Genomic DNA, 56761 nt, shown 5'->3' on the forward strand with positions numbered 1-56761 from the left:
TCACATCTGTCAGCTCAATAAAACGAAAGGAAACATCGATAAACATGACATTCCGAAATACGGTTTTTTCAATACAAAGCCTGTCTATGTCTTCACCGGAAATTGAACAATCTTCAAATAAATGCATGCTGATTACATCATCTGTTGCAGCCGTTTCATGAAAATCGGCAACTTGCAGGTTTTCTGGTACGTACGGTTTTTGAATCGCTGTTTTATTCATCATCTGACATCCTTTACATTCCTGAATGACCTAAAGCCATCAGGATCAATTTCATAGATCGTTTACGCGAATTGATACATATAGTAAAACGTGAAGGGCCTTTTCTGGGTGCTGCAAGCCCGCTTGTTTTGTAAGCATAAATGCAAAGCTTCCAGCACGTCAAGGCGTTTACAAGACCGGAAAGAAAAGGGAACAGGAGGAATGTGGAGTGGGGCATTACGTAAAAACCGAGGAGCATGTGACACTGTTTGTGGAGGATATCGGGCAGGGAAGGCCGATTATTTTTTTGCATGGCTGGCCGCTGAATCATAAGATGTTTGAATATCAAATGAATGAGCTGCCGAAAAGAGGTTTCCGTTTTATTGGTATCGATTTTCGGGGCTACGGGGATTCCGACCGTCCGTGGGAAGGCTACGATTATGACACGATGGCAGATGACGTGAAGGCAGTCATTTATACGCTGCAGCTTGAGAACGCGGTTCTTGCCGGTTTTTCGATGGGCGGCGCAATTGCGATCCGCTACATGGCAAGGCATGAGAGCGCCGATATCGATAAGCTGGTTTTATTGTCAGCGGCCGCGCCTGCATTTACAAAGCGCCCGGGCTATCCGTACGGCATGAGGAAACAGGACATTGATGACATGATTGAACAATTCAAAAGCGATCGGCCGAAGACGCTTGCTGACCTGGGAAAGCAGTTTTTCGAGAAACAAGTTTCTCCGGAGTTCCAGCAATGGTTCCAGAATCTTTTGCTGGACGCTTCCTCTTACGGAACGATTCACTCAGGCATTGCGTTAAGAGACGAGGATCTCAGAAAGGATCTGGCGGACATCAAGGTGCCGACACTCATCCTGCACGGCAGAAAGGACAAAATCGCTCCGTTTGATTTTGCTAGAGAATTAAAACGCGGCATAAAGCAGTCGGAATTGGTTCCATTTGAAAACAATGGACACGGGCTCTTTTATGAGGAAAAAGAAAAAATCAACAGCCTGATTGCGCAGTTTGCTAAATAAAAAAACCCGATCAATGTCGGGTTTTTTAAATAATGCCTTTGCGCTGCAATTCTTTAATGATCAAATCAGCTCCGTCCGTAATGGACGTTTGGTCAGATTCAATGATTAAATCGGGAGAGAGAGGTGCTTCATATGGAGAATCAATCCCCGTGAAATGTTTAATGTCTCCGTTGCGCGCTTTTTTATAAAGGCCTTTCGGATCCCGCTGTTCACAAATCTGGAGCGGGCATTTCACATAAATTTCTAGAAATTCTCCGTCGGGAAACAGCGCTCTGACCATATCCCGATCCTCTCTGAACGGAGAAATAAAAGCTGTTAAGATCATTTGGCCGCTATCGACAAACAGCTTCGCGACTTCCCCAATCCGGCGGATGTTTTCAATTCTGTCCTCAGTCCGAAAGCCGAGATCTTGATTCAATCCGTGGCGGATATTATCGCCGTCCAGCACATAACTCCGAATTCCCATGCGATAGAGCTTTTCATCTACTGCATTGGCGAGGACTGATTTTCCTGAGCCGGACAGACCGGTAAACCAAAGGGCGCAGCTTTTATGTCCGTTTAAACTTTGTCTGTCAGATTTTTTGATCGCCGCGGGATGCCAAACGATATTTGGATTATGTGTCATTCTGATCCCTCGCTGTTTCTCTGAATGGCAACAGGCTGCTGATGGAGCCCTTTTATCAGTACGTTTGCGACCTCGGGCCGGCTGAATTCTTTCGGCGGTTTTTTGCCTTGGCGGAGAAGCTCCCTCACTTTGGTGCCTGATAAATGGATGTGATCTCTTGCGCTGTGCGGGCACGTTTTGGAGGTGCCCATATTTCCGCATTTCCGGCAGTAAAAGCTATGTTCAAAAAACAACGGCTTGATACCCAGCTCTTCCTCGGTGAACGATCCGAAAATGGTCTGTGCGTCGTACGTTCCGTAATAGCTGCCGACGCCTGCATGATCGCGGCCGACGATAAAATGGGTGCAGCCGTAATTTTTGCGGACGAGCGCATGGAAAATCGCTTCACGCGGTCCGGCATACCGCATGGCGGCAGGGAACACCGATAACATCACCCGGTCCTTTGGATAATACTGGTCAAGCAAAACTTGATAGCTTTCCATTCTGATATCACTCGGAATATCATCTGATTTCGTTTCTCCTACTAGCGGATGAAGCAGCAGACCGTCGACGGTTTCTAACGCTGTTTTTTGAATATATTCATGGGCTCTGTGAACGGGATTTCGGGTCTGAAAGCCGACAATCGTTTTCCAGCCGAGCTTTTCAAAGGCCGTTCTCGTTTCTGCCGGCGCTGCATAAAACTGTTCGAAGGACTTGTCGGGAAAGCGGCTGACAAGGATAGTCCCTCCAATATAAAAGTCCGGCCGCTCCAGCAACTTTTTCACTCCGGGGTGGGCGGGGTCGTTTGTTTTATAAACAGACAGCGCCTCCTGTGTTTTATCTGGCTGATAGATATCGGTCACTGTCATCATGCCGTACGTCACGCCGTGTTTCACAAGCTTCACGTGATTTCCGACAGACAGCTGTTTTGCTGTTTCTTCACTGACAGGCAGCGTAATAGGCAGGCTCCACGGCAAACCGTTCGCCAGCCTCATCTCTTTCACAACGGAATGATAATCTTTTTCTCCCAAAAAACCTGTTAACGGGCTGTAGCCGCCGATCCCGATAAGCTCGAGGTCGCTCAGTGCCAGCTGATCAAGCTCAGCTTCGCAAGTGCAGCCATCAAAAGTGCATGCGGGATCGAAGCGGTTGATTAACACCCCTCCATGGGGCTCGATTGCATTCACGTGCTTAACCTCCATCTTTGCGATTTACGTTGTTTTTAACAGTCTGGACGGGCTTCTTCTTCAATTGAAAATGTGAAACCGTAACACATACAGACTTCATTCAAGAAAAAGAATAAAATCTGCTGGCGCTTCCATTCTCAGGACAAGCGTTCTTTCAATCCTGGTGCAGACCGCATTCAGTTTTCTCGCGTCCGGCCCATCTTCCCGCTCTCTCATCATTTGGGTTTGAAGAAGGCAATGTGCACATTTCACAGCCTATGCTCGGATAATTTTGATCGTGCAGTTTGTTGTAAGGCAAATTGTGGAGCCGGATGTACGTCCAAACATCATCCCATGTCCAGTAAATGAGCGGACAGATTTTAATAAGCTTAAATTTCTGATCCTGATTGATGAATTGAATATGCTTTCTCGTCGGCGACTGCTCCCGGCGCAGACCTGAAATCCAAGCTGTCATGCCCGATAAATGTTTTTGTAGAGGTGCGATTTTCCGTAATTGGCAGCAAAGATTTGGGTTGTGTTTCCATAATTCATCGCCGTACTGCTCCGCTTGTTCCTTTAAGTTCAGTTCGGGTTCAAGCAGCTGGATCGTAAATGCCGGGTATCTTTGTTTGACGGCTTCGATCAGCTCATATGTTTTCTGAAAATGGAGCCCTGTATCTAAAAAGATGATGTGCGCATGTTTGTTGATCTTTGAAATTAAGTCGAGAAGCACCATCCCTTCAGCGCCAAAGCTGCATGCATACACGATCTTATCCCCGTATGTCCTGTAAGCCCATTTCAATACATCGAGCTCATCGATCAACAATTGGTCCGTTATCTCTTTTGACAGCGTTTCGTTCCATGTGTCAAACGTGATGTGTTCGTTCAATATTTTCCCCCCGTTTTGCATCTGTCTGTTTTTTATCTATTGATCGAGTTATAGGCAGACTATTCACTTTTGAGATAAAGGTTCGTGCGGTAGCCGCCTAAAATGAGGAGACGGAGGCGCGGCGGAACCAATAAGAGACCAGCTGAATATGCTTTTTAGCAAAATGGTTTTATGCCCAAGGAGAGGTATTATGCCGATTACCATTTATCAGGGGCATCATCATTCACTTGCCCCGGCAGATATCAATATCGTTATTGACGTCATTCGAGCCTTTACCGTAGCCCATTTTGCTTTTATCGGCGGGGCGAAAGAAATTCTCTTGGTCCGGACAACTGAGGAAGCCTTCAAGCTGAAAGAAACCTATCCGGATTATGTATTAACAGGAGAGGAAAAGGGGGTCGGAATCAAGGGGTTTGATTTGGATAATTCCCCAAAGCGTATGGCTGAGCAGGATATGGTGGATAAGCGGCTGATTCAGAAAACGACAAACGGCGTCACAGCAGCGTTAGGAGCGCTGAAGGCCAAGCATCTTTTTGTGACCGGATTTTCTAATGCCAGAACAACAGCGGAATATGTGAAAAAGCTCACTGCAAAAGATTGTGTGCTGAACATTGTGGCTTCCCATCCGTCAGGTGATGATGATATGGCGTGTGCGGAATATATCAAAAGCATCATAGAAGGGACGAATGGTGCGGCGGCCGAAGTGATTGAAAGAATCAAAACCTCATCCGTTGCGGAGAAGTTTTTTGACAGCAGCCAGCCGTTATTTGATCCGGAAGACATTGCGTACTGTACAAAAGAAATAACGGGCGATTTCGTGATGAAAGTAAAACAAGAAAGAGAAGTTCCAACGATAGAGAGGGTCCTGATATGAATGATTTTTCACTAGAATTGCCAGTGAGAACAAGTAAACCGAGAGAAAACGGACAGACCATTTTAATCGACAACGGCTACCCCTTGCTGTTTTTCAAAGATGTAATAGGCGCGGCATCCGACTATATTGATTTTGTGAAATTCGGCTGGGGCACTTCATTACTTACAAAAGACCTTGAAGAAAAAATCAGCTCCCTGAAAGAGCATGACGTGAAGTTTTTCTTCGGCGGCACACTGTTTGAGAAATATGTAAGCCAGAATAAAGTCAATGAATTTCATCGGTACTGCACCTATTTCGGGTGCGAATATATTGAGATCTCAAACGGCACTCTCCCAATGACGAATAAAGAAAAAGCGGCTTACATTGCTGATTTTTCTGATGAATTTCTTGTGCTCAGCGAGGTGGGCAGCAAGGATGAAGAAGTGTCAAGCTGCCAGTGCTCTGAGGAATGGCTTGAGTATATTCTCGAAGATATGGAGGCAGGCGCAGAGAAGGTGATTACGGAAGCAAGGGAAAGCGGAACAGGAGGTATCTGTTCCAGCAGCGGAGATGTCCGGTTTCAAATCGTTGATGATATCATTTCGTCAGATATTGATATCAGCCGAATGATATTTGAAGCACCGAACAAAACGCTCCAGCAAGGGTTCATTCAAAGGATCGGGCCGAATGTCAATCTGGCGAATATCTCATTTCACGATGCGATTGCTCTGGAGACTTTGCGCTTGGGGTTAAGATCCGATACTTTTTATTTGTAAAACAGCGGCTGCGGGGCTCTCGGTATCGGGAGAGCCTCTTGCCTATTACTTTTTATGACGGTACATAGGCGTAAGTATGGGAAGAGAGGTCAGGCGGATGTTATAGATGAAGTCGATGACTCTTGTTGAGATCACTTGGCAAATCAGAGCTTGAATCACAATGCCCCAGGCAATAATTGATGCGGTAATCATAAAAATGATGCAATTCATAATGAGCAAGATGGTTCCCGGGTTTCCGCCCCGGTAAATTGAGATCATGAGAGCAAGAGCTCCAAATCCTCCGTTAGAAATCTTATATTTGTATAAAAGTCCGATGCCGAGTCCTAATAAAACGGCGCCGCTTGCCAAATCAAGCCACAGGTTTGATGTAATGTCCGGAAAAATGACATCAAAAATCAATACCGAAACAGAGGTGACGGTAATCGAGGCGAGAGTGCCGGTAAATGTTCTCATCTCCAGCCATTTTAAAGCAGTAAAAAGCATCGACACATTCACAGCCCATACCGAGAAGCCGTGGGGAATGTGAAACAAATGGTGCAATAAGACTGCAATACCTGCCGCCCCGCCTGTCGGAATATCATGCGGAAATAAAAATAAGGACATGCCGAGTCCCTGTAATACACCGCCTGTGACAATCATAAACGTGAGTTTTGCTTTCATCAGCAGTTCAGCCATTAAGTCATTTGCTCCTTTATGAAAAGACTTGTCCGCTGTTACCATTTTATGAGGCTGTCCATGATTTATGTCTATAAATAAAGGGATGGGACAGCTTAAAACGCTGAACCATCCCACATATACCGATTGATGATCTCCATATTGATTTCTCTGCCGATCCCTGTTCCTTTCGGGATGTGCACGATTCCTTTTGAAGGCTGAAGGCTGATCAGTTCTGTAAACGGATTCTCCATTACATCCCACTCAATCGGTTCAATTTGGTCGTTTTCCATTTTTGACCACGGAGGCAGGCATGCCTGAGCAAATAAAGCATAAAGCCGGGAAAGAGCGCCGTCATAGGCATGAGCAGACGCTCTCACACCGAAATAACGCGCGAGCTGGAGACAGTCGCGAAACTCATCGATTCCATTGACATGCATGACGTCAGGCTGAATAATATCCAAGCAGCCCTGTGAGAGGAGAGGCGCAAATTGCGCCGCGCCTTTCATATTTTCTCCGCCGGCGACAGGGACGGATAAACGGCTCCGCAGCAAAGTGTAATCCTGCGGCTGGTCAAAAGGCAGAGGCTCTTCCAGCCAGCTGATATTGTCCCATTTCGAAAAATGGCGCTCCCATTTGAAAGCTGCGGCTGTATCGTAGCTTTGGTTTGCGTCCAAAATAATGGAAACTGAACTGCCGGCCGTGTTTTGCAGGGCAGTGATATGCCGCACATCTTCCTCAAAGGTTGTCCCGCCAATTTTGATTTTGATTTGATTGAAGCCCTTTTTCAATTGCGCTTCAACATTCGTAAGCGAGCTGCTGATCCACTGAGGATGGTCTGAATATGATTGGAAAGAGGCATATACTGGGAGTTCTTCTCTGTACCGTCCGCCCCACATGTCGCATACGGAACAACCTGCCGCTTTCGCAGCAATCTCCGTCAGTGCCATACTCACAGCCGATGCCGCCCGCTGATGCCATTTTTTGATTGTGCGCACTAAAGGCAGGCGGCTGCCTGCCTGTTTACCCACGAGATAGGGAATAATTCGTTTTGTAAAACCGACATGCAGGGCCGGGAGCCAATCCACGCACTCTCCCCAGCCGTCAATGCCGCTTTCTGTGATAATTCTGATCAGATAGCATGTCCGATATTGTTTAAATCCGTTTGCATCTCCGTAAGGCTTCTCTAATCGGTGAAAGAGCGGGAAGGTCTCAATTCGTTCGATTTTCAAACCGGATGCTACCTTTCCTCAGCCGGCTGCAGCCGATTGCCATTCATTTTAGGCTCTTCTTTTTCATTCGTATCTTCTTTATTTTGTTTGACATGAATCAGCGTCAGCACAAGAATGCCGACAACCAGCGTTAGGCCCGCAATGCTTAAAAACATGCCAGGTCTTGACCACTGCATCAAGCGCCCGAAAATAGGAGGTCCGATCGCCACCCCGAGAAAACGCACTGATCCGTACAGCGATGTCACAAAACCCCGTCTTTCTTTGCCGACAGCGCCTGTGATAAAACTGTTAATACAAGGAAGGACAAGGCCCGAACCGATACTGCTCAGCACGAGAACGCTGATAAACAGGACGAGATTTTCAATGAATGACAGTGCCGCGTAAGACACAGTCATAAACGCTAAACCGATGACGATCAGCTTTTTCATTAACGATTGCTTTTGTCCGATTTTGCTGCCCGTCGTATAAGATGTCACACACATAACCAAAAGCGGAATCGCCAAAATCAGTCCTTTTTTGACGCCGTCTGTATCGTATGTTTTTTCCAGTACGTCTGATAGGTAAAACAAAATGCCGAATAAGGTAAACAAACAGGTAGCCCCGGCTAAATAAGCGGTAAACAGCCATCTGCCTTCATGCTTAAATACACTTAACAGCCCTTTTGCATATTTTCCGATAGGAGGCGGCTCTTCTTCTTTTTTCTTTTCTTTAATAAAAATCCAAGTCAGCACGATTGAAATGATACAAAACACAGGAAAGGCAAAAAATGCGCCATACCAAACGATCAGGGCGATAAGTGAGCCAATAATCGGCGATAGAACTTTCCCCATCCCGTTTGACGCTTCAACAAGGCCGAGCACTTTGCTTTCCTGCGCGCCTTTAAATAGGTCCGCTGACAGCGCCATCGCAATCGGTCCCGTTCCGGCTGCTCCGATACCCTGAAGAGCCCGGCCAGCCATGACCCACGGATAAGCATTGTCAAAAAAACCTGCCGCAAACCCGGCCAGCAATCCGCCTGCTCCATACAAAAATAAGCAGGGAATAATGATGATTTTTCGTGAAAACCGGTCTGCGAGATAGCCGACAATCGGAATCGCAAACGCCGCAATCAGGGAAAACACCGTGATCACGAGACTGACTTGAAATTGAGATAAATGAAGTTCAGATTTCATTTTTGGCAATATAGGAATAAGCATAGAGTTTCCAAGGGTTAATATTAAAGGAATTGAACCGATAGCTACAATCGTCATTCCGTTATTTTGTTTTGATGTTTCCATCTCAAAGCACACTCCTTTTCTTCTGCTTAGAGTGTCCCTGAAGGCATGAAAAAAACCGAACAGAATCTTCCTGTCCGGGTAAAAAAGGGTTAACCGAGCGCTTGTGAGATGACAGCGAATAATTGTCCGTTTCGTACAGGCAGCGTCTTTTTTTGGTACATCATAAGCGGAGGCTCATCGTCTAAATGAAATCCCATTGCTTCTAGGCTGTCATGCAACGATGCGGCGTCACCAGGCACGTCGATTCGCATCGGTCCTTGTTTTCCTGCGGCCAGCCTGTTGATCAATCCGGCAGCGAGACCCGGTGACGGAGCGATAATCGGGCCTAATTTCAGATTGGCCGGTGTTTGTACAGATAAGCCATAGCCAATGAATTCGCCTTCCATATTTCTCGCAATTATACATTCCCCTGATTGAGAGATCAATTGATGCAGGAGTGCTGCTCTGTCTCCGCCAAAGGCTGCTTGATCAGCCGCTGTTAATTCCGGTAAATCCTTTTCTGTAAAAGATGTCAGTTCAATGTCGTGCTGCTTTGTAATCGGATTGAAGCTTTGACAGCTGTATTTGCGGATTGAACCCGCTGTTTGAAAACCGGATTTTTCATAAAGCGGCAAACCCTCCTTCGTGGCGCAAAGCATGATGGCGGTGTTTTCATCGACTTGACTGATACACGCGTTCACCATCCGCCGCCCCAGGCCCCGCCGTTTGTACTCGCTGTCGACGATAACAAGTCCAATAGAAGCAAGTCGGCCATACGAAAACAAACCGATGCAGGAGATGATGTCTCCTTGGCTGTTTTGATACCCGAATAATCGTCCGTGTTTTACGAGCAGCAGCAGCTCTCGCTCGCCGTAATCCGGCCACCCGGCTTGCCGGGAGAGACGCAATAGACCGGGTACATGTTTTTCTGTAAGCTGAATCAGCTCAAACGCTGAATGCATGTCATCACCTGCTTGTTTCTGGTTTTTTGTACATCACAATATGGGTGCCAATGCCGGAAATCTCAAACGGCTCGCCAAGTTCTTTCCAGCCAAGCTTTTCGTAATAGCCTTTCACATGGTATCTTGCGTTGCACCAGACCGCCTGCACGCCCATATCGGCCAGCTTCTGCTCCGCGTATTTGATCAGTGTGCTTCCGGCTTTTTGATCACGGTATTCTTCGAGCGTTGCCATGCCTCTAAGCCGATATGCGGGTGAATCGGTCAATAGCGGCTGATTCTCGGGAGAAAAGGAAGCGATGCTGATCAGTGTTTCTTCAAAAAAAGCGCCGAGATGGAAGGAGCCTTCTGCATGATCCTGATCATATTTGCATTGTTCAATTGATTGATGGGGACGCAAAATGCGGTTCCGAATTTCATAAGTATCCTCTGCGGGAATGGTTTTCACTTCAAGCATGATGTTCCTCCTCTAATGTAATTTATTTTCTATATCGTAACACGAATCGGGTTTGAAAAAGACTGCCCAATTGGTTCGGACAGTCTTAGAAAGGGATGTTAATGCAAATAAATATTCTGACGCTGTTCATCTTTTTGCTTAATGTAAGAAGTAAGTTCCGAGGTTAAGTCGGATCTGAGAAAAGGCGTTATTAAATAGATGCCGTTAAACAGCTCGCAGGCAGTATCCAGCAGGGAGCGTGCAATCGCAAGGCCTTCCGCCTTTTGTTTCTCTTTATCTTCGCCGGCACGCGCCATTTTTTCGCGAATGGAATCGGACAGTTTGATGCCGGGAATTTCATTATGGATAAACTCAGCGTTCCGGCTGCTTGTCAGCGGCATAACGCCGATATAAATCGGAGTCTTCAAATGCTTGGTTTCATTATGAATATCGACAAGCTGCTGCTCCGAATAGACGGGCTGTGAGATAAAATAATCAGCACCGCAGTCAATTTTTTTCTCCAGCCGTTTCACAGCTTTATCGAGATGGCGGACGTTTGGGTTAAAAGCAGCTGCCACTGAGAAATTGGTTTTCTTTCCGAGCGGTTTTCCGGACAGAGACAGCCCTTCATTGAACTGTTTAATCAGCCTGATTAAATCAAAGGACGTTAAGTCATAGACAGACGTTGCACCCGGGAAATCACCGATTTTAGAAGGATCGCCGGTAATCGCCAGCACATCATGCAGCCCTAATGTGTCGAGTCCCATTAGATGTGACTGGAGGCCGATAATGTTTCGGTCCCGGCATGTAAGATGGACAAGAGACCGCATATCGAGCTGCTGCTTAACAAGGGCGCCGCAGGCAACATTGCTGATCCGCGGGGTTGCCAGTGAGTTATCGGCGAGCGTCAGGGCGTCGATTCCCGCTTCTTTTAATTCAGCAGCGGCGGACAGAAACTTATCAAAGCTCAATTTCTTCGGCGGGTCCAGCTCAACAATAATGGAGCGCTTTTTCGCAGCGATTTCATCCAACCCCGGCTCTGTCCGTTCGTGCTGGACAGTCACCAATTCCTTTGCCCGAACCTTTACATGCTTTTCCGTAATGGGAGCGAGCCCGCCCACAGCCTCTGCCATGGCTCGTATGTGGTTTGGCGTTGTGCCGCAGCAGCCGCCGATAATCCGCGCGCCTTGCTTGCGGAACTCACCTGCGCTGTCTTGAAAATACGTATCGTCAGTTTCATATACGAGCCGCCCTTCTTCGAGAGAGGGGAGGCTGCTGTTCGGGTAGACAGATAAAAACACGTCATCAAAAATCGGCACTTCACTGAGCGCTTCAATCATGTGGTAAGGGCCGAGCCGGCAGTTCATGCCGACGATATCGGCACCGAGATCCGCAATCGAGCGCAGCGCATCAGAAAGCGGCGTTCCGTCCTGAAGCACACCCTGCTCATGCATGGATACATTCAGCATAATCGGAAGGTCGGTTTCTTTCCGGGCGATTTTCAGCACTTCACGGGCTTCTTCCAAATCATAATACGTTTCTAACAACAACCCGTCCGGTTCTTCATGCAGCAGTAAATACAGCTGTTCGCGAAAGCTTCGTTTGATTTCGTCAAGGCTGTATGCGTTTTTGTTAAACGTGCGGATGCCTCCCATTGTCCCGAGCACATACGCATCGTCTGCGGAAGCCCGCGCAATTTTTACTGCTTCCTGATTCATTTTTTTGATGTCATCTTCAAGGCCGTGCCTCGATAATTTAATATAATTCGCTCCGTACGTGTTGGTTTGAATGATGTTTGCTCCCGCCTCGACATAAGCTTTATGTATACGCTGAATTTCCTCGGGTTTAGAAATATTAAGTTCCTCAAAGCATCTATCTATTCCGTAGGAGTAAAGCAGCGTGCCCATTGCGCCGTCACCGATTAACACCTGTTTCTTCAAATCTTCTAAAAGTCCCATTGTCTGCCTCCTTTATTCACATTCAGCAAGGAAAAAAGAGAAATAAAAAAAGTCCTCTTAAGAAGAAGACTTTGTCAGTGATATTGTCTCTTCTTATCTTCCAAGCTGTTCGAGCTTGCTGGATTTAGCACCTTGGTCATGGCAAATGCGCCATTACACCGGTTGCTGAAGCTTCGTCGGGCCAGTCCCTCTGCTTCTCTTGATAAGAACGGATATGAAATTTTAATGTTCAGGAGCTGCCAAAAGATGCCTGGCATTTTCCCTTTCTCCAAATTTACCGAAAATAAAGACAATAATCAATAGGAATCAGAAAAATTTATCTGAAATTTATAAATTGAACGTCAATTGGCAGATCGGCACCTCGAACTGCTGCGATAACCTGCTGAAGATCATCCTTGTTTTTCCCAGTGACACGCACTTGATCATCCTGTACCTGAGATTTCACTTTCAGTCCGGAGTTTTTGATGATCGTATTGATTTTTTTTGCGTTGTCTTTGTCAATCCCTTGAACGAGCTTTGCACGCTGGCGCACGGTGCCGCCGGACGCATTCTCAATTTTGGCGTAATCAATATTTTTTGTCGGCACGTTGCGCTTAATCAATTTGCTGACAAGCACATCCTTGAGCTGGCTTAATTTAAATTCATCATCGGAAACAAGAACAAGCTCTTCTTTATCTAATGAAATGTCGCTTTTGCTCCCTTTGAAGTCATAGCGTGTGCTGATTTCCTTCAGTGCGATTTGAATCGCGTTTTGCACCTCAGGGAGCTCCACCTTGGATACAATATCAAAAGAACTTTCTTTTGCCATATGAAAACCTCCATAACATTTAACTTATGTGTTGATTATAGTAGAATAAAGAGAAACTTCCAACAGAACAAAGAATCAATTTGTGATGATTGGAAAAAATGTTAACAAGATCCGCAGTGAAATCAGCGGGAAGAGGAAGGACGATAGCATGAGACCAGGGCAGCAGTTAACCTTGAGTATAGATCACGAAACTGACTTCGGTTACTTTTTAACCGATGGAGAAGATACGATTCTCTTACATAACAGTGAAGTGACAGAGGATATAGAAGACAGAGATGAGGTAGAGGTCTTTATATACGTTGACCAGCAGGAACGGCTTGCAGCAACGATGAAAATTCCGGTCATCAGCGCGGATGAATACGGTTGGGTAGAGGTAGTGGACACGGTAGAGGATATGGGCGTATTCGTCGATGTCGGCCTCTCGAAAGACGCGCTTGTCGCAACAGAGCATCTGCCGCCGTATGAAGATGTTTGGCCGCAAAAAGGGGATAAGCTCTACTGTATGCTGAAGGTGACGAATCGGGGGCGCATGTTTGCCAAACCCGCACCGGAGGATATCATCAGCGAGCTGTTTACGGACGCTTCAGACGACCTGATGAATAAAGAGCTGACCGGAACGGTGTACAGGCTGATCGCTTCAGGATCGTTCATCATTACGGATGACGGAATCCGCGGTTTTATTCATTCATCAGAAAGAAAAGAAGAGCCAAGACTCGGCTCAAGAGTGACAGGACGAGTGATTCAAGTGAAGGAAGACGGCTCAGTGAATATGTCGCTACTTCCGAGAAAGCAGGATGCGCTGTCTGTTGATGCCGAGTATATTCTTACGTATATAAGAACAAGAAATGGCGCCATGCCGTACAGCGACAAAAGCCAGCCTGATGATATCAAAGAACGTTTTAACATGAGCAAGGCCGCCTTTAAACGGGCGCTCGGCCACTTAATGAAAAACGGAAAAGTGTATCAGGAAGACGGCTGGACATACGAGAAAAAATAGCGCATGAAAATGGCTCGCCTGCAGCAGAACTGCGGAGCGAGCCGTTTTTTATTTCTAATTTAATTCATCAACCAGCGTTCTGATTGCCATTTCGCGATCCACATTGTCTGAAATTGCGATCGGAGTAATATCAATGGCAAGAATGACAAGAATCAGCGCACCAGCTGCGGCAACATAAGAAACATAATAGAAATAGTTAGCGGTTTCGACCGTGTTGACGAGTTCAGCTTGAACTCTGGACGTATCATCCTTGGAAGCGGCAATTTCTTTTGCAGCTTCTACTTTTTCTTCAACGATTTGACCCGCTTTTTTCAGCAGTTCATCCACCTTCATTGCATCTTTGCTGTAAACAGCTTTCTTCAGATTGTCAAAAAAGTCAGCATCCTCTTTTTTAATATCAGCAACAACCTGATTGGCAAAAGCCTTTGCCTGTTTTGTGTTGAGTTTGTCAGTCATGGCTTTATTAAATACCTCTGGAAGCTGTTTGCCCACTTCACCCTGAGCGAACACAAACCCTTTAAAAATCTCTTCACCCGAATACTGAAGCTGCTTTGCCTGTGCTACACTTTCCTGCTGCTTCACCATAAACACTGTCGTCACCAATACAACCGACAAAAATACGAGAAACGCCTTCTTCAAACTGAAACCTCTCCCTTCTTTTCTTTTTTATTCCACTTCAGTCTGCGAATATATGTAAATTGAAACGTGGAATCAATTGGAGTGAGATACAATATCAAAATGCCGGCCATGATGATTGAAAAGCTGATTAAACCCAGCATAACCGCGAATATCTCATGCATAAAAACAGCGATGATTAAAATCAATCTCCAATGCTTCTTCGGCGCGAACAGTGCCGCAAAGATGACAATCTGGACGAGAAGCGTCCCCCATGTCGGAATCACCACAAACGGACTAGTCACAAACGGCTTCGTTAATGCCTGAAAAAAGCCGTTGAAGCCGATGGTTTTTTCCTGGGCGAAATAATAGACGGCTGTACCGTCCACCCATTCCTGCTGAGACAGCTTAGCAACAGTAGAGTGAAAATAAAGCACTGCCACTTGGAGCCTGATGACAAAATAAGAAATAAATGCTGTGATTTTTCCAATTGTTCTTTGGCCCTCTGCATCATCAGGCCTTCCGCTCCAATGCCATTTTCTCGGATCGGTCAGCGTGATAGGAATGAGCAAAAATGTCATAACTGCGGCCGCCTGCTCGCCTCCATCGATGACAATTAACGACGACTGGAGGCTGTAACTAACATACCAATGAAGAATCCCGGTGATTCTAGGGCGCCACCCGATCACAACAAGCACCAGAATGGCAATGCAGATCCATCTGACCAGATTTAACATCATATAGTTATTTTCGCCGAGGCAAAAGAGACTGAGATTCATTTTACAAGCAGGATAACTGCTAATTCCGCTGGCGGGCTTCATAATGAGGCTCGGATGATTGACGAGCAGCGTCAGCAGGCTGGATAAAGCAATGATGCTTCGCGCGAGTCCGTATACATTTGTCCACGGGTTTCTCTCGTCCCATCCGGTGATGGTCTGTTTTATGTTTTCGAGCATGAGATCACAACCTTGACTATGCTTTTTATCTGATAAGACGAAGCGGTGTATTTAGAATAACTCCACGGAACGATATCCTCTTTCGTTAAATAATAGCTGCCGCAAAGCAACGGGCGGGGTGCCGGTGTTTGCAGCTGAACGGTTTTGGCTTTGCTTTTGCAGGCACTCAGGTCCGTTTCTTTACATTCTGTCCACTGTTCCTTGCCGACTTGGCTGTAGATAACACCCATTTCTACACCCTGCGATCGCCCATAACGATACAGGCCGAATAGGTTATCAGCCCTCATATTGGGCCATCTGACCTTGGCGGTGGCATTTCCATCCTCATATAAGCCGATGGCGGTATCACGGGGGTTTTTGCTGAAAAAGCCCCAGCCCTGAGGAATGACGCTGGACATGAGAAATTTGGAGTCCTTTGTCAGCGGAATCGGGGTTGTCCCTAAGCTGCCAATGATTGAAAACAGAAATAAAGACCCCCAGAGGACCGAAAAAATGATAAAAAATGATATCGATTTCTGCATTCGACTGCTCCTTTTTAAACTGACGAAATTCACTTTTCTTACTTTTCATCATATAAAAACATTTTTGTAATAAAAAGGTTAGAAAGTAGGAGAAATTCCATTTTTGTTAAATGAAAAAACAGGACATTTTTCACTGCTATATGTCATTGATATATAGTGGTTTTTTCGATATATTTAAACCATGAAAACGAATCAAATTAACGACCGCTGGATTGTTCAATTTCGCAAAGGAATTTTCGAGCTGGCCATTTTATCCCTGCTGCGCTCAAAGCCGATGTATGGTTATGAATTGACATCGTCCTTAAAAACAACTCCGGCACTGGCTATTTCGGAGGGTGCGATATATCCGATTTTAAAACGGATGACGGAGAAGGACTGGGTCGAATTTTTTTGGCAAGATTCTTTGGACGGCCCGAAAAGGAAGTACTACAAAATGACGCAAAAAGGAGAAGAGATGTTAAAAGAACGGCTGGAGAAATACCTGGAAACCCATCAAGCTTTATTGTCCTTATCGGGGGATTTGCTATGAATGCACAGCACATCATTGACCGCTATACGGAGGAACTAAACGCTGAGCTGACGAATATGCCTGAAGTAGAGAGAGAAAACACGATAGCCGAATTGAAGGGCCATTTAACCGCTTTTGTACAAGACAGAATGAATGCGGGCCATAGTGTGGAGGATCTGCGGGAAGCTGTCGAAACTGAGTTTTCTCATCCGAAAGAGCTTGCCGAAGCGATGATGGGTGAAGGGGAGGAACAGAAACGGAGGGGTTCTGTGTTAGGAAAAAGCGGACTTACGGTCTTTCTTATTGCTGTAATCATACTCCTGCCGTTGCTGCCGCCCTCATACAGATATGTGCCATTGGCTCTTTATTTGGCGGTGCTCGCAGGCTATGTATGGAAACGGAAGAAGGTAATGATGTTTGCGGGTGTAAGAAAAAACAAAATGCGCTCTCAACATGAGATTGTCACGATTTCCAGGATCGGTGCGGCGTATCTGCTGTTTTTGGCTGTTCTGCTTCTTATGCAGCCGCTCATCAATGCATTCGTCGTCCTTCTGCTGATTGTGGTTAGCTGTGCCGCTTTTTTTCTGTTTTTAAACGTCAAGTAATGTTGTAGGAGGCTGTAATATGGAAATCAGCATCAATTATCTATTAATTGTCATTTCGCTTTTATTCTTTGTGGTAGCTTATCTGGTCGGGATCAAAAAACAGACGTGGATGCTGGCGGGGTTTAATGAGGCACGTATCCGGGATAAGGATCGGCTGGCCAGAATAGCAGGCTATTTTTTCTTGAATTCCGGTTTGTTCATTCTGCTGAACAGCTTTATCTCATTTCAAGGCCAGGAGCAGCTGATTCCGCCGCTTATTTTGGCATATGGTGCAGGGGTTATTATTTATGTGAATAAAAAACTGGTAGAATAGGAGCTGAAGGACGGAGCGAATCTCTGTCCTTCTTTCTTTTTCCTGAAAATAGGAACGAAGCACCACATACAAGTTTCGGTTTTTTTGTTAGGATGAACGAAAAAATAGGTTCCAAAACAGGAAGGATGTGGTGTTTTGCGTACACTGTTCAAAACATCTCTGTTCATGGCCGGCTTATGCACGGCGGCTCAATGTGTTTTTGCATCAAATGCCTCAGCAGATCAAAGCATCAAATACGACCATACGTATCAAACCCCTTCATACATCATCGAAAAATCACAGCCATCATGGCAGCCAGCTCAAAACCTAACGCAGAAAGAAGCGCTATTTTCATATCTGGACAAGCACCAAACGCATTTTAAGCTCAAAGGAAATGCGAACAGCCATTTTCGCATTTCGAAAACCATAAAGGATCCAAAGACAGAACAAACGTTTTTTAAATTAGAGGAAGTGTATAAAGGAATTCCTGTTTACGGCTTTGGACAGGCGGTCGCGATGAAGGAAAACAAACAAGTGAAAAGTTTCTTCGGGAAGGTGCACCCGCAACTAAATGACATATCTGTCACACCGTCTGTATCCAAGAAAAAAGCCATACATACAGCGCGCCGTGCGATTGAGGCATCTATTGGAAAAATCGAGTATGTTGACGGGGAACCGAAAGCCGAATTATATATTTATCCGCACGAAGGCGCATATGATCTTGCCTACCTTGTGAGACTTTCGACGTCTGAACCTGAACCTGGATATTGGCATTATTTCATTCATGCCAAAAGCGGAAAGGTCATTGATTCTTTCAATGCCATTCATGAAGCAGCAGGTACGGGAATTGGCGTATCAGGAGAAGAAAAAAGCTTTGAAGTAACTGAACAGAATGGGCGTTATTATTTGGCTGATGAAACAAGGGGAAAAGGGATAAATACTTTTGACGCAAAGAACCTGAACGAAACCTTATTTACCCTTTTGTCTCAATTGATCGGGTATACAGGCAAAGAAGTGGTCAGTGGCACGTCCGTATTTAAAGACCCGGCGGCTGTAGATGCCCATGCAAACGCGCAAACGGTTTACGACTATTACAGCCGCACGTTTGGCCGCCATTCCTTCGATCAAAACGGAGCAAGAATTACGTCTACCGTACATGTGGGAAAACAGTGGAACAATGCGGCGTGGAACGGTGTGCAGATGGTGTACGGGGATGGTGACGGCGCAAAGTTTAAGCCGCTTTCCGGATCGCTCGACATTGTGGCGCATGAAATGACACACGCGGTCACCCAGTATTCCGCCGGTCTTTTATATCAGGGAGAACCCGGCGCATTAAACGAATCCATTTCTGATATTATGGCGGCGATGACAGACCGGGATGACTGGGAAATCGGCGAGGATGTATATACGCCGGATGTACGCGGGGATGCTTTACGTTCGTTAGAGGACCCTTCCAAGCAGGGGAATCCGGATCATTATTCAAACCGTTATACGGGCACAGAGGATTACGGCGGGGTGCATATCAATTCGTCGATCCACAATAAAGCGGCATATCTTCTCGCGGAAGGCGGCGTGCACCATGATGTGCGGGTAGAGGGGATCGGGCGTGAAGCTTGTGAGCAAATTTATTATCGGGCTTTGACATATTACGTCACGCCTTCTTCAGACTTCAGCATGATGAGGCAAGCGGCAATCGAAGCTGCCAAAGATTTATACGGTGAAGGCTCGAAGCAATCAGCTTCTGTCGAAAAGGCATATGACGCAGTCGGAATCCAATAAAAATGAAAAAACAGCCAGGGCTTTTCAGCCTGGCTGTTTTTTTATGACCTTCCCAGAAAAAATATCGCCAGTGTGCCGGGTCCGGAATGGGATCCGACAGCAGAGCCGATGGAGTGCATGATGATGTCTTTCGGCTTGAAGGCGTCTTCGATCAATTGTTTCATTTCATTGGCTGTTCCTTCGTTAGCGGCATAGCTGATTCCGACGGTTTGATCGCTCCAATTGTCTCCTCGATCTTTCATTAATTCGATAATCCGTTTGAGCAGCTTTTTCTGTCCGCGGATTTTTTCAAGCGGCACAAGCTTGCCGTCCTCCATATGAAGCAGTGGTTTAATATTGAGCAGACCGCCGACAAAAGCGGACGTTTTTGAAATTCGGCCGCCCCGGGCGAGGTACGTTAAATCATCGACTGTAAAAATGTGCTCAAGCTGTGCGCAAAAGTTCTTTACAGACGTTTCGATTTCTTGTATTGTATTTCCGTTGATACAGAGTTCGCGTGCATGCCGGACGGCCAGACCGTAGCCTAATGAAGCGCATTTGGAATCAATCACCCGCAAATCAAAATCGGGGAATTCTTCCTTCACTTCATTGGCGATCATGACGGCTGTCTGATAGGTGCCGGAGAGCCCTGAGGAAAAAGCAATGTAAAGAGCGGGCTCTCCTGTTTCGGCATATTGCAAAAATACATTTTTAATGGTTTGCGGTGAGGCTTGGGACGTCTTGGGCGCTTCCCCATTTTGCATCGCTTCAAATATTTGTTCCGCATGGATCGTGACTGCATCTTCATATTCTTTGTCGCCGAGAGAAACTCTAAGCGGAATAAAGCCAAGGCCGTTTTCCTCAAAATAAGAACGAGGCAGATCAGCCGCGCTGTCAGCAATGAGGTGAACTGTCATTTTGCTTCCCTTCTTTCCATTTATCGCTCGTTATCATGTGATTTAAGCCAACTATATCATATTAATTACTCAAAATCGTGTTCAAATATTTGTTTTAAGGGAAAACATAATAAAGAAGAATGAGCGGAGGAACATGCCATGGTACTAGATCAAACAAAAAAATTACTCATCGTCATCATCGGGGCTTTACTCAATGCGGCCGGGCTGAACTTATTTCTGATTCCAGCAGATGTATATGCCAGCGGATTTACAGGTGTCGCCCAGCTTTTATCAAGCGTCGTTGACCAATATGCCCCCTTCTACATATCGACGGGAACGCTCTTGTTCCTCTTAAATATTCCGGTCGGTATTTTAGGGTGGCTGAAGGTCGGAAGATCGTTTACGGTGTACAGCATTTTGAGTGTCGCACTGACCACGTTGTTTATGGGAATCCTGCCGGAAATGAGACTGTCTCATGACATCCTGCTAAACGCGGTATTCGGCGGCGTCATTTCCGCGGTCGGCATCGGTTTAACATTAAAGTACGGCGCTTCGACAGGCGGTCTTGATATCGTCGCTATGGTACTGGCCAAGTGGAAGGATAAACCCGTCGGCACGTATTTCTTTATTCTGAACGGGATTATCATTCTGACGGCAGGATTATTGCAAGGTTGGGAGAAAGCTTTATATACCCTTGTTACTTTGTATGTGACAACGAGGGTGATCGACGCGATTCATACCCGGCATATGAAACTGACAGCGATGATTGTGACGAAAAAAGCGGACGAAATTAAAGAAGCCATTTATGGAAAAATGGTGCGGGGTATAACGACTGTCCCAGCCAAAGGCGCTTTTACAAACGAACCGAAAGAAATGATGATTATCGTCATCACGAGGTATGAATTGTACGATTTAGAAAAAATCGTAAAAGAAGTGGACCCGAAAGCATTTACAAACATTGTCCAAACGACCGGGATTTTTGGTTTCTTTAGAAAAGACTGACGAAAGCAGGTGGAAGTCGTGAAACGGCTGCTTGTGATGCTCTTGCCTGTGGTGCTTTTAATGGGCTGCGGGAAACATGAGCGGACAGAACCCGATAAGGAGGTATCAGGCGGAATGGAGAATCAAGAGGTTGTTTTATCTGTTGACGCAATTCAGGAGCCTGAACAAATCAAGTTTAACATGTCACTGAAGAACCAAGGCGAACGCAGTGTGGAGTTTCAATTCAGCACGGGACAAAAATTTGAACTTGTCGTGTACGATTCAGATCACAAAGAAAGATACCGTTATTCAAAAGACAAAATGTTTACACAGGCTTTTCAAAACCTGACGCTTGAACCGGGAGAAACCTATGATTTCACTGATGAGTGGAAGGAAGTCCCTGAGCCGGGAACTTACGAGGTGAAGGTAACATTTAAGGGCAGAGCGGAAAATCTCAAGCAGGTTCAGGCTGTTCAGCAATTTGAAGTCAAATAAGAGGCTATGGCGATTCGCCATAGCCTTTTTTTATTGCAATTTATCCAGTTGATCTTGAAATTGATGAAGCTGTTGACGTTCCGCATCTGTCGAATTGGCATACGCAGAAGACACAGCATTTTTGGCCCTCAGAATCGCTTGCTCCTGATCGCCTTCCTCAAAGCCGTTTGTCACCATGACAGCCTGTTGAACAAATGATTTCGCCTGCTGAAACAGTTCGTTTCTCATTAATATTCATACTGCCTTTCAGCCGAGTCTCGTGCCGCGGCATGCTGGTGAGCTTCTTCTAAAGTAGACCGATATGGAAATCTTGCGGCGTGTTGCCCGATGGAGTCTTTACCCTGGTGAATAAACCTTCTAGATTTGCTTCGTTTACCCATTGTGAGACTGCCCCCTTCCATACTTTGACGAGATGAGTCGTCTTCAATAGTATGGTGGGGCGAAGTAACGTTTATGAGTGGGAAAAATTAAAATGGGCGGTCTTTAAAGTGAGAAATATTCTTGTAAAAATCTTGCCACGCCGTCCTCTTCATTTGTAGCCGTTGTCCGGTTGGCAATCTGCTTGACCTCATCAATTCCATTTCCCATCGCAACGCCGCAGCCTGCGAATTCAAGCATCTCCAAATCGTTATCCTCATCTCCGAAAGCGATGATCCGTTCCCTCGGCACACCGTAATAATCACTGATTTTCTGCAGGCCGACCGCTTTATTCATGCCGCTTTTAATAATTTCTATAACATGCCACGGCGCGGCCCATCTTCTATGATCGATCACCTCGGCGTGCACATCCGATAAATAGGAGCGTATGGCCGGTACATCTTCTTCTTTTGCGTGAATGAGTACGGATGTAACATCTTCACCGAGATTTTCCCGCAAGTCTCCGACCGTCACATTTGTTGTATTCATGTTAAAGGCATCAATCAAGTGCTCGTCATGGTAATGAAAGTACACGTCATCAATGACTTCGGCAAGCACATTATGTACGTTATAGCTTTCGCTGATATCCACTAATTGTTTGACAACTTCAAGCGGCAGCGAGGTATGATATCGTCCCCAGCTGTCGTCCTGCGGATGATGGACAAACGCTCCGTTAAAATTGACAATTGGCGTTGTCAGCTTCATCTGCTCATAGTACATGGAACTTGAACGGTACGGCCGGCCGGTGGAGATGCAGACGTAATGTCCGTCATTTTTTAGGCGCTGTATCGTTTGAAGGGTGTTTTCTGATATTGTTTTATCGTCCTTTAATAATGTTCCATCTAAATCTAATGCGATTACATAGGGTTTTGTCTCCATGAAAAGCTCCTTTAACCTTAGATTTTGCGTAAGCTGCCTTAATGACAGTGTAGCTTTTTACCATCTTTATTGTCTACATGTTACACTTATGATTATGGTTATCCTAAGGAGGGGACATTGTGATTCAAATTGAAAATCAAACCGTTTCCGGCATCCCGTTTTTACATATTGTAAAAGAAGAGAACAGGCACCGTGCCGTTCCTCTTGTTTTCTTTATACATGGCTTTGCAAGCGCCAAGGAACACAACCTTCATTTTGCTTATCTTCTTGCAGAAAAAGGTTTCAGAGCTGTTTTACCGGAGGCGCTGCACCATGGCGAACGCGGAGAGCATATAGCTGTTGAGAAGCTGGCCGGCTATTTTTGGGACATCGTGCTAAACGAGATTGAAGAGCTTGATGTACTTAAGAATCATTTTGAGAAAGAAGGCCTGATAGACGGCGGCCGTATTGGGCTTGCGGGTACATCTATGGGCGGCATTACAACGCTTGGCGCCTTAACGGTTTATGATTGGGTAAAAGCCGGCGTCAGTCTGATGGGAAGCCCGAATTATGTTGAACTGTTCCAGCAGCAGATCGACCACATCAAATCTCAGGGCATTGATATCGATGTGCCGGAGGAAAGGGTGCAGGAACTCATGGAGCGCCTTAAAATGCGGGATCTCAGCCGCCAGCCAGAGAAACTGCAGCAGCGTCCGCTTTTATTTTGGCATGGTGTTAAAGATCAAGTCGTGCCTTACGCGCCGACCCGGAAATTTTATGACACGATTAAATCTCATTATCGCGAGCAGCCGGAATGTCTCCAGTTTATTGCGGATGAACGAGCGGATCATAAAGTGCCGCGGACAGCTGTGTTAAAAACCGTTGAATGGTTTGAAACGCATTTATAAAGCACAAAGGTATTAACACTGTCCGGATTTACGTTATACTGTATAAAAAAAGGAGTGAGGGAACGTGGAAGAAGCATTAAAAGAAAACATTATGGGCGCCTTGGAACAGGTTGTCGATCCTGAGCTTGGCGTTGATATCGTGAACCTCGGGTTAGTATACGATGTTGATATGGATGAAGACGGCTTAACGCACGTTACGATGACACTGACATCAATGGGCTGCCCTTTAGCGCCAATTATCGTGGATGAAGTGAAAAAAGCGTTAGCGGACCTTCCAGAAGTGAAAGAGACGGAAGTTCACATTGTGTGGAACCCGCCTTGGACTCGTGACAAAATGTCAAGATATGCAAAAATTGCGCTTGGCATACAATAAAACAAAAGAGGACAGCCTTACTGTGAGGCTGTCCTTTTTAAAACTGAAAGGAGTGAAGCGAAATGATGTACCTGCTTGCCGTTCTATGCCCGCCGCTTGCTGTTTTGTTTACGGGGAAGCCGTTTCAGGCACTGCTCAATCTCATTTTGACATGTATCTTTTGGCTGCCGGGCGCCATTCACGCTTGTTTTATCGTGGCTGACCGCCGCGCTGAAAAACGGGCAAGACGTTAATCTGGAAAAAAGAGGACGCAAACATGGTATAATGGCCATAAAAAACAGGGAGAGCGCCATGAAAAAGAAATTGCTTGCATTCGCGCTGTGCACTGGTGCGTATGCTGCCCTGTTTGCGTACTCTGTTCACTCGGAGCAAAAAAACGACTCCAGCGAGATGACGGATGTCAGCCGTTTGATGCCGGTGAAAATTAAGCAGACAGTGAAAGGGCAGGAAGAAAATAACCTCATTGACACAGTCAAAGAGGCCAATCGAAAAAACATAAAAATCTCAATAGCCGGAACCCAGCATTCGATGGGCGGCCATACATATTACGAGGACGGCATCGTTCTCGACATGACAGGCTACAACAAAATCCTCGCTTTCGATAAAAAGAAAAAAACTATCAGGATCCAAAGCGGGGCGACGTGGAATGACATACAGAAATACGTGAATCCATACGGGCTTGCGGTAAAAGTTATGCAATCACAAAATATTTTTACAATCGGAGGATCTCTCAGCGCCAATGCCCACGGGCGTGATATTCGCTACGGATCGCTGATTGATACAGTCAAATCATTCCGCCTATTAAAAGCCGACGGCTCAATTGTCACCGTCACTCCAAAAGATGACTTGTTTTCAGCAGTCATCGGCGGGTACGGTCTTTTTGGCGTGATTCTCGATGTTGAGCTTGAATTAACGGATGACGAGCTGTACGTCATGCAAACAGAAAAAATGAACTACAGTACATACGCCGACTATTTTGCAAAGCATGTCAAAGGCAATCCCGGTGTCCGCATGCATCTGGCGCGCATCTCAACAGCAGAAAAAGGATTTCTGAAAGACATGTATGTCACAAATTACACATTAGCAGAGGAGCAGAATCAGCTGACATCTTACAGCGATCTCAAAGAAGACGAGCATACACAAGTGACGAAATTCGCGCTCGGCCTGTCAAGACGGTACGAGTGGGGCAGAAACTGGCTCTGGAACACCCAGCAATCCTATTTTCTAAGCCAAAATGGAACAAAGATCTCACGCAATAACGTCATGCGGTCAGAATCAAAATTTCTCGAATACGAAAACAATGAAAATACAGACGTGCTGCAGGAATACTTTGTGCCGGTGAAGGAGTACGCTTCCTATATTGATGACCTGAGACAAACGCTGTCACATGAAGACCTGAATCTGCTTAATATCACGATCCGATATGTGCAAAAAAACGAAAAGGCCGACCTGTCTTATGCGAAGGAAGATATGTTTTCGCTCGTGCTCTTAATCAACGAGGGCTTCTTAAAAGAAGACCAGGCTGACACTGCTCGGATCATCAGGCGCATGACAGACGTTGCGCTCAAACACGGAGGAAGCTATTATCTGCCGTATATGACATATCAGACAAAAGCGCAAATGAGACAGGCGTACCCGAAAACCGAAGCGTTTTTTCAGAAAAAACGCACGTACGATCCGGATGAGCGGTTTATGAATTACTTTTATCAGAGGTATAAATAATGGGGAAAAACAAATTAAAATGGCTGACACTTTCACAAAGCAGCGTGTTTTTCGCAAGCAGTTTAATTTTTCCGTTTTATATTCTGTTTGTGAAAAATATCGGCTCAAGCTATACGCAGTTCGGGTTTTCCTATGGATTATTCGGACTGAGCGGGGCGCTCATTTACCCGCTCCTCGGGCGGCTGTCTGAAAGGATCGACAGCCGCTATTATCTGCTTGCGAACTCATGGGGCATGGCGGTTCTGCTTTTGTATGTCCCGCATGTTAACAGCGTTCTTCAAGTGTACATCGTGCAAGTGCTGTTAGGTCTCTTTGGGGCGATGCAAAAGCACGGAGAAAAAGTATTAATCGCCGACTTTACAGACACTGGGGAACGCGGAAAAAAGATTGGGAATTACCATTTTTGGACCGCTGTTTTTTCAGCGGCTGCTATTATGCTCGGCGGTTTTCTCGCCGACTTTTTCACGGTGCAAATGATTTTTTATACAAGCTCTATTCTATATTTTCTAAGCGGATTGATGATGATGAAAACAGGCTGACACGGTCAGCCTGTTTTTTTATGCAGCTGCAAAAGGCGCTGGAACAACAATTTGAAGCGATTTCTGTTTGCTTTTTAAGAGTGGATTTTTTTGTTGAACAGAAAATTTATAAATGAATAAAAATATTAAATATACGATTGAATTAATTTTTATTCATGTTATAATGTTAAATAATTTCACAAAGACCAAGAAGGTGAATTCGTTTTGAAAATAGGAATTGTAGGTGCTACGGGTTATGGGGGCGCCGAACTTGTCAGGATTCTTACACATCATCCTCATGCAGAAGAATGTATACTTTATTCATCCAGCGGAGAAGGAAAGGTCTATAGTAATGTTTACCCTCATCTAACCGGCTTGGCTGAGCAGAAGCTGAAGCCCATTAATATGAATACAATCAAACAGGAAATCGATGTCATGTTTCTTGCTGCGCCCCCGGGAGTATCAAGTGAACTGACTCCGCAGCTTGCAGAGGCGGGAATTCCGGTTATTGACCTGTCAGGTGATCTGAGGATACAAGAGCCTGCTGTATATGAAAAGTGGTATAAACGGACAGCGGCACCAAAAGAAACAATTCAAGAGGCGGTTTACGGCCTTTCAGAGCTGAATCAAAAAAACATTCAGCAGGCGAAGCTCATCGCCAATCCAGGTTGCTTTCCGACGGCTGTACTGCTAGGCCTCGCGCCTTTGGCACAAAAAAAGCTGCTTGATGAATCGTTCGTTATCGTTGATGCGAAAACAGGCGTTTCCGGCGCGGGAAGGAAAGCGTCCATGGGGACTCATTTTTCTGAGCTTAACGACAATTTTAAAATTTATAAAGTAAATGAACATCAGCACACCCCCGAGATTGAACAGACGTTAAAAGAATGGCAGCCAGAGTTGAAGGCTATTACATTCTCTGCTCACTTGGTTCCAATGACAAGGGGAATCATGGCGACGATGTATACGCAATTAACATCTGATCTATCTGCAGAAGATCTGCACGATTTATATTCGGAATTTTACCAAGATTCATATTTTGTGAGAGTGAGGCCTATGGGGCATTATCCGCAAACGAAGGAAGTGTTCGGCAGCAATTTCTGCGATGTATCCGTTACCCTCGACGAAAGAACAAACAGGGTAACGATCGTATCTGTAATTGATAATCTGATGAAGGGTGCCGCCGGGCAGGCAGTACAAAATTTCAATATCATGAATGGCTGGAACGAAGAGACAGGTCTGACCATGACACCAATTTATCCATAGAACAGGAGAGAATCGAACCATGATTCAGTTGAGTGAAGATCAAATAGTGAAAGTAAAAGGTGATATATCCTCGCCGAAAGGATTTCAGGCAAAGGGTGTGCATTGCGGACTGCGCTACTCGAAAAAAGACCTTGGTGTCATCATCAGCGAGACACCGGCAGTGAGCGCAGCAGTTTATACGCAAAGCCACTTTCAGGCGGCTCCGATTAAAGTCACACAGGACAGCTTAAAGCATGGATCAGCTCTGAAAGCAGTCATTGTCAACAGCGCTATTGCCAATGCTTGTACAGGGGAACAAGGCTTAGAGGACGCATACAAAATGCGGGAGAGCCTCGCTTTACAGTTGGGTATTGAGCCGGAGTTTGTCGCTGTTTCATCAACGGGCGTCATCGGCGAATATTTAGACATGGAAAAAATTCTGGCAGGCATCGAGCTCCTGAAACAAACACCTGCGGGATCGGGAGATTTCGAGGAAGCGATTTTAACGACAGATACCGTCATCAAGCAAACGTGCTATGAACTGACAATGGGCGGTCAAAAAGTCACCATCGGCGGAGCGGCTAAAGGCTCCGGAATGATTCACCCAAACATGGCCACCATGCTGGGGTTTGTGACAACAGACGCGGCAATCGAAGAAAAAGCGCTGCAAAAAGTGCTTCGCGACATCACTGACGTCTCTTTTAATCAAATTACAGTTGACGGAGAAACCTCCACCAATGACATGGTATTGGTCATGGCAAATGGCTGCGCGGAAAATGAGTGCCTTACGGAAGATCATAAGGACTGGCCGCTCTTTAAAAAAGCGCTTCTTATGACTTGCGAAGATTTGGCTAAGGAGATTGCCAGAGACGGAGAAGGCGCGACAAAACTAATCGAAGCCCAAGTAAAAGGGGCAAAAAACAATCTTGATGCAAACGTAATTGCCAAGAAAATTGTCGGTTCGAACCTCGTAAAAACAGCTGTGTACGGAACAGACGCAAACTGGGGGCGCATCATCGGGGCTATCGGGCACAGCGCGGCCCAGGTGAAGGCTGAAGAAGTAGAGGTTTATCTCGGGGGCCAATGCCTGTTTAAAAACAACGAACCTCAGCCATTCTCTGAATCTCTCGCGAAAGAATACCTCGAAGGAGACGAGATTGCCATTGTCATCAAGATGCATGAAGGGGACGGGAACGGAAGAGCATGGGGCTGTGACCTGACCTATGATTATATCAAAATTAATGCGAGCTATCGCACGTAATAAAGGGGAGCACAATGAAGAAAACAATCGTTTTTAAATGCGGGGGAAGTGTCATCCGTGAGCTGTCGGAAGAATTTTTTCAAAACCTGAAAGAATTGATGGAATCAGGATGGAAATTGGCAATCGTGCACGGCGGCGGACCGGAAATTACACATATGCTGAAACGGTTAAACATCAAAACAGAGTTCTCAGGCGGACAGCGGAAAACAACCAAACCGGTATTGGAAGTGGCTGAAATGGTCCTGTCCGGCTCAGTCAATAAATTTTTCGTTGCCGAGCTTGCCAAACACGGGTTGCGGGCTGCGGGAGTGTCCGGCAAGGATGGAGGCCTTCTCGAAGCAGACTATCTCGATCGGGACACATACGGCGAAGTCGGAGAAATTAAAAAGGTTAATGCCTCTATGGTAAATGCGCTGATGGATGAAGGCATCATTCCGGTTATCGCGCCCCTGTCCTTGACGAGCGACTACAAAACACTGAATGTCAATGCTGATCTTGCGGCTTCGGCGGTCGCCGGGGCGCTGAAAGCCGATAAGCTGATGTTCGTCACAGACGTAGAGGGAATCATGAAGGAAAAACAGCGTCTCGACATCCTGACCCCTGAGGAAATTCAGACTCTCATCAAACAGGAAGTGATCACAGGCGGGATGATACCGAAGGTCAATTCAGCCTTGTCAGCTTTATCGGATCAGGTTTCAGAAGTGATGATCGTAAACGGAAAAGGGTCGTTTTTCTCAAATCAAACATTTGAAGGAACAAAAATCGTCAAAGCAAAGGAGGCTGTTTCATGAGCAGCTTGTTTCAAACCTACGGTCGGTGGAACATCGAGATAAAGAAAGCGAAGGGAACTTGCGTTGAGGATCAAAACGGCAAAACATACCTCGATTTCATTCAAGGGATTGCGGTTTCCAACCTAGGCCACTGCCATGAAGCGGTCACAGAAGCGGTTAAAAAACAGCTCGACAGCGTATGGCACGTATCCAATCTGTTTGAAAACAGTCTTCAGGAGCAAGCGGCACAGCAGTTAGCGGCAAACAGTGCCGGAGATCTCGTTTTTTTCTGCAACAGCGGAGCGGAAGCGAATGAAGGCGCGATTAAGCTGGCACGAAAGGCAACTGGAAAAACGAAAATCATCACGTTTCTCCAATCATTCCACGGCCGCACCTATGCAGGGATGGCGGCTACCGGACAGGATAAAATCAAAACAGGCTTCGGCCCGATGCTGGAAGGCTTTCACTACCTCCCGTACAATGATCCTGCCGCTTTTGACGCTCTTGGGGGGGAAGACGACATAGCCGCGGTCATGCTTGAGACCGTACAGGGAGAAGGCGGAGTCAATCCGGCCAGTGCAGAATTTTTAACAGCCGTACAGTCGTTTTGCAAGGAAAAGCAGGCGCTTCTGATCGTAGATGAAATTCAGACGGGTATTGGACGGACAGGAAAAGGCTTCGCATACGAACACTTCGGCCTCTCACCTGATATCATCACAGCTGCAAAAGGATTGGGGAACGGCTTTCCAGTCGGTGCGGTAATCGGAAAGAAAGAGCTGGGAGCAGCGTTTACTCCTGGGTCTCACGGAACGACTTTCGGAGGGAATATGCTGGCGATGGCCGCCGTCAATGCAACATTGCAGGTTGTATTCCAGCCTGAATTTCTGCAAGAGGCTGCTGATAAGGGTGCGTTTTTGAAAGATCAGCTGGAGGCTGAACTGAAGAGTCCTTTTGTGAGGCAAATCCGCGGCAAAGGATTAATGCTTGGAATTGAGTGTGATGGGCCGGTTGCAGACATCATTACTGAATTGCAGACATTAGGCTTGCTCGTACTGCCGGCCGGACCGAACGTGATTCGTCTGCTGCCGCCGCTCACCGTGACAAAGGATGAAATAACAGAAGCCATCAGCAAGCTGAAACAAGCGATTGCACAGCATTCCGCTGTCAATTTGTAAATTTTTTTCGATATAAAAGCATAAAAATTCATTTTTATAATTAATTATTCATCAAGAGGTGGGCTTTTAGATGGAAGGTTATTTAGTATTAGAAGATGGAACAGTGTTCAGCGGCGAACTGGACGGACATGAAAACTGCACGGGCGAAGCTGTGTTTTTCACAGGAATGACGGGCTATCAGGAAGTGCTGACAGACCCGTCATACAAAGGACAGATTATCGTATTTACGTATCCGCTGATCGGCAACTACGGCATTAATGAAAACGACTTTGAAAGCAAAAAACCGCAAGTGAAAGCAGCTGTTGTTTACGAGGCATGCGATCATTTTTCTCATCATGAAGCGGTATACAGCCTTAAGGAATATCTGAAAAAATGGAACATCCCGCTTTTATCCCATGTCGATACGAGGGCTGTCGTCAAGAAAATCCGTGCGAACGGTACGATGGGGGCGTCTGTCACTGCCTCTAAAGAAGCGGCTGAGATTGCTCTGCAGCCTGAGAACGTCGCAGAACAGGCAGCAGCACAGGACATCAGCACAATCGGCGAAGGAAATAAACATATCGCTCTCATTGACTTTGGCTATAAAAAATCAATTGCATCATCACTCGTGAAACGAGGCTGCAAGGTCACCGTTATACCGTATCAGCAAATGGAAACTGTTTACGGCATAAAGCCGGACGGTGTCGTGTTATCCAACGGACCCGGAGATCCGAAAGCCATTACACCGTATATGGTACAAATCAAAAACATCGTCAGCCGTTTTCCGACGCTCGGCATATGTCTCGGCCATCAGCTGATTGCGCTCGCTTTTGGCGGAAATACGTTTAAGCTGCCGTTTGGACACAGAGGCGCAAACCATCCGGTCATCGACCGTGAAACGAAGCGGGTTTTCATGACCAGCCAAAATCACAGCTATGTGGTTGATGAAAAATCCATCAACCAAGAAGAGCTGACGATCAGATTCCACCATGTCAATGACACGTCAGTTGAAGGGCTTTCCCATAAAAAGCTGCCAGTCATGAGTGTGCAATTCCACCCGGAAGCCCATCCCGGGCCGGCGGAAAGCGAATGGATTTTTGATGATTATTTAAAGAATGTGATACCAGCAAGGAGAGAAATCGCCCATGCCTAAAGACACCAGTATTTCAAGCATATTAGTAATCGGCTCAGGCCCGATTATCATCGGCCAGGCGGCGGAATTTGATTATTCAGGCACTCAAGGGTGCATCGCGCTCAAGGAAGAAGGCTATCGGGTTATTCTCGTCAACAACAACCCGGCCACAATTATGACCGATGAAGCTTTCGCGGATGACATTTATTTTGAACCGCTCACGGCGGAAAGCTTAACAGACATTATTAAGAAAGAAAAGCCCGACGGACTTTTGGCCAATTTAGGCGGGCAGACTGCACTGAATCTAGCGGTTGAACTTGAAGAGGCGGGTATCCTAAAGGCGCACGGCGTCAAACTTCTAGGTACATCCGTGGATACAATCCAAAAAGGAGAGGACCGGGAGAAATTTCGTTCTTTAATGAACGAGCTGAATCAGCCAGTTCCAGAGAGCGAAATTGTCGATAACGAAACCGACGCCATTCGCTTTGCGGAATCGATCGGCTTTCCGGTCATTATCCGGCCTGCTTACACGTTAGGCGGAAAAGGCGGGGGCATCGCGCCTACGAAAGAAGCATTTACCGCCATGATCAAGCAAGCCCTTTTGGCTAGCCCGATCAATCAATGCCTGGTAGAAAAGAGCATTGCCGGCTTTAAAGAAATTGAATATGAAGTGATGCGTGACAGCAACAACACATGCATTACCGTCTGTAATATGGAAAACATCGATCCTGTCGGTGTGCATACAGGCGATTCAATCGTAGTGGCGCCTTCACAAACATTAACTGATGAAGACTATCAAATGCTCCGGACGGCAAGTCTGACGATCATTTCGGCACTTGATGTCGTAGGCGGCTGCAACATTCAGTTTGCGCTTGATCCGTTCAGCAAGCAATACTACGTTATAGAAGTGAATCCGCGTGTGAGCCGTTCATCTGCTCTCGCGTCAAAAGCAACAGGTTATCCCATTGCGAAAATGGCTGCGAAATTGGCGGTCGGATACACGCTTGACGAATTAAAAAACCCGCTTACAGGCTCCACTTATGCGAGCTTTGAACCGGCATTGGACTATGTCATCGTCAAGTTTCCGCGCTGGCCGTTTGATAAATTCAAAAACGCGGACCGCAAGCTCGGCACGAAAATGAAAGCCACCGGAGAAGTGATGGCGATTGAACGTAATATAGAAGCGGCAATCCAAAAGGCGGCAGCCTCCCTTGAGCTGAAAAACGTCGGCACGCATCTGCCCGAGCTCGGCGGCTTATCAATTGAAGCGCTCTGGGAACTGGCAATCACACCTGACGATCGAAGATTTTTCGTTGTGATGGAGCTGTTAAGCCGAAGGATATCGATAGAAGAAATCCATGCAAAAACAAAAATCGACCCGTTTTTCCTTCATACCTTTAACAATATCATCAAGCTGGAAAATCAGATCATGGAAGCGGGGAGCGACCTCTCTTTTGATTTATTAAAAAAGGCAAAGGAAAAAGGGTTTTCAGATGCAACGATAGCCTCGCTTATCGGCAAGACAGAGGAAGAGGTGCGCGCTCTTCGCAAGGAGAAGGGGATTACGCCTTCCTTCAAAATTGTTGATACTTGCGCAGCTGAGTTTGATGCGAAAACCAACTATTTTTACTCCACGTATTTCGGAGAAACCGATGGAGACATCAGCCGCAAAGAGAAAAAGCGCGCGCTGATTATCGGATCAGGACCGATCCGCATCGGCCAGGGCGTTGAATTTGATTATAGTGCTGTTCATGGGGTGTTAACGCTGCAAAAGCTTGGGTTCGAAACGATTATGATTAACAACAACCCGGAAACCGTGAGCACAGATTATGAAATTGCGGATCGACTGTATTTTGAACCGCTGACAACGGAGCACATATTAAACGTGGCGGAGCAGGAAACCATTGACTTTGCGATCGTGCAGTTCGGCGGCCAAACCGCGATCAATGCTGCTGAAGCGCTCGAAAAAGCCGGAATCACGCTTCTCGGCACATCGTTTGAAACGCTTGACGTGTTAGAGGATCGCGATCAATTTTATCAGCTTCTTGATGAACTCGGATTGCAGCATGCTAAAGGAGAAATTGCCTATACAAAAGAAGAGGCTGCAGAGAAAGCTAACGGCATCGGCTATCCGGTATTAATCCGTCCTTCTTATGTCATTGGCGGGATGGGTATGATTATCGTTGACTCGGAAGCTGCGCTTTCTCAGCTGCTGGACGGAGAAGACAGCATGCCGTACCCCATTTTAATTGATCAGTACGTGTCAGGAAAAGAAGTCGAAATTGATTTGATTTCCGACGGTGAAGAAGTCTTTATCCCGACATATACCGAACATATTGAGCGGGCGGGCGTCCACTCAGGGGACAGCTTTGCCGTTCTCCCGGGGCCTTCCGTCACAAACAAATTGCAGCAAGGAATGAAAGATGCTGCACAAAAAATTGCCCGAAAGCTTTCGTTTAAAGGCATTATGAACATCCAATTTGTGATCGATAACGAAAACATTCTCGTCCTTGAAGTGAATCCGAGAGCGAGCCGTACAGTTCCGGTTGTCAGCAAAGTCATGGGCGTTCCGATGATTCCGCTCGCCACAAGGCTTCTGGCGGGGGCATCTCTAAAAGATGTAAACCCGGCAGTTCAAAATCACCACGGCGTTGCTGTAAAGTTCCCGGTCTTTTCAACACATGCCATTCAAGATGTAGATGTGAAGCTTGGACCGGAAATGAAATCGACGGGAGAAGGCATGTGTGTTGCATACGACGCCGACAGCGCCTTGAAGAAAATCTACACGCGTGTTTGGAATCAAAAAGGAAGCATTTATTTGCAAAACGGACCGGAAGATTTGAAGACATTAGCGGAAAACGCCGGTTTTACAGTTCATGAAGGTACATTCGCCTCATGGATGGAACAGGATGAAAAAGCTCTTCATATCAATTTAAACGGCTCTGAAGAAGCACGGAAAGAGCGTCTGGAAGCCATGACACACGGCATTACCGTCTTTACTGAAGAGGAAACCGTACGGGCGTTTTTGCAAAGCGGATCAGGCAGTCCGCACCCTGTTTCCCTCAGAGATCTTTATAAAAAGGAAGTGGCATCATGCACACAGTGAATATGGGAGAAACGCAAACCAGTCTATTCGGAAAAGACCTATTAACGCTAAAAGATCTCAGTGAACAGGATATCAGCGCGTTGCTTGCTGAAGCCAGTGAACTGAAACAAAACAAAATTCAGCTTATTTTTCAAGGCAAAACCCTTGCGATGATTTTTGAAAAATCATCCACGCGGACTCGTGTTTCATTTGAAGCCGGAATGGCGCAGCTTGGCGGAAATGCCCTCTTTTTAAGCCAGAAAGATCTGCAGCTGGGCCGCGGTGAAACGGTGGCTGATACGGCAAAAGTGCTCTCAGGCTATGTAGATGCAATCATGATCCGTACCTTCGAGCATGAAACGGTGGAGGAGCTTGCTGAACACGCTGATATTCCAGTTATCAACGGACTTACCGATAAATATCATCCATGTCAGGCGCTTGCGGACCTATTGACGATCAAGGAAATCAAAGGCGATCTCAAAGGTGTGAAAGTCGCATATATCGGTGACGGAAATAATGTGGCGCACTCCCTGATGATCGGCTGCGCAAAAATGGGCTGTGATATTTCGATTGCTTCACCTGAGGGATACGAAGTGTTAGACGAAGCGGTGGAAGCAGCCAAGGCAGCGGCCCTTCAATCAGGTGCTTCCATTACACTTACAGCTGATTCGATTGAAGCCGTAAAAAATGCGGACGTCATTTATTCAGATGTATTCACTAGCATGGGACAGGAAGCGGAAGAGCAAGAGCGTCTATCAGTCTTTTCGCCTTACCAGGTGAATGCATCGCTTGTCAGCCATGCTAAACCTGACTATACATTTTTGCACTGTCTTCCTGCACATCGTGAAGAAGAAGTGACGGCGGAGATTATTGACGGTCCGAATTCCGCTGTATTCCAGCAGGCCGAAAACCGCCTCCATGTGCAAAAAGCGCTGTTAAAGGCGATCCTATACAACGGAGAATAACCGAAAAAACTGCTGAGCCGGCTCTCAGCAGTTTTTTTATGGAAACATATTCACACCCGCTTAGGCGCATACTACACGAAAAAGGAAAAGGAGGAAAAATAGTGGGACAGCAGCATCAATTCCGGCCCGGGCAAAAAGCGCCCAACAACGGCGTCTATGTAGAAATCGGCGAGACGGGGAGTATGGTCAAAAATCCGCAAAAGGTCCATCTGTCTGCAGGAGATATGTTTCCTGAAACATCTAATCACAACCGCCTGTGGACGTATAAAAGAAAACCGTGATCACGAAAAAACCCAAAACAATATATGTTTTGGGTTTTTGGCTTATTAATGCTGGCTGGCATTGTTGTTCATAGGCATGATTGCTGCTAGCGCCATGATCAGCACATATAAAACGACAGCAATTACGGATGATGTTGTGAAGTTATACGCTACACTGTTCATGCTGGCAATCAAATAGCATGCCATATGCGATAAAAGGAACGTCCAAATAAAAGCAATAATAAATCGCACGTTTCCACCTCGTCCTTCTCATTCTATTCTAGAAGTTATCATACCATACATAAAGCCAAGGGGGAATCTAATTTTAGAAGAAAGTGAGGTGACAAAAGAGTCTGATTCGTCACATTTTTAATGGTAAAATATAAAAAATAAATATCGTCAATTGGTATAATAGCCAAAACATAGAAAGGCTAGGACTTTACCTTATTCGTTTCTTTTCTTTTTACATAAGATAGCGTGAGATGAAGTGTGAAAGGAGGCGGGCAAGCGATGGGAATAACGGAAAGGTATTTTCAATTGGGAACGGAGCATAACGTGATTCATCTGCCCTATCGTCCGAACGGCTTTGGTATCTTTGTCCTCGGAGACAGAACCCACTTTGTCGGTAATGATTCGAGCTTTTGGCTTCAGCATTACGGCAGAAATCAGCTTTTAAATATGCTGAGGGACGAAGGCTATACCATTTTTAACAGCAATCTGTTCGGAAGGCACTGGGGCGCGGAAAAAGCGGTCACCTATGCCAAGCAGCTGATACATTTCGTGTTGAAGCAGGAAATACTCAATCCGAAGATTCATATATTAGCAGAAGGAATGGGCGCTCTCGTGGCCGATGAACTGCTTCGTTTTTCCCCGGATCATATCCGATCAGCCGCGATGTTGAATCCTTGTCTCGATCTTCAGGCACATTATGAATCAGAAAAAGAAAATAAATTTTTCTATAAGCAATTTTTGAAGGAAGTATCGGAAAGCTACGAAATCCCCGAAAAAGAAGCGGCTTCACTTCGTTATAAAACAATCGAAACCTATCCGAGCAGCGTACCGGTTCATATATGGCAGAGGATGACCGGATCTCCGTATCCGTACAGCCTGCATGCGGAGGTATTTAAGGAAAAACAGCAGCGAAAACAAGGCTGTCCGGTTGACATAACGTTTCATTTATTTGAGCACCCAAGCAGGATTTATGCATCAATCTGCAAATTCTTTCACAGTCATGAAAAAGAGCTATAAAGAATACAATAACAATAGCCTTCTCTTTTGCGGAGGCTGTTTTGCTTTGGATAAAATGAAAAACCGGAAGGGCGGCAGATGAAATGAAATCAACGCTGATTGTAGGGGCGGATGAATTTTTCGGCCTTTCTTTATGCGAACGAATGATGGATGAAGGCATATACGTCGATGTCGTTTTGGCTGAAACAGATGATGAAAGCAGACAAATGTACTTAGAGGAAAGACTCATGTGGCTTGGGAGAAATGAGCACTTTCGGAAGCTTGAGCACATTGAGGATCAATTATATGATACAATTTGTATCCAATATGGCGGCGGCTTTTTGCCTTTGGATCAATATAAATCAGCTTATGTTTTGGTATATGAACAAGACCGAAAAGAGTGGGAGAAACGTGAAAAGACAGGTTCAGAAAAAGCGGTGATTCTTCCGAAAATGTATGGGCCGTGGAAAGAAGAACAGGAGGAAGAGGGCTTTTATACAGAAGATGTAGCTGACGAGCTGTTGAGATTCCTGCTAGATCCCGGCCGTGATCCTGGCGAAAGTTCCATTTTTGATTTGCAAATCACTAAAAAAACCTCCAAAGATGAAGCGAAAACAAAAATTCTCGAGTGGAAAAGACAATTTCCATCAATTTTCGACAAATATTAAGAAAAACCTTCCATGTTTCGAGTTTTCTAGATACAATAAACATATCATTTTAATACATGTTATAGCTTGTCAAAAAGGAGTTGAACATGACTTGATCACAAGGCTTGTCATGATCTTTTCTGTCCTCCTTTTATTAAGCGGATGTGGACAAACTCCGTTTAAAGGAAAAATTGAGAAGGTCGGCATGCTCTTTCCTGATACGATTAATGACCTCGTATGGGGCACAAAAGGGTATAAAGGATTATTGAATATACAGTCTAAATACAATGTGGACGTCTACTATAAAGAAGGCGTAAAAACAGATGAAGATATTATAAATGCGATTGAAGATTTTCATAAGCGCGGCGTCAATCTCCTCTTTGGCCATGGAAGTGAGTTTGAAGAAGTATTTAACTTGGTCAGTGAAGACTATCCGGATATGCAGTTTGTGATTTCAAATGCAAAAGCAAAAGCGGATAATGTCACAAGCGTCCATCTCAGCGGGGAAGCAATCGGCTTCTTCGGCGGAATGACCGCTGCCCATATGTCAAAAACCAATCAGGTCGGTGTTATCGCTTCTTTTACATGGCAGCCAGAAGTTGACGGCTTTATAAAAGGGGCTAAGTATGAAGATCCTAATATAGAAGTGAATACAAAATATACGGATCACTGGGATGATGATTCGACTGCGGTTAACCTTTATCAAAAAATGAAGAACGAAGGCGCAGATGTTGTGTATCCTGCCGGAGATGGGTATAATGTTCCTGTCATTCAGCAAATCAAAAAAGACGGCCTATATGCGATCGGCTATGTCACAGATCAATCCGATCTTGGCGAGAACACCGTGTTAACCAGCACGGTGCAAAATGTGGACAAGGCCTATGAAATCATAGCTGAGCAATTCGACAAAGGCACTTTAAAAGGCGGCGATCACTATTACGATCTGAAAAGCCGAGTTGTCGAAATGGGAACCTTCAGTCCGCTTGTGGACAAAGACTTTCAGAAAAAAATCGCCAAACTGGTCAAAATGTATAACAAAACAGGTGAACTGCCAAAAAACGAGTAACGGGGTGACGTCACATGCAGCACGAAAAATCACTTGAGTTTTTGCAAATTGCAATGAAATATCTGCCTGAAGCGAAAGAGCAGCTGGAAAAATCGGGAATAGAACTGTCGATGGAGGCCATTCAGCCGTTTATGAATTTATTTACAACGGTAATGGCGGAAGCCTACGAGCTAGGTAAATCCGACGCGAAATCTGAAACCGAATAAGAAGAAGCCACTTTCTCGAAAGTGGCTTTTCACATGATTTTCTTTTTAATAGCGGATACCATAGGTGCGAGCTCCTTCAGAGCGGGTTTGATTTGATCGAGAGAGTTCATAATCGAACCGATTTGGTTCATGATATACATGTAATCAATCGTCTCTTCTTCGTTGGTCGGGGAAACCTCCTCCTCCTGCACTTCTTCTTTTTCTGTTTTTTGTTTGGCGTTATCGCCGAACATCATTTTTGAAAACACATCCACCTGCATACGCCTCCTTTTCCATATACCATACTCTATGAGTAAGTTGAACTGATAGTTTAGACGAATATATTGCCATGTGAAAAAAAATAGGATAGAATTAGTACCTGATACTAATAATTGATCATAACCTGATTGATCTTCTAAATTAACTATATAAAGGAGTCTTCCCTTATGAAAGCTGGAATACTTGGAGTTGGACGTTATATCCCTGAGAAGGTTTTAACAAATCATGATTTAGAAAAAATGGTTGAAACTTCTGACGAGTGGATTCGTACAAGAACAGGAATAGAAGAAAGAAGAATTGCCGCAGATGACGTATATTCATCACATATGGCTGTTGCAGCAGCGAAAAAAGCGCTGGAACAAGCTGAAGTGTCCGCTGAGGATCTCGATATGATTCTCGTTGCGACTGTCACACCAGATCAGTCATTTCCTACAGTTTCTTGTATGATTCAAGAGCAGCTCGGCGCAAAGAAAGCATGTGCCATGGATATCAGCGCGGCTTGTGCAGGCTTTATGTACGGGGTTGTAACAGGTAAACAATTTATTGAATCCGGAACCTATAAGCATGTCCTTGTTGTCGGTGTAGAAAAGCTCTCAAGCATTACAGACTGGGAAGACCGCAACACAGCCGTTCTGTTTGGTGACGGAGCGGGCGCTGCGGTAGTCGGGCCAGTCAGTGATGACAGAGGAATTCTTTCATTTGAACTAGGAGCAGACGGCACAGGCGGTCAGCACTTGTATCTGAATGAAAAAGGACATACAATCATGAATGGACGTGAAGTTTTCAAATTTGCGGTCCGCCAAATGGGTGAATCATGCGTAAATGTCATTGAAAAAGCAGGGCTCTCAAAAGAGGACGTCGACTTTTTGATTCCGCATCAGGCGAACATCCGCATCATGGAAGCTGCACGTGAGCGTTTAGAGCTTCCTGTCGAAAAGATGTCTAAAACTGTTCATAAATATGGAAACACTTCTGCCGCATCCATTCCTATTTCTCTCGTAGAAGAATTGGAAGCCGGTAAAATCAAAGATGGCGATGTGATCGTCATGGTAGGATTCGGCGGAGGATTAACTTGGGGCGCCATTGCAATCCGCTGGGGCCGATAAAAAAAGGTGAGGTGCACACAAGATGAGTAAAAAAAGAGTAGTTGTTACAGGACTCGGAGCATTGTCTCCGCTTGGCAACGACGTTGATACAAGTTGGAATAACGCAATCAACGGTGTGTCCGGAATTGGTCCGATCACTCGTGTTGATGCTGAAGAATATCCGGCTAAAGTAGCCGCTGAATTAAAAGACTTTAATGTTGAAGATTACATGGACAAAAAAGAAGCAAGAAAAATGGACCGTTTCACTCAATATGCGGTTGTCGCTGCGAAAATGGCAGTTGAAGACGCAGGTCTTAAAATTACTGATGAAATCGCGCCGAGAGTCGGTGTTTGGGTTGGTTCCGGAATCGGAGGACTTGAAACGCTTGAGTCTCAATTTGAAATCTTCTTAACAAAAGGCCCAAGACGGGTAAGCCCGTTTTTTGTGCCGATGATGATTCCTGATATGGCGACAGGCCAAATTTCTATTGCTTTAGGAGCAAAGGGAGTTAACTCTTGTACGGTAACTGCATGTGCAACAGGAACAAACTCTATCGGTGACGCGTTTAAAGTCATTCAGCGCGGCGATGCAGACGCTATGATCACAGGCGGAACAGAAGCGCCGCTGACTAGAATGTCATTCGCTGGCTTCAGTGCCAACAAAGCGCTTTCTACAAATCCGGATCCGAAAACAGCAAGCCGTCCGTTTGATAAAAACCGTGATGGATTCGTCATGGGTGAAGGTGCGGGAATTATCGTTCTTGAGGAACTTGAGCACGCACTTGCACGCGGCGCTAAAATTTACGGAGAAATCGTCGGTTACGGCTCGACGGGAGACGCTTATCATATCACAGCGCCTGCCCAAGACGGCGAAGGCGGAGCGAGAGCGATGCAAGAAGCCATTAAAGATGCGGGCATTGCGCCTGAAGAGATTGACTATATCAATGCTCACGGCACAAGCACATATTACAATGACAAATACGAAACAATGGCGATTAAGACTGTTTTTGGCGAGCATGCCTACAAACTTGCGGTAAGCTCTACAAAATCTATGACGGGCCACCTTCTAGGCGCGGCGGGCGGTATTGAAGCCATTTTCTCTATCCTTGCCATTAAAGAAGGCATGATCCCGCCAACAATCAATATTGAAACGCCTGACGAAGAATGCGATTTAGATTATGTGCCTGGTGAAGCACGCAGACAGGATCTCAGCTATGTTCTCAGCAACTCACTGGGATTCGGCGGACATAATGCAACGCTCATCTTCAAAAAATATCAGTAATCATGACGCCAAACCGGCTGCCCTAAAAGGGTAGCCGGTTTTTTTCGTGCGCATAGGATAAAAAAGAGGAGGCGATAGCATGAGCGTGGAACAAACATACAAATGGTTTGAAAAAGCCGCTTCAATAGATGATCTGGCGCATTACATTGTCCCGCACTTTTCAGGATCGGAGAAAGAAGACTGGAAACGCATCTTGAGACATTTGCAGCATCACGGAATGTTTAAAAACATAGAAGAGGGAATAAGCACGTCTTCCATTCTGAAAGAAAAAGGACTTTTCCAGCATATACAAAAAGAGGAGCAGTATCTCAAAAAGAAGTGGCAAGGACCTGACGTGCCAATCGTAGCACTTCCGGTTGATGAACGAAACAGAAGAATCCGTTTAGAATTCGGATCAAAATCAGGGCTCGCCTTTCCTGATAAAATGTTTCTCTTTTTCTCGTCAGATATCGAATTATCCTCGGTGTCAGCCCTTATGACACATGAATATCATCATGTTTGCCGGTTAGATCATATGACTAAAGAGGAAAAAGACGTCACATTACTTGATACAATCATCATGGAGGGGTTGGCAGAATATGCTGTTTATGAGAGGTTAGGCCAGAGCCAAACGGCTGACTGGACCAACTGGTATACCCCTCTGCAGCTTGAAGTTTTTTACGAAAAAAAGATTGCGCCCTATTTGAACATCAAACGGGAACATCGATTGTTCGATCAGCTTTTATACGGCAAAGGATACCATCCGAAAATGCTTGGATATGCAGTCGGATTCAATATTGTAAAAAAATATTTAACAGAGAACAAAGCCAATACAGCAGACGGGCTGTCCATCTCTCCTGAAACCTTTTTGAAAGCAACGCTTTAATAGAATAAAATAATGGAATTTCGTTAATAATATTACATTTATCCTAAAAAATTCTTGATTTTGCAAAATGATTGTAATAATATACAACTATAAAATTTTTCGATAATTCAATATTATTTATTATTTCTGAATAAAGGGATTACTTTCTCTTGAAAACGTTTGACGACAAGAGGGGAAAGGGGAGCTAGCATGAGCACACTTTTAGAAGTGAATAATTTAAAGACTTATTTTTTTAGAAAAAAGGAGCCGATCCCTGCGGTGGACGGAGTCGATTTCTACATCAAAAAAGGCGAAACCGTCGCGCTTGTAGGCGAATCCGGCTCCGGCAAAAGTATTACTTCATTGTCTATTATGGGTCTTGTCCAGAGCTCAGGCGGAAAAATCATGGACGGTACGATTAAACTCGAAGACAAGGACCTCACCTCATTCACTGAAAATGACTATTGCAAAATCCGCGGAAACGAAGTATCCATGATCTTTCAAGAACCAATGACCTCCCTTAATCCGGTATTAACGATCGGAGAACAAATTACCGAAGTGCTGATTTACCATAAAAACATGAAGAAAAAAGAAGCGTATCAAAGAGCCGTCGAACTCTTGAAGATGGTTGGGTTCTCAAGAGCGGAGCAAATTATGATGGAATATCCGCACCGTCTATCTGGCGGAATGAGACAGAGGGTAATGATCGCCATCGCGCTCAGCTGTAATCCAAAACTGCTGATTGCCGATGAACCGACAACGGCGTTAGACGTGACGATACAAGCCCAAGTGCTGGAGCTAATGAAGGATCTCTGCCAGAAGTTTGATACGTCAATTTTGCTGATTACACATGACTTAGGTGTCGTATCGGAAGCAGCCGACAGAGTGATTGTCATGTACTGCGGACAAGTCGTAGAAAATGCTTCAGTCGATGAGTTATTTTTAGAGCCCCTTCATCCTTATACAGAAGGACTGCTTATGTCGATTCCCGTCATAGATGGAGAGATTGATAAATTAAATGCGATTAAAGGCAGCGTGCCGACTCCAGATAATTTGCCGCCGGGGTGCCGTTTTGCTCCAAGGTGCCCAAAAGCCATGGATAAATGCTGGACCCATCAGCCTTCGCTTTTGACACACAAAAGCGGAAGGTCAGTGAGATGCTTTTTATATGAGGAAGAAGGTGCCGAACAATCATGACAGCAGCTAATCAGGAAACAATTTTAGAACTTCGGGACGTGAAAAAATATTTCCCGATCCGCTCAGGCTTTTTTCAAAGAAAAGTTGGTGATGTAAAAGCGGTGGACGGTGTTTCGTTTTCCTTAAAAAAAGGAGAAACACTTGGAATCGTTGGAGAATCGGGCTGCGGAAAATCGACTGCCGGCCGGACGATGATCAGGCTGTACAAACCGACTGAAGGCCAAATTTTCTTTAAGGGGCAGGATATTTCCAATCTGTCAGAGGAGAATTTACGAAAAAACGTCCGCAAAAATATCCAGATGGTCTTTCAAGATCCATTCGCTTCGCTGAATCCAAGAAAAACGCTGCGTTCTATTATTAAGGAGCCTTTTAACACGCACCATATGTACACGATGCGAGAACGAAATGAGAAAGTCGAAGAGCTGCTTGCGAGAGTAGGTCTTCATCCGTCGTTTGCCTCCCGCTATCCTCATGAATTTTCCGGCGGACAGCGTCAGCGGATCGGCATTGCGAGAGCCCTCACGCTGAATCCGGAGCTTATCATTGCAGACGAACCGGTTTCTGCACTTGATGTATCGATTCAGGCCCAGGTCATCAACTTAATGGAAGAATTGCAGGAAGAATTTAATCTGACGTATCTATTTATCTCTCACGATTTAAGTGTCGTCCGCCATATCAGCGACAGAGTCGGGGTAATGTACCTTGGCAAAATGATGGAACTGACCGACAAGCACGAGTTATATGACAATCCGCTCCACCCATACACCCAAGCGCTTTTATCATCTGTCCCGGTTACAAGAAAAAAAGGATCTGTCAAACGCGAACGCATCGTCCTGAAAGGAGAACTGCCCAGCCCGGCCAATCCGCCAAAAGGCTGTGTTTTCCATACGAGATGTCCCGTTGCAAAACCAATATGCAAGGAACAAATACCAGAATTCAAAGAAGCTGCTCCCAGCCATTTTGTGGCTTGTCACCTTTATAGCTAACTTGTCGCCCGCACAGCTTTGAGAGGGGGTATGCATACTACATAAACAGCAGCTAAGAAGAACGACCATTTCAAGAGGGGGAATATGGAATGAAAAGACGTAAAACCGCACTGATGATGCTAAGTGTATTGATGGTGATGGCCATCTTTTTATCGGCCTGCTCGGGATCAAAATCGAGCAGCAGCAGTGAGAAAAAATCAAACGGAAAACCGCAGCAAGGCGGGGATTTGGTTGTGGGTTCAATCGGTGCTCCGACACTTTTCAACTCATTATATTCAACTGATGAATCGAGTACGGATATTGAACAAATGATTTATAGCTTTTTAACAAAAACAGATGAAAAATTAAATGTCAAAATGTCATTGGCTGAAAGTGTCAAAGAGCTGGATGGCGGACTGAAATATGATGTAAAAATCAAAAAAGGCGTGAAGTTCCATGACGGAGAAGAACTTACTGCCGACGATGTAGTATTTACGTTTAACATCCCGCTGAACAAGGATTACAAAGGTGAGCGCGGCTCTAACTTTGAGATGCTGAAGTCAGTAGAGAAAAAGGGAGATTACGAGGTTTTATTTACCCTGAAATACAAAGACCCTAACTTCTATAACAATACGTTGGACAGCTACGGCATTCTTCCTGAGCATATTTTAAAAGACGTACCTGTTGCGCAGCTTGAAGATAATGAATTTAACAGAAAAAATCCGATCGGCTCAGGGCCTTTCAAATTTAAAGAATGGAAAGATGGACAATACGTGAAGCTCGTTGCCAATGATGATTACTATGACGGGCGTCCGTATTTAGACAGTGTCACGTATAAAATCATTCCTGATGCCAATGCTGCGGTTGCCCAGCTTCAAGCGGGGGATATTGATTTCTTTAACGTTCCGTCAACTGATTATAAGACAGCTGAATCGTTTAATAATGTCAAGGTTGTAACAGACTTGGCGCTGAGCTATTCATATATCGGCTGGAATGAGAAAAACGAGCTCTTTAAAGACAAAAAAGTGCGCCAGGCGCTTACCACTGCGTTAGACCGTGAAACGATGGTTGAAACTGTATTGGATGGCGACGGAGAGGTCGCTTATATCCCGGAAAGTCCGGCTTCCTGGAACTATCCGAAAGGCGTAGAAGTGCCTAAATTTAAATACAATGTGAAAAAAGCGAAGAAGATGCTGAAAGAAGCCGGCTGGGAAGATACTGACGGTGACGGCATCTTAGATAAAGACGGCAAAAAATTCGAGTTTACCCTGAAAACGAACCAAGGAAATAAGGTGCGTGAAGATATTGCAGTTGTTGTTCAAGAGCAGCTGAAGAAAGTCGGTATTAAAGTAACGCCGCAAATCGTGGAATGGAGTGCGCTTGTTGAGCAAACCAGCGCCCCTAATTGGGACTATGACGCAATGGTATTAGGCTGGAGCCTGTCCACATTCCCGGATCATTACGATATTTTCCATTCAAGCCAGTCTGAAAAAGGCTTAAATAACATGTGGTATAAAAATCCAGAGGTCGATAAACTTCTGAAAGCTGCAAAATCGATCAGTGACCGTGAGGAATACTCTAAAGCCTATGAGAAGATTTACCAAAAGCTTGCTGAAGATCAGCCGTACACCTTCCTTTATTATCCGAACAACCATATGGCGATGCCAGCTAACTTAGAGGGTTATGTGTATCATCCGAAACGTGAACTATATCAGATTGAAAAATGGTGGCTTGCCCAATAATTTTCCCTTGAAGGGGAGGGAGCGAATTTCCTTCCCCTTCTATATTGAAAAAGAACCACAAAGGGGACAAGAATATGGTTACATATATCATTCGAAGAACATTAGCTTCAATTCCTATCTTATTAGGAATTACAATTTTGTCTTTTGTCATTATGAAAGCGGCTCCCGGAGATCCGATGACGCTTATGATGGACCCTACCATCAGCCAGGCAGACAGAGCGCAGTTTATTGAAAAATATGGCCTGAATGACCCGGAATACGTTCAATATTTAAAATGGCTCGGCAATATGGTTCAAGGGGATTTCGGGACGTCCATTATCAGAAAAGGAACGCCTGTTTCAGAGCTGATTATAGCAAGGCTGCCTAACACACTCCTCCTTATGCTGGTGTCGACGATTTTGGCGCTGATCATTTCAATCCCATTTGGTGTGATTTCTGCAAAAAAACCTTATTCAAAACTGGATTATGGCATTACATTTACTTCATTTATCGGTTTAGCCATTCCGAACTTTTGGTTCGGTCTGATTTTAATTATGGTGTTTGCTGTGAACCTCGGCTGGTTCCCAACTGGGGGAGTCGCTACTCTTAACACAGATTTTAGCTTATTAGACCGGATTCATCATTTGTTATTACCCGCATTTGTGTTAGCTACGGCAGATATGGCTGGCTTAACGAGATATACAAGGTCAAACATGCTTGATGTGTTAAATCAAGACTATATCCGAACAGCCAGATCAAAAGGCTTTAAAGAAAATCGCGTGCTATTTAAGCATGGCTTGCGGAATGCGCTATTGCCTGTTATTACGATCTTCGGTTTAATGATTCCCTCATTTATCGGCGGAGCGGTTGTTGTAGAGCAGATTTTCACTTGGCCGGGGCTGGGAAAACTGTTTGTCGATTCAGCATTCCAGCGTGATTATCCGGTTATTATGGCAATGACCGTAATTTCGGCAGTGCTTGTCGTGATCGGAAACCTCATTGCAGACATCCTTTACGCGATTGTTGATCCGCGGATCGAATATTAAGAGGAGGGAAACAGAGATGTCAGAGCTGCAAACAACTCCCTCGCCGGAGATCAGACTAAAAGAAAACATTTCGAAAAAACCAGAGACGATGACCAAGATCTTCTGGGAGAAATTCTCGAAAAACAAGCTGGCCATTCTAGGTGCCGTCATTCTATTTATCATTGTTATGTCGGCTGTTTTCGCTCCTTTGATTGCACCTTACCCCCAAGAGCAGCAAAGCCTGCTTGACAAGTATAAAGCGCCGGGCCTTGAACATTTAATGGGAACGGATAAATTCGGCCGCGATATTTTCAGCCGGATTTTGTATGGAGCGCGCGTCTCTTTATTGGTCGGTTTTGCTTCTGTAGTCGGTTCTATTTTAATTGGAACTGTATTAGGGGCGTTAGCAGGTTATTTCAGAGGATTAGTCGACGCTGTCATTATGCGTTTAGTCGACATTGTATTATCCATTCCGGATATTTTCTTGCTGATCACGCTGGTTACCATTTTCAAGCCTGGCGTGGACAAACTAATTTTAATTTTCTGTCTCACCGGCTGGACAACAACGGCACGATTGGTAAGAGGAGAGTTTCTATCGCTTCGTTCAAGGGAATACGTTCTGGCTGCTAAAACAATCGGAACGAAGACGCACAAAATTATCTTTTCACATATTCTCCCCAATGCGTTAGGACCGATTATTGTGTCAGCAACATTAAAGGTAGGCTCAGTCATTCTCGCTGAGTCCGCGCTGAGCTACTTAGGCTTCGGGATTCAGCCGCCAATCGCAAGCTGGGGAAATATGCTTCAAGACGCACAAAATTTCACGGTGATGATTCAAGCATGGTGGTACCCATTATTTCCCGGGCTATTTATTTTAATTACTGTGCTGTGCTTCAACTTTGTCGGAGACGGTTTGCGGGATGCTCTTGATCCTAAAAATATTAAATAAAATGAAAATCTTGTTCGTTAGAAAATGTAACAAATTCCTGAAGTAAGCAGATTTCCTTTGTCAGAAAATATACGAGGAAGTCTGCTTCTTGTGTTCATAAAAGAAACCCAGTTATTCCAGATTTCCTCAATCTCTATGGAATAATTTCTCTGCACCTTGCCTATACTGTGGACAACAGTTTTTATAAAGTGAGGGGTTAGAGATGTTATTTCTTCATGATGTGTGGGTCAATTGGTTTGAAGGGGAAGAAAATGGCTACAATGTATGCCACTTTCATGAATGGCGCAAGGAAGATACGGTTGAGCTTTTGGACCAGGTGCCTCTCTTAAGGGTGCCGTCAGTACTGTTTCATTACATAGAAAATGATTTGTCAGAGCTTCCGAAAGATTTGCTTGAAGAGGTTCATCAAAAATCGTACATTCGCAAAAATCATGAACGTACAAAGCTGGAGTATTGTTTTGTTGTGACAGACGGAATCGGCATTTTGGCTGTTGATACAATCGGCTACACGATCCCTGTCAGAAAAAGCCGCCTTATCCCGCGGCAGGAGCAGCTCGTGTATGAAATGGTGAAAGATGTAGAGCCGGAAACGTATGAATTTGAGCCGAAGAAGCTGGAGTCCTCAAAAGAATATCATATCTTATCATTGGCACCAGAGCACGTCAGAGGATTAACGAGAAAAGAGCGGCAAATTAAGCAGCTTATGTTTATGGCGCTGGATCAATTAAAAGGGCTGAAAAACCGTGCGGAGATCGGCTACTGGTACACAGAGTGGAACCCGCATATGTATGAACAAATCAAACGGATGAGCTTTGAAGAGATTTGGGACATGCTGTATAACGAAACGATTGAAGGCTGGTCGGATAAGCATTTGGCTTTTTGCGAAAACCTGATCAAAGGACAGCCTTTTTTCGAGAAGCTTTGGGAAATGGAAAATGAATCAAAGGTAAACTAAAAAAAGCCGCTCTTTGCAAATCGCAAGAGCGGTTTTTTGATTAGCGTCTTTTTCGGCCAAGACCCATGGCGTTTTCCATTTTTTTGAGCATTTTGTTCGCTGTCCGGTTCGCCCGCTCAGCGCCTTCATCAAGAATCCGGTCTAATTCTTCGGATTCAATCAGTTCATGATAACGGTCTTGAATTGGCTTCAATGCACCGACTACCACTTCTGCCAAATCACCTTTGAACTCGCCATAGCCTTTTCCTTCGTATTTCGCTTCAAGCTCTTCAATCGTCGTATTGCCGAGAATTGAATAAATCGTAAGTAGATTGGAAACGCCAGGTTTGTTTTCTTTGTCAAATTTTACAATACCTTCAGAATCTGTCACAGCGCTTTTGATTTTCTTTTCAAGCTGCTTTGGTTCATCCAGCAATGTTATAAAAGATTTCTGGTTCGGATCAGATTTACTCATTTTCTTCAGCGGGTCAGTCAGAGACATGATCCGAGCGCCTACTTTTGGAATCTTGACTTCCGGAATTGTAAAGATGTCGTTATATTTTTTGTTAAATCGCTCTGCAAGGTTTCGTGTCAGCTCAAGATGCTGCTTTTGATCCTCGCCGACAGGCACAAGATCTGTTCCGTACAGCAGAATATCTGCAGCCATCAGCGGCGGGTATGTTAACAGGCCCGAGACAACTGCTTCTTTTCCATTTGACTTGTCCTTAAATTGAGTCATTCGCTCAAGCTCGCCGATATAAGCGACGCACTGCATCATCCAACCGGCCTGTGCATGTGCGGGAACCTCTGATTGAATAAACAGCGTTGCCTTTTCAGGGTCGAGACCGACAGCTAGATAAAGCGCCGCCAAACTGCGGATATTTTTTCTCAGCTGAAGCCGATCCTGAGGAACTGTGATTGCATGCTGGTCTACGATGCAAAAATAGCTGTTATAATCATGCTGCAGTTCGACAAACTGCTTCATTGCACCGATGTAGTTGCCGAGTGTAACGGAACCGCTCGGCTGGATGCCTGAAAAAATCGTCTGTTTCATTGGAAAATCAACCTCATTTCTTAAAACATAATAAAAAAGGCTCATTCTTCCCCTGTAAAAAAGGGACGAATGAACCGTGGTACCACCCTGATTATTCCATTAAAATGGAATCACTCTGGCGTTTGTAACGGAGACTGCTCCGGCTGAGCCTACTTTTTGGTTCGGTCAGCTGCTCCAAAGTCCATTCCACATTGCCCGTTATCTGCTCCCAGCACCGCAGACTCTCTTCAAACGGGTGAAATGTGTACTACTCTTTTTCATAGCAAGCTTTTCTTTTGATTGCTTCATTATAAATCAATTATAACCAATTGTCATCCTGAAAAAACATTCTTTTTGCATGAAAATTGTAATGATATAAATAATAGAACAGCCGTAAATCGCCCAAATGATAACTGCTCTCAGCGGTTAAACAGCTAGATATTATATGTATAAAGCAATATGGATTGGAAACTCCTACAATAGTTTTTAATCAATTTATGCTTTAAACGGTAGAAGGATATCGCGTTATTGGCAGAAAAACTAACGAAGTTTAAAAATTTTAAATTGATAAAATAATATTGCAATAAAGAATTTGTTTCATTATAATGAACTTGTTCACTCTATTGTTACAGCTTTTTTACAAAAATAATCAGAAAAGACGGAACAGAATAAAAGTTATGCAAATTCAGGTTCATTTGTCTGATATTTCTGAGGATTTAGCCGTAAGGAGCTGAAAAATGATTATTAGGGGGTTTGTGGATATGAAAAAACGTTGGTCGATTGTCACGTTAATGCTCATTTTCACTCTCGTAATGAGCGCATGCGGCTTTGGCGGCAGCGGTTCAAACGGTGATGGGAAAAAAGACAGCAAAGGGAAGACAACTCTTAACATTAATATTAAAACTGAGCCGTTCTCCTTACATCCGGGATTGGCAAATGACTCGGTATCAGGCGGTGTTATCCGTCAGACTTTTGAAGGATTGACACGTATTAATGCAGATGGTGAGCCTGAAGAAGGCGCAGCCTCTAAAATTGAAACAAGCAAAGATGGAAAAACCTATACGTTTACGATTCGTGATGGTGCAAAGTGGTCAAATGGCGACCCTGTCACAGCGCAAGATTTTGAATATGCATGGAAATGGGCGCTTGATCCTAATAACGAATCACAATACGCTTACCAGCTCTACTACATAAAAGGTGCTGAGGCGGCAAATACCGGTAAAGGCAGCCTTGATGATGTGGCAGTGAAAGCTGAAAACGATAAAACATTAAAGGTTGAACTAAACAACCCGACTCCATACTTCACTGAATTAACAGCATTTTATACTTATATGCCGATTAACAAAAAGATTGCAGAGAAAAACAAAAAGTGGAACACAGATGCCGGAGATGATTACGTGTCAAACGGACCATTTAAGATGACGGCATGGAAACACAGCGGATCTATCGATCTTGAAAAGAATGATCAATACTGGGATAAAGACAAAGTCAAACTGAAGAAAATCAATATGGTTATGATCAACAACAACAATACTGAACTGAAAAAATTCCAAGCTGGTGAACTTGATTGGGCCGGTATGCCGCTCGGACAGCTTCCGACTGAATCTCTGCCTAGCTTGAAAAAAGACGGTTCTTTACATGTTGAGCCGATTGCAGGTGTGTATTGGTACAAATTTAACACTGAAGCGAAGCCGTTAGACAACATAAATATCCGTAAAGCTTTAACATATGCAATTGACCGCCAATCGATTGTTAAAAACGTTACACAAGGTGAGCAAATCCCGGCTATGGCCGCAGTTCCGCCGACAATGAAAGGATTTGAAGATAACAAAGAAGGCTACTTCAAAGACAACGATGTCAAAACGGCAAAAGAATACCTTGAAAAAGGCCTGAAAGAAATGGGCTTAAGCAAGGCATCTGACCTGCCGAAAATCAAATTATCTTATAACACTGATGATGCACATGCAAAAATCGCTCAAGCAGTGCAAGAAATGTGGAAGAAAAATTTAGGCGTTAATATTGAGCTTGATAACTCAGAATGGAATGTATATATTGATAAGCTTCACAGCCAAGATTATCAAGTCGGCCGTATGGGCTGGCTTGGCGACTTCAACGATCCGATTAACTTCCTTGAGCTGTTCCGTGACAAAGACGGAGGAAATAACGATACCGGCTGGGAAAATCCAGAATTCAAAAAGCTTCTGAACCAGTCACAAACTGAAACAGATAAAACAAAACGTGCAGAGCTGCTGAAAAAAGCAGAGAATATTTTCATTGATGAAATGCCGGTTGCCCCAATCTATTTCTACACTGATACATGGGTACAGGATGAAAACCTAAAAGGTGTTATCATGCCAGGTACTGGTGAGGTTTATTTCAGAAACGCATATTTTAAATAAGGCTTTATCTGAAAATAAAAGACCTCAAGGTATATGGGGAAAAAAGCCCCATATACCTTTCTTTCTTACTGATGGAGTATAAAAAAAGTAAAAACCATGGAGGTGTTCCCCCTTGCTAAAATATATCGGAAGACGTTTAGTCTATATGATCATCACATTATTTGTGATTGTAACCGTGACATTCTTCTTAATGCAAGCAGCACCGGGCGGGCCATTTTCAGGTGAGAAAAAGCTTCCGCCTGAAATTGAAGCAAACTTAAATGCGCATTATGGCTTGGACAAGCCGCTGTTTGTACAATATGTAAGTTATTTGAAATCAGTTGCAATGTGGGATTTCGGACCGTCATTTAAATATAAAGGTCAGAGTGTCAATGACCTGATCAGTTCAGGTTTCCCCGTTTCATTCACTCTTGGAGCAGAAGCTATTCTCCTCGCTTTAGCATTAGGTGTATTGTTTGGGGTCATTGCAGCCCTTTACCATAATAAGTGGCAGGATTATACCGTCGCGATTTTAACGATCTTTGGTATTTCAGTTCCGAGCTTTATCATGGCGGCTGTGCTGCAATATGTGTTCTCCATGAAGCTTGGGCTGTTTCCGGTCGCGGGGTGGGAGTCCTGGGCATACACCTTTCTGCCTTCCATCGCTCTTGCTTCCATGCCGATGGCGTTTATTGCCAGACTTTCCCGTTCAAGCATGATCGAAGTGTTAAACAGTGATTATATTCGCACAGCGAAAGCGAAAGGGCTGTCGCGTCCTGCAGTTACAGTGCGACATGCCATCCGAAACGCGCTGTTGCCTGTCGTTACATATATGGGCCCTATGGCCGCTCAAGTTTTAACCGGAAGCTTTATCATTGAAACCATTTTTGGTATACCGGGGCTTGGTGCACACTTTGTTAACAGTATTACAAACCGTGATTATACAGTCATTATGGGTGTAACGGTGTTCTTCAGTGTCATCCTGCTATTATGTGTATTAATCGTAGACGTGTTATACGGCATTATTGATCCAAGAATCAAGCTTTCCAAAGCAAAGAAAGGAGCCTAGGCCATGCAGAACATTCCAAAAAACATGTTTGAACCAGCCGCAGCGAATGCCGGCGATGCTGAGAAAATAAGTAAAAAGAGCCTTTCCCTCTGGAAAGATGCGATGCTACGTTTCCGCAGCAATAAGCTTGCGATGGTCGGGCTTGTTATTATTATTCTCATTATTCTAATGGCGATTTTTGCGCCTATTTTCTCAAAATATGATTATTCGACTACCAATCTCTTAAATGCGGATAAGCCGCCTTCAAAAGATCACTGGTTCGGGACTGATGATCTTGGAAGGGACATTTTCGTCCGTACATGGGTAGGTGCCCGAATTTCAATCTTTATCGGTGTCGCAGCCGCTGTTCTTGACTTGCTGATTGGCGTGATTTGGGGCAGTATTTCAGGGTTCCGCGGAGGCAGAACAGATGAGATTATGATGCGTATCGCAGATATCCTTTGGGCTGTTCCTTCATTATTAATGGTTATCCTGCTGATGGTCGTTCTTCCGAAAGGGCTGTTAACGATTATTATTGCTATGACGATTACGGGCTGGATTAACATGGCCAGAATCGTCCGCGGCCAAGTGCTGCAGCTGAAGAATCAGGAATACGTGCTTGCGTCGCAGACACTCGGGGCAAAAACATCCCGTCTGCTGTTTAAACATATCGTGCCGAACGCAATGGGCTCTATTTTAGTCACGATGACACTAACTGTTCCAACCGCGATTTTTACAGAAGCCTTTTTAAGCTATTTAGGACTTGGTGTTCCGGCTCCTCTTGCAAGCTGGGGAACGATGGCTTCTGACGGATTGCCTGCATTGACCTATTATCCGTGGCGTTTGTTTTTCCCTGCCGGTTTTATCTGCATTACCATGTTTGGTTTTAACGTTGTCGGCGACGGATTAAGAGACGCATTGGATCCTAAGTTACGTAAATAAGGGAGTGATACGGGTGACACGCCTATTAGAAGTAAAAGATTTAGCGATTTCATTTAAAACATACGGCGGAGAGGTCCAGGCGATCCGCGGAGTGAATTTCCATCTGGATAAAGGCGAAACATTGGCAATCGTCGGGGAGTCAGGCTCTGGAAAAAGTGTGACATCTCAAGCAATCATGAAGCTGATTCCAATGCCCCCGGGTTATTTTAAACGCGGTGAGATTCTATTTGACGGCAAGGATTTAGTGCCGCTTTCCGAAAAAGAGATGCAAAATGTACGGGGGAAAGAGATCGGAATGATATTCCAAGATCCGATGACCTCTTTAAATCCGACAATGAAAGTCGGCAAGCAAATTACGGAAGTGCTTTTTAAACACGAAAACATTTCAAAGGAAGCTGCGAAAAAGCGTGCTGTTGAGCTGCTGGATTTAGTAGGTATCCCAATGCCGGAAAAACGGGTCAACCAATTTCCGCACGAGTTTTCAGGCGGGATGAGACAGCGTGTCGTCATTGCGATGGCACTTGCGGCGAATCCGAAGCTGTTAATTGCCGATGAGCCGACAACTGCTCTTGACGTGACCATCCAAGCGCAGATTCTTGAATTGATGAAAGAATTGCAAAAGAAAATTGATACGTCCATCATCTTTATCACTCACGATCTCGGTGTTGTTGCTAACGTAGCCGACAGAGTTGCCGTGATGTATGCGGGACAGATTGTAGAAACCGGAACGGTAGACGAAATTTTCTACGATCCGAGACATCCGTATACTTGGGGGCTGCTGGCGTCCATGCCGACACTTGAAAGCTCAGGAGACGAACAGCTGACAGCAATCCCTGGCACACCGCCTGATTTGACAAATCCTCCAAAAGGAGATGCCTTTGCGCTCCGGAGTCCATATGCGATGAAAATTGATTTTGAACAGGAGCCGCCAATGTTTAAGGTTTCCGATACTCATTATGTGAAATCGTGGCTGCTTCATCCTGATGCGCCAAAGGTAGAGCCGCCTGAAGCGGTTAAAGCGAAAATGCGGACGCTGGCGAATACGTATCAAAAACCTGTCTTAGTGAGAGAAGGTGAATAAATTGACTGAGAAACTATTAGAAATCAAACATTTAAAACAGCACTTTGTTACGCCGAGAGGAACGGTTAAAGCCGTAGATGACCTGTCGTTTGATATCTATAGGGGCGAAACATTAGGTCTGGTTGGTGAATCCGGCTGCGGTAAATCGACAACAGGCCGAAGTATCATTCGGCTATACGAAGCAACCGATGGCGAGGTGCTGTTTAACGGTGAAAATGTTCACGGTAAAAAATCCCGTAAAAAGCTGCTCGAATTCAACCGCAAAATGCAAATGATTTTCCAGGACCCATATGCATCGCTGAATCCGAGAATGACAGTCGCAGACATTATTGCAGAAGGCCTTGATATTCATAAGCTGACGAAAACGAAGAAAGAGCGTATGCAGCGGGTTCATGAGCTCCTGCAAACAGTCGGTTTAAACAAGGAGCATGCCAACCGTTATCCGCATGAATTTTCCGGCGGTCAGCGGCAAAGAATCGGGATTGCGAGAGCTCTTGCTGTAGATCCGGAATTCATTATTGCAGATGAGCCAATTTCCGCTTTGGATGTATCCATTCAAGCGCAGGTTGTGAATTTAATGAAAGAACTGCAAAAAGAAAAAGGGCTCACATACCTGTTTATTGCCCACGATTTATCGATGGTCAAATATATCAGCGACCGTATCGGAGTCATGTATTTCGGTAAGCTGGTTGAGCTTGCGCCGGCAGATGAACTTTACGAAAACCCGCTACACCCGTATACAAAATCATTGCTTTCTGCCA

62 protein-coding genes, 1 riboswitch and 1 other annotated feature (2 of these 64 cut by a window edge) are annotated in these 56761 nt (G+C 45.0%); of the genes, 41 read left to right on the top strand and 21 right to left on the bottom strand.

Annotation, left to right across the window (positions count from 1 at the left end):
* Positions 1–220, bottom strand: the 5' portion of a protein-coding gene (locus NSU16_RS05870; protein WP_168747384.1) for a pentapeptide repeat-containing protein. The gene continues 419 nt to the left of window position 1, outside the view; the window shows 220 of its 639 coding nt (coding positions 1–220); it begins with the start codon at positions 218–220; its stop codon lies off the left edge, out of view.
* A 208-nt stretch (positions 221–428) separates the two neighbouring features.
* Between NSU16_RS05870 and NSU16_RS05875 the strand changes: the two genes are divergently transcribed.
* The gene (locus NSU16_RS05875; protein ID WP_168747385.1) at positions 429–1232 is read left to right on the top strand and encodes an alpha/beta hydrolase; all 804 of its coding nucleotides are present in this window, start codon (positions 429–431) and stop codon (positions 1230–1232) included.
* A 25-nt stretch (positions 1233–1257) separates the two neighbouring features.
* Here the strand turns inward: NSU16_RS05875 and cysC are convergent, their stop codons facing one another.
* The 3 genes from cysC to NSU16_RS05890 all read right to left on the bottom strand — a co-directional run bounded on the left by cysC (position 1258) and on the right by NSU16_RS05890 (position 3891).
* On the bottom strand, positions 1258–1857 hold the full coding sequence (gene cysC, locus NSU16_RS05880) for an adenylyl-sulfate kinase (protein WP_010333690.1): 600 nt from the start codon (positions 1855–1857) through the stop codon (positions 1258–1260).
* Complete coding sequence (sat, locus tag NSU16_RS05885; RefSeq protein WP_339192289.1) at positions 1854–3023, bottom strand: sulfate adenylyltransferase; 1170 nt, start codon at positions 3021–3023, stop codon at positions 1854–1856. The genes cysC and sat overlap by 4 nt, the downstream gene beginning before the upstream one ends.
* A gap of 154 nt (positions 3024–3177) precedes the next feature.
* Positions 3178–3891, bottom strand: a complete 714-nt coding sequence (locus NSU16_RS05890) for a phosphoadenylyl-sulfate reductase (protein ID WP_339192290.1) — start codon at positions 3889–3891, stop codon at positions 3178–3180.
* Positions 3892–4081: 190 nt separating this feature from the next.
* On the opposite strand from NSU16_RS05890, the gene NSU16_RS05895 reads away from it, so the two are divergent.
* Entirely contained in the window at positions 4082–4765 is a 684-nt protein-coding gene (locus NSU16_RS05895; protein WP_229147798.1) for a 2-phosphosulfolactate phosphatase, read from the top strand.
* On the top strand, positions 4762–5520 hold the full coding sequence (locus NSU16_RS05900; protein ID WP_229147800.1) for a phosphosulfolactate synthase: 759 nt from the start codon (positions 4762–4764) through the stop codon (positions 5518–5520). Before NSU16_RS05895 ends, NSU16_RS05900 begins: the two co-directional genes overlap by 4 nt.
* Before the next feature lie 45 nt (positions 5521–5565).
* Here the strand turns inward: NSU16_RS05900 and NSU16_RS05905 are convergent, their stop codons facing one another.
* The 7 genes from NSU16_RS05905 to NSU16_RS05935 form a co-directional block, all read right to left on the bottom strand.
* Complete coding sequence (locus tag NSU16_RS05905) at positions 5566–6195, bottom strand: YitT family protein (protein ID WP_010333695.1); 630 nt, start codon at positions 6193–6195, stop codon at positions 5566–5568.
* A gap of 95 nt (positions 6196–6290) precedes the next feature.
* The gene (locus NSU16_RS05910) at positions 6291–7406 is read right to left on the bottom strand and encodes a mandelate racemase/muconate lactonizing enzyme family protein (protein ID WP_339180708.1); all 1116 of its coding nucleotides are present in this window, start codon (positions 7404–7406) and stop codon (positions 6291–6293) included.
* Between the two features lie 8 nt (positions 7407–7414).
* Positions 7415–8683, bottom strand: a complete 1269-nt coding sequence (locus tag NSU16_RS05915) for an MFS transporter (protein ID WP_229147802.1) — start codon at positions 8681–8683, stop codon at positions 7415–7417.
* 89 nt (positions 8684–8772) lie between these two features.
* Positions 8773–9624: a GNAT family N-acetyltransferase gene (locus tag NSU16_RS05920; protein ID WP_339192291.1), complete on the bottom strand. Its 852-nt coding sequence runs from the start codon at positions 9622–9624 to the stop codon at positions 8773–8775.
* A gap of 4 nt (positions 9625–9628) precedes the next feature.
* Positions 9629–10078 carry a GNAT family N-acetyltransferase gene (locus tag NSU16_RS05925; protein WP_268446738.1) on the bottom strand — a complete coding sequence of 150 codons (450 nt, stop codon included), beginning with the start codon at positions 10076–10078 and terminating at the stop codon, positions 9629–9631.
* Positions 10079–10176: 98 nt separating this feature from the next.
* Positions 10177–12015, bottom strand: coding sequence for a bifunctional homocysteine S-methyltransferase/methylenetetrahydrofolate reductase (locus NSU16_RS05930; protein ID WP_339192292.1), 1839 nt, complete (start codon positions 12013–12015; stop codon positions 10177–10179).
* 90 nt (positions 12016–12105) lie between these two features.
* Positions 12106–12224, bottom strand: a riboswitch (SAM riboswitch).
* A 107-nt stretch (positions 12225–12331) separates the two neighbouring features.
* Positions 12332–12823 (bottom strand): YajQ family cyclic di-GMP-binding protein, encoded by a 492-nt coding sequence (locus tag NSU16_RS05935; RefSeq protein WP_010333702.1) that lies wholly within the window; start codon positions 12821–12823, stop codon positions 12332–12334.
* A gap of 148 nt (positions 12824–12971) precedes the next feature.
* Between NSU16_RS05935 and NSU16_RS05940 the strand changes: the two genes are divergently transcribed.
* The gene (locus NSU16_RS05940; protein WP_010333703.1) at positions 12972–13820 is read left to right on the top strand and encodes a S1 RNA-binding domain-containing protein; all 849 of its coding nucleotides are present in this window, start codon (positions 12972–12974) and stop codon (positions 13818–13820) included.
* A gap of 54 nt (positions 13821–13874) precedes the next feature.
* Here the strand turns inward: NSU16_RS05940 and NSU16_RS05945 are convergent, their stop codons facing one another.
* Genes NSU16_RS05945 through NSU16_RS05955 form a run of 3 tightly spaced genes read right to left on the bottom strand, consistent with a single transcriptional unit; the run spans position 13875 to position 15912 of the window.
* The gene (locus NSU16_RS05945; RefSeq protein WP_168747398.1) at positions 13875–14459 is read right to left on the bottom strand and encodes a sporulation delaying protein family toxin; all 585 of its coding nucleotides are present in this window, start codon (positions 14457–14459) and stop codon (positions 13875–13877) included.
* Positions 14456–15391, bottom strand: coding sequence for a sporulation-delaying protein SdpB family protein (locus NSU16_RS05950; protein WP_010333705.1), 936 nt, complete (start codon positions 15389–15391; stop codon positions 14456–14458). The genes NSU16_RS05945 and NSU16_RS05950 overlap by 4 nt, the downstream gene beginning before the upstream one ends.
* Positions 15376–15912, bottom strand: coding sequence for an SdpA family antimicrobial peptide system protein (locus NSU16_RS05955; RefSeq protein ID WP_229147813.1), 537 nt, complete (start codon positions 15910–15912; stop codon positions 15376–15378). The genes NSU16_RS05950 and NSU16_RS05955 overlap by 16 nt, the downstream gene beginning before the upstream one ends.
* 181 nt (positions 15913–16093) lie before the next feature.
* On the opposite strand from NSU16_RS05955, the gene NSU16_RS05960 reads away from it, so the two are divergent.
* The 4 genes from NSU16_RS05960 to NSU16_RS05975 all read left to right on the top strand — a co-directional run bounded on the left by NSU16_RS05960 (position 16094) and on the right by NSU16_RS05975 (position 19096).
* Positions 16094–16441 (top strand): PadR family transcriptional regulator, encoded by a 348-nt coding sequence (locus NSU16_RS05960; protein ID WP_010333707.1) that lies wholly within the window; start codon positions 16094–16096, stop codon positions 16439–16441.
* Entirely contained in the window at positions 16438–17025 is a 588-nt protein-coding gene (locus NSU16_RS05965; protein WP_339192293.1) for a hypothetical protein, read from the top strand. Before NSU16_RS05960 ends, NSU16_RS05965 begins: the two co-directional genes overlap by 4 nt.
* Positions 17026–17044: 19 nt before the next feature.
* On the top strand, positions 17045–17338 hold the full coding sequence (locus tag NSU16_RS05970; RefSeq protein WP_010333709.1) for a DUF3784 domain-containing protein: 294 nt from the start codon (positions 17045–17047) through the stop codon (positions 17336–17338).
* Between the two features lie 135 nt (positions 17339–17473).
* Positions 17474–19096 (top strand): M4 family metallopeptidase, encoded by a 1623-nt coding sequence (locus NSU16_RS05975; RefSeq protein WP_339192294.1) that lies wholly within the window; start codon positions 17474–17476, stop codon positions 19094–19096.
* Positions 19097–19137: 41 nt separating this feature from the next.
* Here NSU16_RS05975 and NSU16_RS05980 read toward each other — a convergent pair whose 3' ends face one another.
* Entirely contained in the window at positions 19138–19992 is an 855-nt protein-coding gene (locus NSU16_RS05980) for a DegV family protein (protein WP_339192295.1), read from the bottom strand.
* Positions 19993–20130: 138 nt separating this feature from the next.
* Here NSU16_RS05980 and NSU16_RS05985 point away from each other — a divergent pair, with 138 nt between their 5' ends.
* Positions 20131–20973 (top strand): YitT family protein, encoded by an 843-nt coding sequence (locus NSU16_RS05985; RefSeq protein WP_010333712.1) that lies wholly within the window; start codon positions 20131–20133, stop codon positions 20971–20973.
* Positions 20974–20991: 18 nt separating this feature from the next.
* On the top strand, positions 20992–21447 hold the full coding sequence (locus NSU16_RS05990; protein WP_339192656.1) for a BsuPI-related putative proteinase inhibitor: 456 nt from the start codon (positions 20992–20994) through the stop codon (positions 21445–21447).
* Positions 21448–21477: 30 nt separating this feature from the next.
* Here NSU16_RS05990 and NSU16_RS05995 read toward each other — a convergent pair whose 3' ends face one another.
* The 3 genes from NSU16_RS05995 to yitU all read right to left on the bottom strand — a co-directional run bounded on the left by NSU16_RS05995 (position 21478) and on the right by yitU (position 22743).
* Entirely contained in the window at positions 21478–21675 is a 198-nt protein-coding gene (locus NSU16_RS05995) for a DUF3813 domain-containing protein (RefSeq protein WP_003224518.1), read from the bottom strand.
* Positions 21675–21827 carry a hypothetical protein gene (locus NSU16_RS06000; protein WP_010329347.1) on the bottom strand — a complete coding sequence of 51 codons (153 nt, stop codon included), beginning with the start codon at positions 21825–21827 and terminating at the stop codon, positions 21675–21677. Before NSU16_RS06000 ends, NSU16_RS05995 begins: the two co-directional genes overlap by 1 nt.
* Positions 21828–21930: 103 nt before the next feature.
* Positions 21931–22743, bottom strand: a complete 813-nt coding sequence (gene yitU / locus NSU16_RS06005) for a 5-amino-6-(5-phospho-D-ribitylamino)uracil phosphatase YitU (protein ID WP_339180724.1) — start codon at positions 22741–22743, stop codon at positions 21931–21933.
* A 119-nt stretch (positions 22744–22862) separates the two neighbouring features.
* Here yitU and NSU16_RS06010 point away from each other — a divergent pair, with 119 nt between their 5' ends.
* From NSU16_RS06010 to NSU16_RS06070, 13 genes are all read left to right on the top strand, one after another.
* The gene (locus NSU16_RS06010) at positions 22863–23630 is read left to right on the top strand and encodes a prolyl oligopeptidase family serine peptidase (RefSeq protein ID WP_339192296.1); all 768 of its coding nucleotides are present in this window, start codon (positions 22863–22865) and stop codon (positions 23628–23630) included.
* 64 nt (positions 23631–23694) lie between these two features.
* Positions 23695–24003 carry a metal-sulfur cluster assembly factor gene (locus NSU16_RS06015; protein WP_014663505.1) on the top strand — a complete coding sequence of 103 codons (309 nt, stop codon included), beginning with the start codon at positions 23695–23697 and terminating at the stop codon, positions 24001–24003.
* A gap of 62 nt (positions 24004–24065) precedes the next feature.
* Complete coding sequence (locus NSU16_RS06020) at positions 24066–24236, top strand: YqaE/Pmp3 family membrane protein (RefSeq protein WP_003224527.1); 171 nt, start codon at positions 24066–24068, stop codon at positions 24234–24236.
* Positions 24237–24294: 58 nt separating this feature from the next.
* Positions 24295–25725: an FAD-binding oxidoreductase gene (locus tag NSU16_RS06025; protein WP_339192297.1), complete on the top strand. Its 1431-nt coding sequence runs from the start codon at positions 24295–24297 to the stop codon at positions 25723–25725.
* Complete coding sequence (locus NSU16_RS06030) at positions 25725–26264, top strand: MFS transporter (RefSeq protein WP_044156416.1); 540 nt, start codon at positions 25725–25727, stop codon at positions 26262–26264. Before NSU16_RS06025 ends, NSU16_RS06030 begins: the two co-directional genes overlap by 1 nt.
* Positions 26265–26468: 204 nt before the next feature.
* Positions 26469–27506, top strand: a complete 1038-nt coding sequence (argC, locus tag NSU16_RS06035) for an N-acetyl-gamma-glutamyl-phosphate reductase (RefSeq protein WP_339192298.1) — start codon at positions 26469–26471, stop codon at positions 27504–27506.
* Positions 27507–27525: 19 nt separating this feature from the next.
* Positions 27526–28746, top strand: coding sequence for a bifunctional ornithine acetyltransferase/N-acetylglutamate synthase (gene argJ / locus NSU16_RS06040; RefSeq protein WP_339192299.1), 1221 nt, complete (start codon positions 27526–27528; stop codon positions 28744–28746).
* A gap of 14 nt (positions 28747–28760) precedes the next feature.
* Positions 28761–29537: an acetylglutamate kinase gene (argB, locus tag NSU16_RS06045; RefSeq protein WP_339192300.1), complete on the top strand. Its 777-nt coding sequence runs from the start codon at positions 28761–28763 to the stop codon at positions 29535–29537.
* The gene (locus NSU16_RS06050) at positions 29534–30691 is read left to right on the top strand and encodes an acetylornithine transaminase (RefSeq protein WP_286058729.1); all 1158 of its coding nucleotides are present in this window, start codon (positions 29534–29536) and stop codon (positions 30689–30691) included. The genes argB and NSU16_RS06050 overlap by 4 nt, the downstream gene beginning before the upstream one ends.
* A gap of 70 nt (positions 30692–30761) precedes the next feature.
* Positions 30762–31823: a carbamoyl phosphate synthase small subunit gene (locus NSU16_RS06055; RefSeq protein ID WP_339192301.1), complete on the top strand. Its 1062-nt coding sequence runs from the start codon at positions 30762–30764 to the stop codon at positions 31821–31823.
* Positions 31816–34908 carry a carbamoyl phosphate synthase large subunit gene (locus tag NSU16_RS06060; protein ID WP_339192302.1) on the top strand — a complete coding sequence of 1031 codons (3093 nt, stop codon included), beginning with the start codon at positions 31816–31818 and terminating at the stop codon, positions 34906–34908. Before NSU16_RS06055 ends, NSU16_RS06060 begins: the two co-directional genes overlap by 8 nt.
* The gene (argF, locus tag NSU16_RS06065) at positions 34896–35852 is read left to right on the top strand and encodes an ornithine carbamoyltransferase (RefSeq protein WP_339192303.1); all 957 of its coding nucleotides are present in this window, start codon (positions 34896–34898) and stop codon (positions 35850–35852) included. The genes NSU16_RS06060 and argF overlap by 13 nt, the downstream gene beginning before the upstream one ends.
* Positions 35853–35953: 101 nt before the next feature.
* Positions 35954–36133 carry a YjzC family protein gene (locus tag NSU16_RS06070; protein ID WP_010333726.1) on the top strand — a complete coding sequence of 60 codons (180 nt, stop codon included), beginning with the start codon at positions 35954–35956 and terminating at the stop codon, positions 36131–36133.
* Between the two features lie 45 nt (positions 36134–36178).
* Here NSU16_RS06070 and NSU16_RS06075 read toward each other — a convergent pair whose 3' ends face one another.
* A complete protein-coding gene (locus NSU16_RS06075; RefSeq protein ID WP_010333727.1) occupies positions 36179–36364 on the bottom strand; it encodes a YjzD family protein in 186 nt (61 codons plus the stop codon).
* 258 nt (positions 36365–36622) lie between these two features.
* On the opposite strand from NSU16_RS06075, the gene NSU16_RS06080 reads away from it, so the two are divergent.
* From NSU16_RS06080 to comZ, 4 genes are all read left to right on the top strand, one after another.
* Complete coding sequence (locus tag NSU16_RS06080) at positions 36623–37360, top strand: hypothetical protein (protein WP_268446757.1); 738 nt, start codon at positions 36623–36625, stop codon at positions 37358–37360.
* Positions 37361–37443: 83 nt separating this feature from the next.
* Complete coding sequence (locus tag NSU16_RS06085) at positions 37444–38007, top strand: hypothetical protein (protein WP_339192304.1); 564 nt, start codon at positions 37444–37446, stop codon at positions 38005–38007.
* Positions 38008–38098: 91 nt separating this feature from the next.
* On the top strand, positions 38099–39052 hold the full coding sequence (locus tag NSU16_RS06090; protein WP_010333730.1) for a BMP family ABC transporter substrate-binding protein: 954 nt from the start codon (positions 38099–38101) through the stop codon (positions 39050–39052).
* Between the two features lie 14 nt (positions 39053–39066).
* The gene (gene comZ, locus NSU16_RS06095) at positions 39067–39258 is read left to right on the top strand and encodes a ComG operon transcriptional repressor ComZ (RefSeq protein WP_003224559.1); all 192 of its coding nucleotides are present in this window, start codon (positions 39067–39069) and stop codon (positions 39256–39258) included.
* 29 nt (positions 39259–39287) lie between these two features.
* On the opposite strand, the gene NSU16_RS06100 is transcribed toward comZ, so the two are convergent.
* The gene (locus tag NSU16_RS06100) at positions 39288–39518 is read right to left on the bottom strand and encodes a hypothetical protein (protein WP_081638273.1); all 231 of its coding nucleotides are present in this window, start codon (positions 39516–39518) and stop codon (positions 39288–39290) included.
* Between the two features lie 165 nt (positions 39519–39683).
* Here NSU16_RS06100 and fabH point away from each other — a divergent pair, with 165 nt between their 5' ends.
* The 9 genes from fabH to NSU16_RS06145 all read left to right on the top strand — a co-directional run bounded on the left by fabH (position 39684) and on the right by NSU16_RS06145 (position 49539).
* On the top strand, positions 39684–40622 hold the full coding sequence (gene fabH / locus NSU16_RS06105) for a beta-ketoacyl-ACP synthase III (RefSeq protein ID WP_010333732.1): 939 nt from the start codon (positions 39684–39686) through the stop codon (positions 40620–40622).
* Between the two features lie 22 nt (positions 40623–40644).
* On the top strand, positions 40645–41883 hold the full coding sequence (fabF, locus tag NSU16_RS06110) for a beta-ketoacyl-ACP synthase II (RefSeq protein ID WP_106022352.1): 1239 nt from the start codon (positions 40645–40647) through the stop codon (positions 41881–41883).
* Between the two features lie 79 nt (positions 41884–41962).
* Positions 41963–42748 carry a DUF2268 domain-containing protein gene (locus NSU16_RS06115; RefSeq protein ID WP_339192305.1) on the top strand — a complete coding sequence of 262 codons (786 nt, stop codon included), beginning with the start codon at positions 41963–41965 and terminating at the stop codon, positions 42746–42748.
* A 189-nt stretch (positions 42749–42937) separates the two neighbouring features.
* Positions 42938–43924 carry an oligopeptide ABC transporter ATP-binding protein AppD gene (gene appD, locus NSU16_RS06120; protein WP_339192306.1) on the top strand — a complete coding sequence of 329 codons (987 nt, stop codon included), beginning with the start codon at positions 42938–42940 and terminating at the stop codon, positions 43922–43924.
* Positions 43921–44910: an oligopeptide ABC transporter ATP-binding protein AppF gene (appF, locus tag NSU16_RS06125; protein WP_029441207.1), complete on the top strand. Its 990-nt coding sequence runs from the start codon at positions 43921–43923 to the stop codon at positions 44908–44910. Before appD ends, appF begins: the two co-directional genes overlap by 4 nt.
* Before the next feature lie 89 nt (positions 44911–44999).
* Positions 45000–46631: a peptide-binding protein gene (locus NSU16_RS06130; protein WP_010333737.1), complete on the top strand. Its 1632-nt coding sequence runs from the start codon at positions 45000–45002 to the stop codon at positions 46629–46631.
* 74 nt (positions 46632–46705) lie between these two features.
* Complete coding sequence (locus tag NSU16_RS06135; RefSeq protein ID WP_010333738.1) at positions 46706–47656, top strand: ABC transporter permease; 951 nt, start codon at positions 46706–46708, stop codon at positions 47654–47656.
* A gap of 16 nt (positions 47657–47672) precedes the next feature.
* Positions 47673–48584 carry an oligopeptide ABC transporter permease AppC gene (appC, locus tag NSU16_RS06140; RefSeq protein ID WP_268446768.1) on the top strand — a complete coding sequence of 304 codons (912 nt, stop codon included), beginning with the start codon at positions 47673–47675 and terminating at the stop codon, positions 48582–48584.
* A gap of 202 nt (positions 48585–48786) precedes the next feature.
* Positions 48787–49539, top strand: coding sequence for a YjbA family protein (locus NSU16_RS06145; protein ID WP_029441208.1), 753 nt, complete (start codon positions 48787–48789; stop codon positions 49537–49539).
* Positions 49540–49579: 40 nt separating this feature from the next.
* Here the strand turns inward: NSU16_RS06145 and trpS are convergent, their stop codons facing one another.
* Complete coding sequence (gene trpS / locus NSU16_RS06150; RefSeq protein WP_010333741.1) at positions 49580–50572, bottom strand: tryptophan--tRNA ligase; 993 nt, start codon at positions 50570–50572, stop codon at positions 49580–49582.
* Between the two features lie 58 nt (positions 50573–50630).
* Positions 50631–50842, bottom strand: a binding site (T-box leader).
* 470 nt (positions 50843–51312) lie between these two features.
* On the opposite strand from trpS, the gene oppA reads away from it, so the two are divergent.
* The 5 genes from oppA to oppF all read left to right on the top strand — a co-directional run.
* On the top strand, positions 51313–52950 hold the full coding sequence (gene oppA / locus NSU16_RS06155; protein WP_339192307.1) for an oligopeptide ABC transporter substrate-binding protein OppA: 1638 nt from the start codon (positions 51313–51315) through the stop codon (positions 52948–52950).
* A 112-nt stretch (positions 52951–53062) separates the two neighbouring features.
* Positions 53063–53998, top strand: a complete 936-nt coding sequence (gene oppB, locus NSU16_RS06160) for an oligopeptide ABC transporter permease OppB (protein WP_003239289.1) — start codon at positions 53063–53065, stop codon at positions 53996–53998.
* 3 nt (positions 53999–54001) lie between these two features.
* Positions 54002–54919: an oligopeptide ABC transporter permease OppC gene (oppC, locus tag NSU16_RS06165; RefSeq protein ID WP_010333743.1), complete on the top strand. Its 918-nt coding sequence runs from the start codon at positions 54002–54004 to the stop codon at positions 54917–54919.
* Positions 54920–54923: 4 nt separating this feature from the next.
* Complete coding sequence (gene oppD / locus NSU16_RS06170) at positions 54924–56000, top strand: oligopeptide ABC transporter ATP-binding protein OppD (RefSeq protein WP_229147844.1); 1077 nt, start codon at positions 54924–54926, stop codon at positions 55998–56000.
* Position 56001: 1 nt separating this feature from the next.
* Positions 56002–56761 carry the 5' portion of an oligopeptide ABC transporter ATP-binding protein OppF gene (gene oppF / locus NSU16_RS06175; protein WP_010333745.1) on the top strand. The gene runs 158 nt beyond the window's last position, so only the first 760 of its 918 coding nucleotides appear in the window; it begins with the start codon at positions 56002–56004; the stop codon falls past the right edge of the window.

Source organism: Bacillus sp. FSL K6-1003 (assembly GCF_037964945.1).
GTDB classification, from domain to species: domain Bacteria; phylum Bacillota; class Bacilli; order Bacillales; family Bacillaceae; genus Bacillus; species Bacillus mojavensis.

Bases quoted from the DNA above. Each gene is read 5' to 3' on its own strand.
- NSU16_RS06085 (WP_339192304.1), top strand. From the start codon at position 37,444: ATGAAATCAACGCTGATTGTAGGGGCGGATGAATTTTTCGGCCTTTCT.
- NSU16_RS06115 (WP_339192305.1), top strand. From the start codon at position 41,963: ATGAGCGTGGAACAAACATACAAATGGTTTGAAAAAGCCGCTTCAATA.
- NSU16_RS06030 (WP_044156416.1), top strand. From the start codon at position 25,725: ATGGGGAAAAACAAATTAAAATGGCTGACACTTTCACAAAGCAGCGTG.
- NSU16_RS05895 (WP_229147798.1), top strand. From the start codon at position 4,082: ATGCCGATTACCATTTATCAGGGGCATCATCATTCACTTGCCCCGGCA.
- NSU16_RS05965 (WP_339192293.1), top strand. From the start codon at position 16,438: ATGAATGCACAGCACATCATTGACCGCTATACGGAGGAACTAAACGCT.
- comZ (WP_003224559.1), top strand. From the start codon at position 39,067: ATGCAGCACGAAAAATCACTTGAGTTTTTGCAAATTGCAATGAAATAT.
- argF (WP_339192303.1), top strand. From the start codon at position 34,896: ATGCACACAGTGAATATGGGAGAAACGCAAACCAGTCTATTCGGAAAA.
- NSU16_RS05995 (WP_003224518.1), bottom strand. From the start codon at position 21,675: ATGAGAAACGAACTGTTTCAGCAGGCGAAATCATTTGTTCAACAGGCT.
- NSU16_RS05925 (WP_268446738.1), bottom strand. From the start codon at position 10,078: ATGCTTGAAGTGAAAACCATTCCCGCAGAGGATACTTATGAAATTCGG.
- oppC (WP_010333743.1), top strand. From the start codon at position 54,002: ATGCAGAACATTCCAAAAAACATGTTTGAACCAGCCGCAGCGAATGCC.
- NSU16_RS05905 (WP_010333695.1), bottom strand. From the start codon at position 6,195: ATGGCTGAACTGCTGATGAAAGCAAAACTCACGTTTATGATTGTCACA.
- NSU16_RS05900 (WP_229147800.1), top strand. From the start codon at position 4,762: ATGAATGATTTTTCACTAGAATTGCCAGTGAGAACAAGTAAACCGAGA.
- NSU16_RS06080 (WP_268446757.1), top strand. From the start codon at position 36,623: ATGGGAATAACGGAAAGGTATTTTCAATTGGGAACGGAGCATAACGTG.
- NSU16_RS06060 (WP_339192302.1), top strand. From the start codon at position 31,816: ATGCCTAAAGACACCAGTATTTCAAGCATATTAGTAATCGGCTCAGGC.
- NSU16_RS05980 (WP_339192295.1), bottom strand. From the start codon at position 19,992: ATGACAGTTCACCTCATTGCTGACAGCGCGGCTGATCTGCCTCGTTCT.
- NSU16_RS06130 (WP_010333737.1), top strand. From the start codon at position 45,000: ATGAAAAGACGTAAAACCGCACTGATGATGCTAAGTGTATTGATGGTG.
- NSU16_RS05940 (WP_010333703.1), top strand. From the start codon at position 12,972: ATGAGACCAGGGCAGCAGTTAACCTTGAGTATAGATCACGAAACTGAC.
- argJ (WP_339192299.1), top strand. From the start codon at position 27,526: ATGATTCAGTTGAGTGAAGATCAAATAGTGAAAGTAAAAGGTGATATA.
- NSU16_RS06000 (WP_010329347.1), bottom strand. From the start codon at position 21,827: ATGGGTAAACGAAGCAAATCTAGAAGGTTTATTCACCAGGGTAAAGAC.
- NSU16_RS06145 (WP_029441208.1), top strand. From the start codon at position 48,787: ATGTTATTTCTTCATGATGTGTGGGTCAATTGGTTTGAAGGGGAAGAA.
- NSU16_RS06025 (WP_339192297.1), top strand. From the start codon at position 24,295: ATGAAAAAGAAATTGCTTGCATTCGCGCTGTGCACTGGTGCGTATGCT.
- appD (WP_339192306.1), top strand. From the start codon at position 42,938: ATGAGCACACTTTTAGAAGTGAATAATTTAAAGACTTATTTTTTTAGA.
- NSU16_RS05960 (WP_010333707.1), top strand. From the start codon at position 16,094: ATGAAAACGAATCAAATTAACGACCGCTGGATTGTTCAATTTCGCAAA.
- NSU16_RS06055 (WP_339192301.1), top strand. From the start codon at position 30,762: ATGGAAGGTTATTTAGTATTAGAAGATGGAACAGTGTTCAGCGGCGAA.
- appF (WP_029441207.1), top strand. From the start codon at position 43,921: ATGACAGCAGCTAATCAGGAAACAATTTTAGAACTTCGGGACGTGAAA.
- NSU16_RS05915 (WP_229147802.1), bottom strand. From the start codon at position 8,683: ATGGAAACATCAAAACAAAATAACGGAATGACGATTGTAGCTATCGGT.
- NSU16_RS05970 (WP_010333709.1), top strand. From the start codon at position 17,045: ATGGAAATCAGCATCAATTATCTATTAATTGTCATTTCGCTTTTATTC.
- NSU16_RS06020 (WP_003224527.1), top strand. From the start codon at position 24,066: ATGATGTACCTGCTTGCCGTTCTATGCCCGCCGCTTGCTGTTTTGTTT.
- trpS (WP_010333741.1), bottom strand. From the start codon at position 50,572: ATGAAACAGACGATTTTTTCAGGCATCCAGCCGAGCGGTTCCGTTACA.
- NSU16_RS06050 (WP_286058729.1), top strand. From the start codon at position 29,534: ATGAGCAGCTTGTTTCAAACCTACGGTCGGTGGAACATCGAGATAAAG.
- NSU16_RS05935 (WP_010333702.1), bottom strand. From the start codon at position 12,823: ATGGCAAAAGAAAGTTCTTTTGATATTGTATCCAAGGTGGAGCTCCCT.
- NSU16_RS05955 (WP_229147813.1), bottom strand. From the start codon at position 15,912: ATGCAGAAATCGATATCATTTTTTATCATTTTTTCGGTCCTCTGGGGG.
- fabF (WP_106022352.1), top strand. From the start codon at position 40,645: ATGAGTAAAAAAAGAGTAGTTGTTACAGGACTCGGAGCATTGTCTCCG.
- NSU16_RS06135 (WP_010333738.1), top strand. From the start codon at position 46,706: ATGGTTACATATATCATTCGAAGAACATTAGCTTCAATTCCTATCTTA.
- fabH (WP_010333732.1), top strand. From the start codon at position 39,684: ATGAAAGCTGGAATACTTGGAGTTGGACGTTATATCCCTGAGAAGGTT.
- NSU16_RS05950 (WP_010333705.1), bottom strand. From the start codon at position 15,391: ATGCTCGAAAACATAAAACAGACCATCACCGGATGGGACGAGAGAAAC.
- oppA (WP_339192307.1), top strand. From the start codon at position 51,313: ATGAAAAAACGTTGGTCGATTGTCACGTTAATGCTCATTTTCACTCTC.
- appC (WP_268446768.1), top strand. From the start codon at position 47,673: ATGTCAGAGCTGCAAACAACTCCCTCGCCGGAGATCAGACTAAAAGAA.
- cysC (WP_010333690.1), bottom strand. From the start codon at position 1,857: ATGACACATAATCCAAATATCGTTTGGCATCCCGCGGCGATCAAAAAA.
- NSU16_RS06100 (WP_081638273.1), bottom strand. From the start codon at position 39,518: ATGCAGGTGGATGTGTTTTCAAAAATGATGTTCGGCGATAACGCCAAA.
- NSU16_RS05920 (WP_339192291.1), bottom strand. From the start codon at position 9,624: ATGCATTCAGCGTTTGAGCTGATTCAGCTTACAGAAAAACATGTACCC.
- yitU (WP_339180724.1), bottom strand. From the start codon at position 22,743: ATGGAGACAAAACCCTATGTAATCGCATTAGATTTAGATGGAACATTA.
- argB (WP_339192300.1), top strand. From the start codon at position 28,761: ATGAAGAAAACAATCGTTTTTAAATGCGGGGGAAGTGTCATCCGTGAG.
- NSU16_RS05930 (WP_339192292.1), bottom strand. From the start codon at position 12,015: ATGGGACTTTTAGAAGATTTGAAGAAACAGGTGTTAATCGGTGACGGC.
- NSU16_RS05985 (WP_010333712.1), top strand. From the start codon at position 20,131: ATGGTACTAGATCAAACAAAAAAATTACTCATCGTCATCATCGGGGCT.